The following is a 41,699-nucleotide window of genomic DNA, read 5'->3' on the forward strand; positions in this document are numbered from 1 at the left end:
GATTTCAATAGGCAGCAAGGAACTAAAAGTAATTATAACCGCTGCAATAGTGGTCCAGTTTTGGAACGAAAAGAGCACCTTTTTTTCACTGCTTTATTTTTAAAATGACGTGTTTTAGCCTATTATCTGAAATGCTCATCTCTGACATTATGCCAATGAGTTGCCAATTTTGAACCTTCAGTTTTTTAGTAAAAAACTTATAATATGTACGAATCGGAGAAAGAGGCCTTATCAGGCATGCAAAATGTTAATGCTAAAATGAAGCATGTACGCCGTGTAAAATATTTTTTATATTTTTTATTGACCTTAACAGTAGGGCTTTTGCTGCTCTTGTTTTCATACTAGTCAATTGTGGTCCTTTCGAAGCCTGTCTGGTTCTTTGTAATGGCTTTATTCAAAAATATTTTGACCCTCTTTTTTGTGTTTTAAATACAAACTATCAGTTAACACAAGTGTTTAATTATAAGTGGTTTTTAATATTTCCACACCAATGTATTTGTTTGTGCAGATATTGAAACAGCTTTGTATGTATTGGTGATTGAAAAGGTGGGACGAATCAAAGCATAGGTTTAAAGTGTTCAAGAGGGCTTTCATCAACCTCTTTTCTAATGGAATATCATTATAATAAACCTCGTCAGGTTTTAAAAACCTGACGGGGTTGCTCTTCTATTTTGCTTACCTCGACAAGCTCGGCAAGCGATAAAAATAAACATCTTCAAATCTATTATTAGTTAATCCTTATTCAATCTTTGCTAATCCTATGCCCAAGACCTAAGCTCAACAACTAACAGCTATACACTACTAACTATCGACTAATAATACCGATTTATACTTGTGCTTTGTAATATCAGTAAGGATGGTAATATTTATAACAAGAAATTAAAATGTCTTGTCCAAAAATATACTCCAATACCGATTACTAATCAAAATGTACCTTAAAACTAAGACGCTTTGATTGTATCGGCATTTACTCCCGATAAACATCGGGATAATGAGCAAAATGGCTTTCAGCGCATTTTGACATACAATTGGTATATGAAACACAAAAGAAGACTTTATAAACAAAAGAGGCCGTCACAGCAAATGTGACGGCCTCTATATGAATCTGTATTTATTTACTTAATTACTAATCGCGATGTATTGACAGATCCGTCTGTATGAATCATTTGTACAATATAAATACCTTTAGGTAAATTACCGGCATTAACATTGATGGTTGACATGCCTGTTGTTTGACCTGTTTTAACAGCTTTTCCTACTGTATTAAACAAAGTATAGCTACTTATGGTGCCGTTACTTTCCAGTTTAAAGTTCCCGTTGGATGGGTTTGGTGTTATCTTAACATCATGTGCTGATGCCTTATTTATAGTAGTGGCAGTTTTTTCTGTAACGCTAAAATTATCAATATCAACTGTTATGTCACTAGGCCAACAATACACCCACGCTCTAACGTGTATTTCACTTTCTGAAAGGGTTAGTTCAAGTGTGGTATTTTCCCAGGTGGTATTCTCTTTTAGTACCCAAAGGTTCTGCACTTTAGTAATCCCTATGTCTGAGTATGTAACAAAAGTAACTCTGTATTTTTTTGCGCTACATTTTGCATCAACTGAGAAAACGTATGTTTTGCCTGCTTCCAGATTATCAAAATACCTGGCAAACATAAAATCAGTTCCACTAGGCGTACAATGCACATACTTGTTGAAACCATCTGTTTCAACAGTCGCTGTACCATTAAAAACCCTCCACCCTTTTCCATCTCCGGTAGATATATCATCACCAGCGGTGTACTTTTCAAAATCTGTCCCGCCTTGGGCATTCATGCTGATACTTGTCAGTGCTGTTAATAGAATAATAAGTAAATTTTTTTTCATAGTAATAGATTTTAATTAATTAAGAAGCTGTTTAAGTTTTATCCTTCGGTTTATTTTGGTGACTTACGTCCTCATACTTTTGCAAAATATCTTTAAATAGCGGTGCTATTCGCATCAATTTTGCTTTGTCTGAGAACCTAATTCATCCAAACTAACTCACAAAAACAAAATTTAAACAGCTTCTAAATTGTTACTATCGCCTTTGGGGATTGACGATAAACAAAAATACCCCCTGTCCGATAAAATGTAAGCTTGAAAATTGAATAATTACACATGGTATTCCGCCAGAAATAACAACATAACTGACAATTTATAGCAACAAATTCAACACTTACTATTACTTGTGAACCCTTGTGTAGCTCATGTTTAATAGCGTTGAGCTCATTCTGTCGAATCCGAAACTAGATGGGGTTAATAAATTTTACTTCCGAAAAATCTGAATTCCTTTATTTTGCAAAAAAAAAGGAATACCGCTAATTTTTTTGATATTCATTTAGGCTTATAGGATTCATTTACTACCTTGAACTCTTAATATTTTAATATAGTTTAGCAGCTTATTATTTGTTATTGGCCTAAATTGAAATCGCGGACTTCCTATATGGTAAGTATAAGCGTTGGTTTTGGATGACATGACAATGTTGCCCTTATATATATGTATATATATTCTCTTTATGAAAGACTATACCTTGAAATACTTCCAATTGTTTCTTTTCTTATTGGTTACATGGACACCTTTTGCGCAAGATGTAACATTTGAAAACCACACCATGGCCAATGGTTTGTCTCATTCAAAGGTGAATTGTATAGGACAGGATAAAAATGGATTTATCTGGATTGGAACACGAAATGGGCTTAATATCTATGACGGAACACGTTTTGTACATTATTTTTCCAAGCCATCAGATGAGAATTGCCTTCCAGGGAATAGAATATTGAGTTTTCTATTTGAAGGTGATTCTGTTTGGATCGCTACTAATGCCGGCTTGTGTAAAATGGATATAAAAACCAAACGATGCAGAAGGTATGATTTAGAAGAGAATAAATATATTATCACACTTTGCCCCGATAAAAACAAGGAGTTGCTTTGGGTGGGTACTACTCAAGGATTGGTAAAGCTAAATGTCAGATCCGGACAATACAGAGTTTTTAATACCAGTAACAGTAATCTTAGCCACAACGAAATCAATGCTCTTTATCTGGATTCGGAGCATAGTTTATGGGTCGGTACATTTGATAAGTTAAATGTCTTAAGGCGTGATTCAGAAGTTTTTGAAACCATTAATTTAAAAACAAGGCAGCACTCCGTTATGGACTATAATCTTGTGTTGAGTATTTTTCCCTATTCTGAATTCAACGATGCGCTTTTATGGGTGGGTACAGAAACAGGATTGGCTTTGTACAACAGGGACTCAGGTGCAATGCAATTGTTTCATGAGGAGAACTCCAACCTGTCCAATTCCGTTATTAAAACCATATTTAAAACGAAAGCAGGAATAACTTGGCTAGGTACAGATTTCGGATTGAATAGGATGGATGAAAATCTGGAAATAACGAACTATTTTCACAATTTAAGTAAGGACAATTCATTAATAGATAATGTGGTAGGGTGTGTGTTTGAGGATAATTCGGGTGTGCTCTGGTTAGGCACAAATAATGGTGTAAGTACTTTATTTAATACGAGTCAGCGCTTTGAGTTTTTTCCGGTTAACTATAGTCATAAAAAGAACCAGGTTGGCTATGAAATAAGCGATATAGTGGAAACGTCTTATGGAAGTTATTGGTTGGCAAGTCAGAACGGCGTTATTAAATACGGGCATAACAAGAAGATACTGGAAATTCTGAATGCTTCTCAAGAAGGGAGCCGAAAGCTGGCTGATGATAACACGACGAGACTTTTTGAAGATCCCAAAGGAAATTTATGGATTGCATCGAACGGTGGTCTGGCCATATGGAATTCCAATAAAGAATTCCTAAGCCGCTATTCGTCGGATAATGAATCGGGTTTACGCTCCAATTTCATCACCTCTTTTCATCTTTTAAAGGACAGTACGCTTTTGTTGAATACGGAAAAGGGATTGCATAAGGTGATTGAAAAAGAGGATGGATATAAATTTGAGTTTCTTAAAGAAATTGGTTGGGCAACAAGTTTATATGAAAACGTTCTATGGTCATTTAATGGCCCCGTCCTACTCCGAACAGATGTTAACAGCTTTGAGCAGGTAGCCGAAGTAGTCGTTAAGGTTCCCGGCCAAAAAATTAATATTCAATCATTTTTACAGAGTGATGATAATACTATCTGGCTGGGTGTGGACGATGGCTTGATTCATTATAATCCTCAAAATAAACAATATAATTTTTACGAGGTAAAATCCCGCTCTAGGTATCCTTTGATAAGTCTTTTGGAGGATGGGAATGGAAATATATGGGCCTCGTCGTACACCGCCATCTTAAAATTTTCAAAGGACACCCAGTCGTTTGATATTTATCCCAGTGGAGAAGAATTGCCTATTGCTCACTTTAAGGGGCATTGTGCTTTTAAAAGTGGTAATGGTGACCTTATTTTTGGAGGGCAGGATGGTTTTGTCCGTTTTTCACCCGAAAAAATTACCAAATCAAAGTTTATAGCTCCGGTATTTATTACAAAACTATTGGTTTCAAATCAGGAAGTTCTGCCTGAGCAAACGATTAATGGCAAACAGTTGCTTCAGAAGGATATTGCTTTTACCTCTCAACTAACATTGGATCATAGCAGTAAATCTTTTTCTTTGGAATTTTCATCTTTACATTTCAGAAAACGATCAGGAATCAGGTATGCTTATAAATTGGATAATTTTGATTCAGAATGGATTTATACGGATGGCTCATATGGTGTGGCCAGGTATTCCAACCTTAAACCGGGAGAGTATAGTTTTATGGTAAAGGGAACTAATAACGAAGGTGTTTGGAATGAAAAGGAAACGGTACTAAATATAAAGATAAACCCACCGTTATGGGCAAGTCCATTAGCCATTGTCATTTATATTATATTGGTGACGGCCTTAGTTATTGCATACAAAATATATGCTCGTAACCTGGTAAGGATCAAAAGCCAAATGCAATTAGCAAAGCTTCAAGAGAAGCACGTTAAGGAGTTGTCGGGGATCAGACAGCAGTATTTTACCAATATGGCGCATGAATTCCGTACGCCGCTGAGCCTGATCATTGGGCCGACAGAGAAGCTGGAAAAACAAAAGGAATTAAGCGAAACGTCCAAAAATTATGTGAGAATCATTGAAAATAATGCTCGTAGGTTGTTATGGGTCAATAACCAGCTTCTGGATTTTAAAAAGCTGGAAAATAAAACGATGGAATTCGCCATAAGTGAATTCGATATCATCAAATTTACTAAAAATACATATGAACTCTTTGTGGATAAAGCTGAAAATGAAAATATTGATTATCAATTTCAGTCAGATTTTGAAAAGTTGATGGTGTGTATGGATATCCGAAAAGTTGAAACCATCTTATTTAATTTGCTGTCTAATGCATTTAAGTTTACGCCTGAAAACGGAGAAATTAATGTTTGTATAAAAAGTGAAGATATAAACAGAAATAATCAATTTGAAGCTGGAATAGCGATTATGGTAGCTGATTCTGGTATTGGAATTGCTGAAGATGAACAAGACAAAATATTCGACAGGTTTTACCAGGTGACAGATACAATAAAGCAGGAGCAAGGATCTGGTATTGGCTTAACTATGGTAAAAGAATATGTGACCATGCATCAGGGCGAAATAAGAATTGAAAGTGAAGTGGGGAAAGGTTCTGAATTTAAAATGCTACTGCCATTATTCACAGAAGAGGAATGTAAACAATTCTTTGTACGAGAAAGTGAGCTGTTGCGACCTTTATTAAAACCACAAGCCAAAGTCAGAGCGAATGAAATGGGCGGCATAGCCGATTCAAAGGCACCATTTATTCTTCTTGTGGAAGATGATGTTGAGATGTCAGAATTTATTTCGCTAAGTTTGGCAGATAAGTACCGTATCCAGTCTGTTCGAAATGGAAAAGAAGCATTACGAATGATAAATGACACCGTTCCTGATTTGGTAATTAGTGATATTAATATGCCTGAAATGGATGGTGTTGAATTTACTCGGCGTTTTAAAGGTAACCCTAAAACTGCACATATTCCGTTAATCTTATTAACCGGCGAATCGCAGAATAAATTACAGTTGGAAGGACTTAAAAATGGTGCTGATGCCTTTATGCTTAAACCATTTGAAATTGAAATCCTGGAGCTGCGAATTGACAATTTCCTGAAGCGACAAGAACAGTTCTCGCAGTTTATAAATGTGCAACATGTAGCAGCTCCTAAAGAAGTGCAGATCGCCAGCCCTGATGAAAAACTATTGGAAGAAGTCGTGGCATCTATCGAAAAATTTATCTCAGATCCCGATTTGCATGTTGATAAAGTATGTGATGATATTGGTTATAGCCACTCTATGCTTTATAGAAAAGTCAAAAAATTAACAGGGCAAACGCTTAATGAGTTTATTCGTACCACAAGGGTTAGGCGGGCAGAACAGCTTTTGCGTACAAAAAAGTTCAATATTGCTGAAGTAATGTTAGAAACAGGCTTTACGAATCATTATTATTTCTCAAAATCCTTTAAAAAAGTTTATAAATTCTCGCCTAAAGAGTATATGAATAAACTTTAAATTTTGTGACAATACCTTACGTTTTTTCTTGACACCGGATCCATTAATTGCCCTTGTTTTGCCTAAAAGGTGATTAGTTTTGAGGTGAATCTTACTTGTCATACAATCAGTTGTTTACGTGTTTGTGTGATGATTTTGTTGGTGTCTTTTGACAAATTTGTTTGTATTTCCCCCGCAAAATGTTGCTTTCTCGTTCAATTTTAAACCGTCTTTTTTTTGCCTTAAGTACGACATTGCATATGTTAAAATTGAATAAAATCTTTATCGTATGAAAAAAATGATTAAAACACTCATTTTAGCTTGTGTTTTGTTGTCTGCTAGTATTGCGGCAGTTGCTCAGCAAAAAATGACTGGTGTTGTTACGGATGATACGGGGGAACCAATTATTGGGGCAACCGTTGTTATCAAAGGAACAACGACAGGTACTATTACCGATTTTAACGGTGCATATAATGTGACTGTTGATAAGGGACAAACACTGATATTTAGCTTTATTGGAATGGTCAGTCAGGATGTACTGGTTGCCAACCAAAGTACTATTAACGTAACACTTCAGTCCGAAGATATTGGATTAGATGAGGTCGTTGTGATTGGTTATGGTGAGAAAAAGAAAGTAACGGTTACTGGTTCTGTTTCTACTATTGGTAGCGATGAGCTTATTAAATCGCCCAGTGCCAGTGTAACAAATGCTTTAGCCGGTAAAATTTCCGGTATCGCATCCGTGCAGAATTCAGGACAACCCGGTGCCGATGAAGCTGCATTATACATCAGAGGTGTTGCAACGCTGAATGTAGGTGACGCCAGTCCTTTAACCATTGTGGATGGTGTTGAAAGGCCGTTTTCACAAATTGATCCTGAAGAAATTGAAAGTATCTCCGTTTTGAAGGATGCATCTGCTACCGCAGTATATGGAGTGCGTGGTGCCAATGGTGTAATTATCGTTACCACAAAACGAGGACAGAAAGGTCGTACTAAAATATCGGTATCTACCTCATTAGGTTTTCAGCAACCCACCATGTTGCCAGGTAAGTCAAATAGTTACGACTATGCTTTAGGCCATAATGAACGTAATTTCAATGACGGGAACCCTGTAGAATCGAATTTCTTTAGCGACGAAGCGATAGAAGCCTTTAAAAATGGAGGAACCTTATTGTATCCGGATACAGATTGGTATGATTATATATTTAAAGATTATGCCCTGCAAAATAAAACGAATGTGACCATTAGAGGTGGTACTGATAAAGTTCGTTATTTTGCCGCTTTAGGTTACTTGTCGCAAGATGGTTTGTTAAAAGATTTGGGCTCAAAGCATGATGGTAATTACACCTATAACAGGTATAACTACCGTTCTAACCTGGATATTGACGTGACTCAATCGACACTTTTGAAAATCACTTTCGGTGGCAGAACCGAGGTCAGGAATCAACCGCGTACAACACAACAGGGAATATGGAAAGAAGCCGCCTGGGCGCAACCTATGGGAAGCCCGGGAATCATTGATGGTAATATAATTAATACTTCGCAAGAGCAGATACCCATACAATTTAGAGTTCCCTTAAAAGTATATTATAATAAGGGGTATAGTAATCAAACTAAATCATTTCTCGATCTTGATATTGATTTAATACAGAAGTTAGATTTTATTACAAAAGGCCTGAAGTTTAAAGTAAAAGGCTCATACAATACCAATTATACGTATTCTAAACATCGCAGTACTTCACCCGATAGTTACAATACTATTATCGATCCGGAAAATCCCTTAAAGGACCCCAATGAGCCTGGTTATAAGGAGTGGGATAAATACAATGTAGTATTCAGAAAAACAGGCGATGCCAGTAAGTTAAGCTATAGCCAGTCAACCGGAAAAGCCCGTAACTGGTATGTGGAAGCGGCATTGAATTATAACCGTAAGTTCGGTTATCACGATTTTGGTGGATTATTATTATACAATCAACGTGTGGTTTATTATCCGCAATCGATTACAGAAATTCCTAACAGATTATTAGGGCTTGTAGGCCGCCTGACTTATAATTATAAAACCAAATATTTGCTGGATTTAAATCTTGGTTATAATGGTTCAGAGAACTTCCCGGAGGCTAAAAGGTTTGGGTTGTTCCCGGCGGTATCCTTGGGATGGATTGTAACAGAAGAATCCTTTATGCAAGGATTGGATTTCTTAAACTATTTCAAAATCAGAGGGTCGTATGGATTGGTTGGTAATGATAGAGCTGTTAATAATCATAGATTCCTTTATCTGCCGGATTCATGGAATTATTCTGTAGGGGGTTATAATTTCGGATATGACAATAACAAAAATCAGCCCGGTGCCATGGAGAGGCTCATTGGTAACCCAAATGTGACCTGGGAAACTGCTACGAAAAAGAACATTGGATTTGATGCCAAGTTTTTAAATGCCCGATTAGGTGCCAGTTTTGACTATTTTCATGAATTGCGTAAAGATATTCTTATACAGCGTCAAATTGTGCCTGGATATGTTGCTGCAGAATTGCCAGTCGTTAATTTGGGAGAAGTTGAAAATCAGGGTTATGAAGTGGAATTGAAATGGAATGATAAAATTGGCAATGATTTCTCTTACCATGTAAGCGTTAACATGTCATATGCCCGTAACAAAATAAACTATAAAGATGAGATTCCTCAGCCCTTTGATTACTTATACGAGACCGGAAATCCGGTAGGCCAACCCTTTGGTTATACCTTCCTGGGATTTTTCGATAAGCAGGTTGATACAACCAATCCTGATGATCCCAACAACAGAGATCCAAACAATATTGATCCTAACACTGGCGATATGTTACCTTATGCTAATTATGGTGGGGTTATGAATGCAGGAGATGCCATGTACTTAGATATAAATAAGGATGGTAAAATTGATGATTTTGACATGAAGCCAATTGGCTATTCTACACGTGTTCCGGAGTATAACTATGGTATTAATGCCGGGTTTGTCTGGAAAGGATTAGATTTTTCTATGACTATCGCAGGCGTGAAAAACACATCCCGTTCATTGCCTTCCTACTATAGGAATCCATTTGGTGGTAAGGACAGAGGATTGTTTTCTCATTTATACGAGGGAAGGTGGACGCAGGAGAAAGCCGATGCCGGGGTAAATATTGAATATCCACGATTTTCTACACTAAATGAAGATAAGAATTATAGAGATTCAGAGCTGTGGGTCAGGGATGCCTCCTTTATGCGACTCAAGAATGTGGAATTGGGTTATACCTTAAAATCAAGAACCCTTAAAAAGGTTGGCATTAGTAATGTCCGATTTTTTGTTAATGGATTTAACCTATTGACCTTTAGTGAATTTGATTTCTTTGATCCGGAGTCCGGACCGGGCGATAGAGGACTGTATCCGATGACAAAAGTGTATAATACCGGGGTGAAATTTAATTTCTAAAATTTAAGACAATGAAATTGATAACAAAATTAACAATAATAGTGGCAATGCTATTTGCCATATTCTCAACCTCATGCGAAGACATAGGGGTCGGATCACTGGAAAAGCCCGAAGGTGAAGATGTCACTATTGATACCATTTTTTCTTCTGCCGAATATGCCGAGCGTGTGTTGTGGTATTCCTATAAATCATTACGTTCAGGCATTACCCGTGCAAATAAGAATCAGGGTATTGGATTTTCGCTTCAGTCAGACATTACAGACCTCTCTCATAGTTTTTCTAGTTGGACTGGAGCCTATAAATTTTACTATTCAGGTGCATTGAATTCAGCTAACGCTATAACAAATGTCTATTCACGGCCATCAGTAATACACCCTTATGTAGATATGCCGAATAAGGGCGTAATAACCTTTAAGGCGATACGTAATTGTTATACGATGATAGAACACGTCCATAAAGTGCCGGATATGGAAGAAGAGGAGAAGGCGCGATTGAGAGCAGAGGCGAGAACGCTTATTGCTTATAATATGATGGAATTATTTCGTAACTACGGTGGTATACCTTGGGTTGGTAAAGTATATTCCCCTGATGATGACTTTATAAATCCGCGTTTGACGGTTGAAGCAACGGTGGATTCTATTGTTGGATTACTTGATACCGCAATACCTGATTTACCATGGGCTATTCCGGAAAGTGAAATAAGCAATTGGGCAGGTCGTTTTACACAAGCCGGTGCCATGGCCTTAAAAACCCGTTTATTACTTTTTGCTGCCAGTCCGCTTTTTAATAGCGATCAACCCTACTTGAACGGTGAAGCTGCAGATAAAAATTACACCTGGTATGGTGATTATCAGCAAAACCGTTGGCAAAGGGCTGCCGATGCCGCAAAAGCACTGATAGATAAAATGGAAGCACAAGGTGGCTATGCATTAGAAATGCCGGCTACCGAGGACGTGTGGGGCTATAGAGAGGCTTATCAAAAGGCTTTTTTCAGCCGACGTAGTTCAGAGGTGTTGATTAGTGTTCGTGATGGATATACCGGTCCAGGGAGATGGGAGGATGCTATTTATGCCATTAACCTGAATTACGGAGGAGGTACCTGTACCAATGAGTATATGCGTATGTTTCCCATGGCTAATGGTACGCCTATAAGCGATCCGTCTTCCGGATGGGATGAATCCATTGATCCTTTAGGTTGTGAAGGAAGTGGGGCTGCCCGTCAATACAGTCGCGATCCCCGTTTGTATGAAACCATGCAATGTGTGGATGATACCTGGGCAGGAGAGCAAATTGAAAACTGGAAGAATAAACAGGGTGCCTGGGCTAAACACGTTAAAGGTCCTCGTAGAAATCTTTCTTCAGGAAGTACAGTGATTCGCAAATTTATTCCCGGATTTAACTCAGGTATCCCGGTAAAAGAACACCATTTCCCATACATGCGTATTCCTGAAATCTATTTGTCCTACGCCGAGGCCATGAATGAATTAGACAATCAGTCAGAAGCCTATACCTATATCAATAAAGTGAGAAACAGGGTAGGCTTGAAAAATATCGAAGAGGTGGGTAGCTGGAGTAGAGAAACCCTTCGTGATCAAATTTTGACAGAACGAGCTTGTGAGTTTGGTTTTGAGCAAGTACGATGGTTTGATATGACGCGTCATAAACTAACCGCTGCATTTGAAGAACAATTACATAATGTATTGATACAAAAGAATGCGGATGGTACTTATTCATACACTTATCCAGCGATTGAAACCTACAGTCGAGCTTGGTGGTCAAACTTTGATAGAAAATGGTTCTTGCAGCCATTCCCGGTTGATGAAGTTCAAAAAGGTTATGGTTTAATTCAGAATCCCGGATGGTAATGCCGTTTAAGGTATGTTAAATAGAAAAATATTGAGTATATGATTAAAAAATATATAAACCGAGTACTATTTGTATCTCTCGCTAGCTTACTGATGCTTGTGCAAACTTTTGCTCAGGAGTCAGACTCAACTGCAGTGAATTTAGGATACGATATAAGGGTAGCAGCAGATGAATCTGCCGTTGCCGTAGGAATAGCAAGTGCCAAGGATTTATCGAAATATTTTGCAATTAACCCAAGCAATGCACTATATGGGCAAATACCGGGATTAACGGTATTACAAAATGGTGGTGACTTCTGGAGTAGTGAATCGGCTTCTATGTTTGTAAGAGGTCAGGCAAACCTTGATAATACATCGGCTCCTTTAGTGTTAATAGATGGTTTTGAGAGGAAGCTTTCAACCATTACAGTGGAGGAAATTGAAAGTGTAACGGTATTGAAGGATGCCGGTGCAACCGCGATATATGGTCAACGTGGTGCTAATGGTGTAATCGTAATCACTACCAAAAGAGGTAAAAATGAAGGCATGAAGGTGGATATTTCGTATGAATATAGTACGAATGAACCTTTTCGCATGCCAACAATGATGGACGCCTATGGGTACGCCAGTGCCATGAATGAGGCACTGGAATTAGATGGACAAGCGCACCTCTATTCAAAAGAACAATTGGATGCCTATAAAAATGGAATGTATCCCGAATACTATCCCAATGTAAACTGGACCGATGAAGTAATGCGCAACACCGGTTTTGTGCATAATTTTAATACAACCTTTCGGGGAGGTACTAATAAAACAAAATACTATGTAGCCATTAACTACATGGATGGTGAAGGCTTATTAAAGCAAGACCGTAACCGGGAGAATTATTCAACCCAGTTAAACTACAGGAGAGCCAATTTAAGAAGCAACCTGGATATTCAACTGACAGGTACTACGCAAATGAAGTTTAATTTGGCGGGACGTATTTCCGGAATAAACCAACCCGGCAAAGCAAATTCCGAAAATATAATGTCGCTGATTACAGGAACTCCTGCCAATGCTTTTCCTGTTCAATATGCAGATGGTAGTTGGGGAGGTTCTGGCATTTATAAGGAAAATCCTGTGGCGGATATCAATCAAACAGGATACGGGACTGGGCACGAGCGAACCTTATATGCTGACCTTACTTTAATTCAGGATTTAAGTGCGATTACGGAGGGCCTGTCCCTTTCTGCTGCCGTTTCATTTGATAATAACGTAATTTATTGGGACCAAAAGACGAAAAATTATGCTTATGTCCATCGTACAGCTGATATTGATGAAATAACTGGACAGTTATATAACTTTACATCTAATTCTTATGGAGAGAATACGCCTTTGGCCTATGGAACAGCTTTTGGAGGTCAAAACAGAAGGAATGATGTTATTATTAAGGCAAATTATGATCAGGTATGGGGCAAACATAAACTGAATGCATTGGCCTTATTTCATGCAGATAATGAGGTAGGTTATGGTAAAGATCTAACTTTTAACCGTATAAACTATGCCGGTCAATTCAATTATTCTTTCGATAAAAAATACCTGGCCGGATTATCTCTGTCGTATAGTGGTAATAACATTCTGTCTGAGAATAACCGTTTTCATTTCTATCCGGCTTTATCTTTGGGATGGATGCTTTCAAACGAAAACTTCTTAAAGGATGTGAGTGCGATAAATAGCTTAAAGTTAAGAACCTCTGTTGGTTTATCTGGTCTTGAACCAGGTGTGCCTTATCTGCACTTACCAAGTTATGGAGACGGACAAAATTATTATTTTACAGATAATAATGATGGTAACTCTGGCCTTCAGGAAAACAGAAGAGCCAACCCGGATATTAAACCTGAAAAAAGTTTAATGACCAATATTGGATTGGATGCTAATTTATTTGGCAAACTTAGTTTAAACATAGATGCTTTTTATGAAGAAAGAAGCCAAATATTGGTTTCCGAAGCCAGTTCAACATCTAAAGTTATTGGTGTTCCTGCTACATTAGTGTCCGATGGTATTGTTGAAAATAAAGGATTTGAATTAGGTGCTTTATGGCAAGATAATATTGGCGATTTTTCATATTCTATTGGCGCTCAATATTCATTAGCGAAGAATAAAATCATCGAACAAAATGAAGTGTTTCGTGAGTGGGATCATTTAAAACGCACGGGTCATTCGGTAGATCAACAGTTTGGTTTGCTGGACGACGGTTTCTGGGGTGTTAACGATGGACTTAATGGCGTGGATAACATATCTCCCGATGGGATTGAATATACCTATACTTCCGTGTTAAAGCCGGGAGATGTGAAATATGTGGATAAAAACGGAGATAATAAAATTGATGAATTTGACATGGTGGCCATTGGCAAAAGCTGGTTGCCCGAAGTGTACTATTCTTTTACATTGGGTGCAGAGTATAAGGGGATTGGTTTTAATGCCATTCTGCAAGGTGCTTCAAATGTTACCACAATGTTGAACACGCCGGGTGTTTACTGGCCTTTGTATAATAACAATAATATTTCAACATTTTCTAATGACCGGTGGACGCCTGAGACAGCCACTACCGCTACCTTACCGAGGTTAAGCCCTGAAGAGAATATGAATAACTACCGGGCCAGCACTGTATGGCAGCGCGATGCGTCTTTTTTGAAACTACGTACGATTGAATTATACTACCATTTGCCTGAAAGTATAGTAAATAAGGTAAAGCTGAAGAGAGCCAAAGTATTTTTCAGAGGTATGAATTTGCTTTCTTTTGATGATTTTGAAATGATGGATCCGGAACAAACTAAGCTTGTGTATCCAACGCTGAAATCATATAACATAGGTTTAAGTGTAGGATTTTAATTAAAAAATGGTAGACATGATAAGAAATATAATAATATCAATTTTGCTGGTCACCGCTATCACGGGCTGCGATGATTTTCTGGATTATTCAGAACATACATTTTATGATAATTCGGAGGATATCTTTTCTCATTTTGGCAGAACGAGAGGTTTTTTAACGGATATCTATAATAGGCTGCCGGATGATTATAGTAGTGTGGGTGATGCCATGCGCTCAGCAGCAAGCGATGAAGCCGAGTATGTAAAACAGGGTTCTGCTATCCATAATTTTAACAATGGACAATGGAGTTCCAGTAATGCACCGGATAATAATTGGTCAAATTTCTATGCAGGAATTCGCTCGGTTAATTTATTCCTGGATCAGATTGAAGGTAGAACCTTTGACGATTACAAATACAATGAAGACTATGAGGATGAAATGGCGCGATTTAGCATGTTTCCTTATGAAGCACGTTTCCTGAGAGCATTCTTTTACTTTGAACTGGCTAAACGTTATGGGGATATTCCCATGCTACAAGGCGTGGTCAATGATGTAGGTGAGGTCAATTCGATCCCGCGTTCCGACTTTGAAGATGTAATCACTTTTATCGTGAGTGAATGCGACGCTATCAAAGATGAATTACCGCTTACCTGGGCAGCTGAGAATGTGGTGTACCAGGAAACGGGCCGTGTTACACGTGGAGCTGTGCAAGCTTTAAAGGTAAGAGCATTGTTATATGCTGCCAGTCCTTTGCATAACACCTTAAATGATCTGAGCAAGTGGGAAGCTGCAGCCAGTGCTGCTAATGAGTTCTTAAGTAATCCTGATTTTCCCTATAGTTTTGATAGCCAATACTACAACAGTAATAATATGGCTGCGGGTGTATTTAACAACCGTGCAAGTGCTGAATTGATTTTTGAAAGAAGACAAGGAACTTCCAACAGTTTTGAAAAGGGTAATGAACCAATGGGTTTAGAAGGGGCTAATGGAAAAGCCACTTGTCCAAGTCAAAATTTGGTGGATGCTTATCAAACAAGTGATGGTTACGATGTAGTTCTGACTAATGGCGTTTGGTCAGCGGGTGCAAGTACCGTTTTCAACCCTGCTAACCCATACGATAACCGCGATCCTCGTCTGTTACAGTCCATCATTGTGAACGGAAAAAAATGGAAAGGCACCACTATTGAAACTTTTACTGGAGGGGCGCATGGTCTGCCAAAGGCTGATGCAACACCAACCGGTTATTATTTGAAAAAATATGTGCGTCAGGATATAAACATATATGGAAGTAATGCGAACACTAAAGAACATATGTGGGTAATTTTCCGTAAGGCCGAGATATACTTAGCTATGGCCGAAGCCTTAAATGAAGCGTATGGACCTACTACTGTGCCTGGTGGATTTATGATGGATGCTACAGCTGCATTGAATGCTGTCAGAACCAGGCCTGCTGTTGGCATGCCTGAGTTATCCGGGCTTACACAAGAAGCGTTACGTTCTGCAATTATCCGTGAGCGTCAGGTAGAACTTGCTTTCGAAGACCATCGCTTCTGGGACCTTCGTCGCTGGAGGTTATTTGATAACGGTAATCCTAACAAAGTTACAGAGGATGTATATGGCATTAAAATCACTGGTGACGGTACTTTCACTTATGAGAAAGTGCTAGTGGACAATCGTATTTGGGATGATAAGATGTACTTGTACCCAATCCCTTATAATGAAACACAACTGAACCCAAACCTTGGTGGTGAAAACCAAAATCCGGGTTGGTAGTTTTGCAATTTAAAACATTTAGACGATGAAAATATATAAACATATAATTTTATACCTGCTTGCAGCCATTTTGCTTGGTGCAGGTTGTAACGATGGGTATGATGCAGGAGAATTTGAAGTAGATGAAAGTTTGCAACCAAAGGCCAGAACAGATGCACCAGATGCACCTTCAGCAGTACTTGCTTCTTACGATGAGTATTGCGATAAAGTGGTGGTATCATGGGAAGCAACCATACGCACCTCAGCCTACGACCTATATAAGAATGGTGTGGTGTTTGCACAAGGCCTTACAGATACCTTTTATGTAGATAATGATGCCTTGTTGGTTGATACTGAGTACAGCGTTTATGCAAAAAATCACAATGGCGATTCGGAAAGTGCCGGAATGACTGTGGGCCGAATGGCAGGAGTACCTCCAACACCTGTTAACTTTAATGCAACAAGTGGAGCATATGATAGTAAAGTGGAGCTGTCGTGGGATCCTGTAGATTACGCATTGTACTATGTAGTGAAACGTGAGGGTGTTGTACTTAACGACAGAGTGGTAGGAACTACCTTTTTGGATAACGTAAATGCACCTACTACCGAAACAGAGTACAGTATGTACGCTGTTGGTAATTGTGGAGAATCAGCACCTGTTGTTACAACCGGGTATGCAGACCCTTTAATTGCCTTCCGTTTTCCTGTTAACGAGACTTTTGATGGTTATAGTGTGGGCTATGATCTGTCTTCAACGGATATGTTTCAGCATTTTTTCCACTGGGATATGACCGGAGGTCCGGGTAGTTTTAAAGTGTCGGATGATACTTCGGTGAGTGGTGCCAAATGTGCAAAGGCTGTGTATAATGATGTTACGGGAAATGCAAGTGCTGAGGGTAATATAGAGATTATTTGCAAAAACTTTGATTTGTTAGAAGGACAACGTTACCGAATAAGTTATCGACTAAAATGTACAGTAAAAACGCAAATGTTTCTTGCGGTAGATAAAGATGGTAGTGGTAATATAAATAAGGCAGATGGGGAGGAAAGTTATCTGTTACCAACATGGATAAACCCCAAAGGCAATGGTTTAGGTATTCAGATGGCAGCAAAACCCGAGTGGACGGAAGTTTCTTATGAATTCCCGGCTACCGGAGTAAATACCAAAGCGAATTTTGATCCTGATCCTGTTGTCGAAGGATGGGTGCCGGCTACAATACAGGCAGGCCAAACGAACCCTTTGATTCAGATTAAATACTATTTACCAACAGGTGCGGGGCCTAATGGTGAGTATCCACCGATCTATATTGATGATTTAATGATCGAACTCATCTCGGAATAATTAGTAATGGCCGATAAAAATCAATTGGTATCCCTTTATGGGGTGCTAATTGATTTTTATTTCATTGGCCGATTAAAAAATATACACTGAAGGTGCAATGAAAAGAATTAAACAATTATTAATTTTTAGTGTGGGCTTAACGGCAAGTCTGATTATGAATTCCTGTAATCCTGCAACCCGAACAGAAAAAGCGGATGCAGTATTACCTGTTATACCCCTGCCCGATAAGACTATTGCTTATGAAGGATCTTTTGTTTTAGATGCTTCAACGCAAATAATTACATCATCCGAAGAGCAGAAAAAGGTTGCTCTTTGGTTTACCAAAGAACTGCAAAAGCAGTATGACTTGACTTGTCAAATCGTTAGTTCATCAGAAAAAGAAAATTCAATTCTATTAAAATATGATGAGTTATTGGATGATGAAGCGTATGCTCTGGATATTTACGAAAATAATATATCCATTAAAGCCTCTTCTGAAGCAGGATACTTTTATGCCTTTCAGAGCCTCTTGCAACTGGCACCGGTTACCAAAGAAAAAGTTGAGGTATCAGAAGTGAAAATAAGTCAGGTGAGCATTACCGACAAACCTACCTATCAGTGGAGAGGGCTTATGCTCGATATTTCCCGACATTTTTTTGGACCATCATCCATAAAACAGTTAATTGATCAGATGGCTGCCCAAAAAATGAACAGGCTGCATTTGCACCTGACGGATGATCCGGGATGGCGAATAGAGATTAAAGAATACCCTAAGCTACATGAAATTGGCTCACGTGGGGATCGCTCAAACACCAATGGCCCTTGCATGTATTTGAGCGAAAAAGAAGCAAGGGAAATTACAGCATATGCTAATGAAAGGCAGATAATGATCATTCCTGAAGTGGATATACCAGGCCATTCAGGAGCCATTGAAAGAGCTTATCCTGAATTTAGTGGCGGTAACAATACCCTCAATGTAGCCAATGAAGAGGCGGTTAAAATGATCGAAACTGTAATTATTCGCTTGTCTGAGTTGTTTAATACACCCTATGTTCATTATGGAGGCGATGAAGTACGAAAACATAATTGGAACGGAAGAGCGGATATGCGCGCTAAAATGAACGAACTGGGTCTGAAAAATCAACATGAACTGGAAGGTTGGTTTGACAGAAGAATGGCCAATTTTATTGTAGAATCAGGATTGAAGCCTATTGCTTGGGATGAAGCCTGTGGTTTTGATGTCAATAAGAACACCATTATACAATGGTGGCGCTGCCGACATCCTAAGGTATTAAGGTCCGCCACAAAAAAAGACTACCAGGTAATTATTTCACCTGCTGACTATTCTTACCTGGACTATCCACAGGATTTTAAAGAGGGAGGTGCCAATTGGGAAGGTTTGGATAACGGGCCAAATTCTTTGGAACTCATTTATAAGTGGAAGCACATCCCGGATGGCTTTACTCAAAATATGAAGGATAATGTAATTGGTATTGAAGCGGCTCTCTGGACGGAATTTATCTCGTCTCAGAAACGTTTGGAATATATGGCTTATCCCAGACTATCGGCCATCGCCGAAAAAGCCTGGACAAAAGAAGAAAATATGAACTGGGAATCATTTCAACAAAGGTTAAGCGAACAGTACAGGAGATATGAAATGGCCGGTATTAACTATCGAATTCCTGATATAGATACTGAAGAACGTAAAAACATTCAACCGGAAGCTTTTGAGGGGCCTGTGAAGTGATTTCATAGGCTTTTAATGAAAATGTATTGAGCCTTGTATTCGTATAAGATTGCAGGGAAATTGCTTTTAAAAGCGATTTCCCTGTATATGATTGAGGTGTAATCAGCTGTCGTTTTAAGAACAAATTAGTAATTATTGGAGGTTTATGAGTGCAATACAACATTTCAAGATTATGAGCATACAGAAGTTGTTGCTATACGCCTTTTGTATTATTGGTGTATTTTCATGTAAAAATTATTCATCATCCGATAAGGTGAATGACTTGAAGTGTCTTACATATAAGAACTTGAGTTTTGATACCCTGTCAACAGCGGTAAAAGATAATTTCTTTAAGCATTTAACAAGTGCACATGTGCTTGCAGAACCTGGATATTATGTTTGGGGGGTGTCGGTTATTAAATGGCAAGGAGAATACCATGCCTATTATTCAAGATGGAATAAAAAACATGGGCATAAAGGATGGATGACCAACTGTGAAATTGCGCATGCTGTAGCTTCAAAACCAGAAGGTCCCTTTGAATTTGTCAATGTTGTATTGCATGATAGAAAAAACAGTGGATGGGATATTAATAATGCGCATAACCCTTATGCTATCGTAGCAGATGGGAAAATATGTCTCTATTATATTTCCAACGATATAGGACCTCTAATTAAAGACGATAATGTTGAAATTAATTACCCTGATAGTACTTGGTTTGAAGACAACAGGATACAGGTAAGAAATAGTCAATGCATTGGTGTGGCCATTGCTGATAAGCCAGCAGGACCATTTGTTCGATCTGAGAAACCGGTCGTAAAACCGGATAATGTTAAATTTAAGAACATTGCCGTTAACCCGGCAGTTGTCTACCGCAACAATTCATACACCATGATCATGAAGGGTGACGATGTGAGTAAAGAAAAGTGGTTTAGAATTCAGTTAGTAGGTAAAGCTTCTGCTCCCGACGGGGCGTTTGAATTTTCATCAAAACCAGTTTACGACAAGGCACAAACCGAGGATGCCTGCTTGTGGTTTGACGAAAAACTCAATAAGTATTACATGGTGTGTCATGTCATGCGAAAAAGGGCACTGGCACTTTTTAATTCGGAAAATGGTAACGATTGGCAACTGGATGAAAGGGATGTTTTTATGAAAAAGGAGTTTACGCTGTCGGATGGCACAGTATGGAAACCTGAACGTGTGGAACGTCCATTTGTGTTAACGGATGAAAAAGGCCAACCCATTATGCTCTATGTGGCTGTTGCCGATAAAAATGTGAATGGTAATATTGCGATTCACATAAATCTGGAGTAGGCAATAACAACATTTAATGTTATTAAGATTGTTCAATAGATTCTAAATGATCGTATAGGTTTCTATATTGATTTGGATGTTTTTGGGAAGAAGGATTTTTGGTTTGCCTGATAGGGTTGCAATAGAAGCAGAATGAGGTGTGTAACTTGATTGTTAAAAATATAAGATCCTGTTATTGATTGTAATGGTTCAATGATGTGTAGGTTGAGACCCTCATTTTGAGCGAAAAATCAGTCATATATTGACTAAAATGCAGTCTATATATGAACAGAATATCTTTCATAATTATGCAGAATATATAAACCTTGCAGATAGAAAATACCAATTGACTCAACCATAATGATACATAGTTAGAAGTTAATATTTATTAAATAGAGCACATGAATAAATTCATTTACACCATCTGTACTATCTTTATTCTAGGACTTTGCAGTTGCAATCAAGATAAAAATACTGTAACTGAAGAATCTCGTCCAAATATCATTGTCATTTTGGTCGATGACTTGGGAAAAGAGTGGATTAGTCATTATGGAGCAGAAGATATTTCAACGCCAAATATTGATGCACTGGCGGAAAGCGGAGTGTCGTTTAACAATGTATATTCAATGCCACAATGCACTCCCACAAGGGTCACCATATTAACTGGTCAATACCCATTTAGACATGGCTGGGTAAACCATTGGGATGTTCCACGCTGGGGAGGAAAAGCACATTTTGACGAAACAATGAATCCATCTTTAGGAATAGAAATGAAAAAAGCAGGTTATTCCACCTGTATTGCTGGAAAATGGCAAATCGACGATTTTCGAGTTGAACCAGATGCATTGACAAAAAATGGATTTGATGAATTTTGCATGTGGACGGGATATGAAACGGGAATAGAAGAAAGCGCTGAACGTTATCAAGATCCATACATTTATACAAAAGAGGGCAGTAGAACATATAATGGAGAATTTGGACCCGATATATTTAAAGATTTCGTTATTGGTTTTATAAATAATAACAAGGAAAACCCGATGTTTATATACTATCCAATGGTCTTAACACATACTCCATTCGTGAATACACCACTTGACTCAGCCTCTACCAATTTGGGTAAACATAAAGCAATGGTGAAATATACCGATTTAGTTACTGGAGAAATAATACAGACACTTGAAGATGCGGGTATAAGAGAGAACACAGTAATTATTTGGACGACAGATAATGGAACATCTAGGGCAATTACAGGGAGAAGAAATGGTGTTAAAGTAAGAGGAGGTAAGGCAAAAACAACTGAACCAGGTATCAGTGCACCTTTTATTGTTAGTTGGCCCGGAAAAATCGACTCCAATAGAATTTCAGATGCATTAATTGATTTTAGTGATTTTTTTCCAACCTGTCTTGATTTAGCAGGTGTTGAACCAAAAGAAGAGTGGTTAGTTGGAGGTAAATTGCTTAAGATTGATGGCTACTCTTTCAAAGATGTTTTATTGAAAGGTAAAGATGATTCACACCGAAAATGGATACTAGGTATGGGAGGAGGGAATAATGCCCACCTTACAAAAAATGGGGTTGAAAATCAATATTTATTCAGAGATAGAGTGCTACGAAATGAGAGATATAAATTATACATTAATTCAAAAAGAGAACCTGTAAATTTCTTTGATTTACTTAGTGATTATGAAGAAAGTAATAATCTACTAGATAGTCTAAATACTGAGGAGCGAAAAAGTAATTTCAACCAACTCTATGAGGTCGTACAAACATTTCCCAAAAAAGATAATGACCCAAAATATAATCCAAACCCTTCTCAAACATGGGATGTTAAGGTAACCAGAGAAAGTCAGCTCTGGAAAAAGTAAATAACAAATGTTAACAATGTGTATAATTCATAAGGATTTCGAACGCTATATCCCGCATCAATTTTGGGTGGTAATTTGATTGGCTTGAATTTCGCAATCCCATACGAAAACACACACTAACCGTTGGATTAAATTGTAAAAGTGATGAAAATAATGAATTTAACATATAGTCTGCTTACAGCATTAACGCTATTTGCATTTACATACAATGCAAAAGGGCAAATAACAGTTGATTGTGACTTGAATCAATCATCGCACACCATAAGTGAGTACTTGGTTGGTACCAATTCCATTTATAACTTTATGGGTGAATCATTCTGGGATACCACTGAAATCAAATCTGCTTTAATGGATATGAATTGTGGTTTATTGCGTTATCCCGGGGGTGGTCCCACGAGTTATTATCATTGGAATGACATGAATGGCCAGGGATGGTGGGATAACTGGGATCCGAATTACGACCATAGTAAAGATATGCCTGCGGAAACATTTCTGGATGTAGATGAATACATCGCGCTTTGTAATGAAATTGGCACTATCCCATTGATTGGAATAAATATGAGTTCCGGCCTACATTACAATAGGGTGCAGGATGGGATTGATGAAGCCAAGGCATTGGTGCAATACTGCGTTGATAATAATTACAATGTACAACGCTATTATCTGGATAATGAACCCTATAATGACCATAGTGGTTTTACGATGACCTGGCAACAATATGCAGAACAGGTAAAATTGTATGCACCGGCCATCAGAGCTATTAATCCCGATATTGAGATTATTATCAACTGGAGAGATAACATTAGAAGAACTGATGTTTGGACGCTATTAGAAGAGGTAGGAGATCTTATTGATGTATATGATGCGCACTGGTACTGGAACTGGGCTGAAGCTAGTTTTGATAACTGGGCTACACAGTTGCCAATGGATCCTGATCCGAATTCAGGATCAAGACAATCATATAAACAAGAAATCGAGTTTTTTAACACAAAAGCCGCATCGCTAGGGCTAAACCACCTGAAATTAGCTTCCTTAGAATGGAATATTGGACCCAGTGTAGATATAGCGTCAGTCCCTACTATTTACCAAACAGCTGTAATGCAGTCTGAAATGTTACTTCAGTTTATGGATGGAGGCCTTGATATGGCAGCCCTATGGGCTATTTATTGGCCGGATAATTACAATCCTGCAAAAGCAAGAAAAGCCAATTCCCGTTACCTGGTGCACCCCATCGATGATTTTAAGGTTAGCGATAACGTTGAAATGTTCAAATTGATGTCTGCTGCCAGTGGGAAGACAAAATACAAAACGACTTCAAACAATAATCTCCTCTATCCGCTTGCAGTTTCAAACCCAGAAAAATCAGAGACCTTTGTGTATTTTCTGTACAAGGGGCAAACAGAGATGCCAATAGCCGTTTCAGCACCTACAAGTGATTCGTATGAACTGCATATATTCTCGGCTGACGATGTGGATATGAATAACGGAAGTGTCAAAACAGCACCGCTTACCTATAATGAGACACTTAATAAATATGAATTTAACATGCCGGCTTATTCATTGGCCAGACTTCAGATTGGAGGGATTGCAAGCGATGTTCCGGCAAATGAATCGAATAATGCCTTTATGGAAATTTATCCAAATCCGGTATCCGATGTCCTTAACTTAAATTGTAATAGTAAGCAGCATCCCTTTAGTGTTCAAATAAATTCATTACAAGGGGAGCAGGTGTATTTTCAGGAGCATTCGATTAACGACAATCAAGTGGATGTTTCAGAATTGAACGAAGGTATATACTTTATTACCACAATTCAACACGGAAAATATTCGACAAAAAAGTTTGTAAAAATTTAGGATAGAGGATAGTTGAGATAAGCGCATAAAGCTTACAAGCTATCAGCTTATCTTTTCAGACAATAAATAATTTACTTGAAATTATATAATAGATCAATAACGATGACTGATAAAGTGAAAGTTTTAGCTCTCGCCGCTTTAGCCCTTCTGCTTAGTTTTAATGTGGCAACATCACAAGAAAAATTAGAGTGGGAAAACCCGAAAGTATTTAATCAGAACAAAGAATTACCACATGCCTATTTAATGCCTTTTTCAAGCATAGAGAATGCTTTAACTAAAAAGCATCGGGCATCGGTATTTTACAAGAGTCTTAATGGTACCTGGAAATTTAACTGGGTGCGTAAACCTTCTGACAGACCGGTGAATTTTTATAAGCCAGATTATGATGTAAGTGACTGGGATAATATAAAAGTCCCATCTAATTGGGAGCTTGAGGGATATGGGATTCCTATTTACTGCAATCAACAATATGAGTTTGCAAGTTACAAAGCACCTGTATCTGACGAAATTAAGTTTGTAAATAAAAAGTATGTTGCAAACCCCGGGCAGGTGCCACATGATTATAACCCGGTAGGTTCGTATCGTCGCACATTTGCTGTGCCGGAGAGTTGGGATGGTCGTCAGGTTTTTATACAGTTTGGTGCCGTTAAGTCGGCTTTTTACTTATGGGTAAATGGTCAAAAAGTGGGTTACAGTCAGGGCAGCAAAACAGAAGCTGAATGGGACATCACCCAATACCTGCAAAAAGGAGATAATACCGTAGCGGTGGAAGTTTATCGCTGGAGTGATGGCTCTTATCTGGAGTGTCAGGATTTTTGGCGTATCAGTGGTATTGAGCGAGATGTGTTTATCTACTCAACGCCAAAGGTGCGAATCCGTGATTTCTTTGTGAACGGCGATTTAGATGAGTCCTATACCAACGGAATTCTTAAGGTTGATGTTGACCTAAAGAATCATGTTAAGGGTTATCGTTCGGGTAACTACAAAGTGAATTGTCAGTTGTATGATGCCAACAAAAACATCGTGGCTGAGCAAATACTTCAGGCATCTATTCACAAGAAGGGCGACTTGCACCTATCTTTTGAAAAAGAAATTAAGAACCCATTGAAGTGGACTGCTGAAACACCTGACTTATACACTTTGGTTATCGTGTTAGAAGATTCAAAAGGTAACAAACAGGAGATAGTATCTACACAAATGGGTTTCCGAAAAGTGGAGATTATAGATGATGTATTCCACATAAATGGTGTGGCCGTGCTGATCAAAGGCGTTAATCGTCATGAGCATAACCAGGTAAGCGGGCATGTAGTCAACGAAGAGGATATGCTTAAGGAGGTGAAGCTGATGAAACAGTTTAACATCAATGCCGTTCGTAATTCACATTACCCGACGCATCCGTATTTTTACGAGTTGTGTAACGAATATGGATTGTACATCACAGACGAAGCCAACCTGGAATCTCATTCCATGGGCTATGATAAATATTCACTTGCAAAACATCCCGAGTGGAAGGAAGCACATCTGGACCGTAACATACGCATGGTAGAGCGCAGTAAAAATCACCCTTGTATCATCGTTTGGTCGATGGGGAACGAAGCCGGTGATGGTGATAACTTTACGGCTGTATTTGACTGGATCAAACACCGCGATCCTTCACGCCCTATTCATTACGAGCGTGCTGTGATGGGAGCCAACACGGAGTTGTTTTGTCCGCAGTATCCCGGTGTGAAACGCTTGAAAAAGTATGCTTCAAAGCATCAGACTAAGCCAATGATAATTAGTGAATATGCCCATGCTATGGGTAATAGTACCGGTAATCTGGTTGATCTTTGGGATGTGATTTATGATCCTGCCAATAAACAATTACAGGGTGGTTATATCTGGGACTGGATTGATCAGGGTTTATTGGAGCATGACAAAGAAGGAAGACCTTACTGGACCTATGGTGGTGACTATGGTGAAAACATGCCAACGGATGGTAATTTTGTGTGTAATGGAATTGTTTTTCCGGATATGACACCACATCCCGGTATTTGGGAAGTAAAGTACGCCTATCAGTATGTACGTTTTACGAATGAAGGCCTTGCTCGAGGACAATATAAAATCACGAATTACCATGATTTTATTTCTTTAGACGATTACGATATCCGATGGGGCATTACCGAAAATGGAGAAGAAATTCAATTTGGATATGTGGATCTGAACCTTGAAGCTCATAAAAGTGAGGTTGTGACAGTTGATTTATCTAAAATCAATGCGATGCCGGGAGAAGAGTATTTTATTGACTTTTCGGTACGTTTGAAACGACCAACTCCAATTCTGGAAGAAGGTCATGAAGTGGCACATGAACAGTTCGCACTTGAGTTGACTGACAAGGAACAGCCTATGCTAGCAGATAACTATGCATCGATAAGTGCCAAAGATTTGAATGGACAAATTGAGGTTTCAGGGCAAAACTTCTCTATCACCTTTGATAAGTCAGCTGGTACCGTAAGCGAATGGATAGTTAATGGAACAGCATTGCTACAAAAAGGACCCGGTGTTAACTTCTGGCGAGCTCCTAACGATAACGATAAAGGCAGTAAGATGATTGATCGTTTGGGTATTTGGCGCGAAGTAAGCCATACAGCTCAGGTAGAATCGGTTAAATTGGAGCAAAGTGCTGACGATAGGGCGATCATCAAAGTAAACCTGAATCATCGCTCAATAGAATCGTCACAAACAATAAGCTATGAGGTTTTAGGTAACGGGCGTGTAAATATTGCAAGTCAACTGACTCTTGGTAAGGATGATCTGCCGGATATGCCTCGTTTTGGATTGCGTATGCAAATGCCGGTTGAGTTCGACAATTTGAAATTTTTTGGTCATGGGCCGCATGAAAACTATATCGATCGTAGACATAGTGCTTTTGTGGGACAATACGAGAGTAAAGTAGCGGATCAGTATGTGCCGTATGTGCGACCACAGGAAAATGGCTATAAATCAGGAGCCCGTTGGTTCGAACTGAGAAATAACGATGGTTGGGGATTGCGAATCAGTGGATCACCACAACTGGGTTTCTCAGCACTTCATAATCCAATTGAAGATTTTGATCAGGAAACACATGAGGAATTTAAACATTTGAATGATATTATTAAAAAAGATGGTGTGTTCATAACATTTGATTTAAAACAAATGGGTGTGGGAGCTGATAATTCATGGGGTGCTAAGCCTTATGAACAATATTTGATTTCGGCTGACAACTATGAGTTTAAGCTGAGCATTGAACCCGTTTTTTAAATAATTATAAACCGGGGAGATGAAATATTGAGTAGTTCCGGATTATATGACAGATAAGTAGTTTTAGTTTTTGAATAAACGTATTTAAGTAATTGGTATGGTACTATATAAATTTTTGAAGCTAAGCATAGCTGCTGTATGCTTATTAACAGTTTGCTCAGCATGTTCGATTGAGGGTGGGGATTCAGATAATCAAATTCCCAATATCGTTATTATTTATGGTGATGATGTAGGTTTTGGGGATGTAGGGGCTTATGGTTCTCAACTTATTCCTACGCCTAATATCGATGCATTGGCTGAGGGTGGCTTACGCTTTACCGACGGGCATTGTACGGCCTCTACCTGTACGCCGTCAAGGTTCTCATTATTAACCGGTGCTTATGGCTTCAGGTACAATGCAAATGTATTACCTCCTAATGCTCCGCTACTTATTCCGGTGGATATGATGACCTTGCCCAAGATGTTAAAAAAGGCCGGGTATGAAACCGGGATTGTTGGTAAGTGGCACCTGGGTATTGGCGAGAAAGGCGTTTTAACGGATTGGAACGGAGATGTGAAACCCGGACCAATTGAAGTCGGATTCAATTCCTCTTTTTTACTGCCTTCTACCAATGATCGTGTGCCAACCGTTTATCTGGATGGACATAGGGTGCTTAATCTGGATAAAAACGATTCGCTTTTTGTTGGGAAAAGGTCATATATAAAAAGCAAAAACCATGTAACGCAATACCCTGATGGGAAAACCAATCGGGAGGCAATGACCTACTACCAGAGTTCACATGGTCATAATAACTCTGTAACCAATGGCATTGGTAGGATTGGTTATATGGCAGGTGGAAAATCAGCTCTTTGGGATGATGAAACCATGACAGATGTGTTTGTGGATAAAGCAAAAGCCTACATTCGAAAGAACAAGGAAAAACCATTTTTTCTGTACTATGCCGCACAGGATATTCATGTGCCACGGACCCCTCATCCACGTTTCCAGGGAAAAACAACACTAGGTTATAGAGGAGATGCTATGGTACAGTTTGACTGGGCAACAGGAGAAATTATGAAAGCCTTGGAAGAGAATGGTTTGACAGACAATACAATAGTGATTTTCTCAAGTGACAATGGCCCGGTATATGACGATGGTTATGAGGATGGAACCACTGTAGTGACTTCAACTGAAGAAATTGATAATGAGCATGATGGCTCCGGAATATACCGGGGAGGAAAGTATCAGATTTATGAAGGAGGAACCAGAGTGCCATTTATTGTTAGTTGGCCGGCTAAGATTAAACCTGGAGTTTCAAATGCATTGGTAAATCAGGTTGACCTATTAGGGTCTCTTGCTAGTTTCCTTAATGTCCCCCTAAATGATGATGAAGGCATTGACAGCCGAAACACCATGGATGCCTTTTTAGGAAAAAGTGAGCAAGGATTGCCCGATATGATTGAAGAAGCGATCAAACATAAAGCCTTAAGACGTGGAGATTGGAAATTTATTCCTGCTCATCATCGGACTTATGCCAGCCCTGAGATGGGCAAGCAGTTATATAATCTTGCCAATGATCCTGGCGAACAGAATAACCTGATTGAAGAGCAACCTGAAATTGCGAAATCGATGGCTGAAGAGCTTGGAAAACTTATAAATTGTGAATCCATACGATTGAACAGGTAATAATAGTAAATCTATGAAGCGATCAATTCTTAAGCAGATGCAGCAAGTTGTGTCACCTTTTTTATTATGCATATCTGTTTCATTATTTGCAGGAGCATGTAACAAGGCGGCCAAAGAAAATAATAAAAAGGCAGAGGTTCCCAATGTTATCTTAATAATGGCTGATGATATGGGGTGGGGTGATACCGGATACAATGGTAATACCCTCATAAAAACACCTGCGCTGGATCAAATGGCCCGGGAAGGTATCCAGTTTAATCGGTTTTACTCCGCTTCCGCAGTGTGTTCACCTACCAGGGCCAGTGTACTGACAGGCAGAAATCCATTCCGCATGGGTGTATTTACTGCCAATGCAGGTATTCTGCGCCCGGAAGAGGTAACTCTCCCAGAGCTGCTAAAGGAGCAGGGGTATAATACGGGGCATTTTGGCAAATGGCACCTGGGGACATTAACTGACACGGAAAAAGATGCCAACAGGGGTCGGGTTGGTAATATTAAAGAATATAACCCACCTGCTTTGCATGGTTACGATGCAGCGTTTGTGACCGAATCGAAAGTGCCCACCTATGATCCAATGAAAAAACCAAAGGGAAGACATATTCAGGCAGGCTGGGACTGTCTGAAGGAAGGAGAGGATTTTGTTCCTTACGGTACGTATTATTGGGATATAGAGGGGAGTAAAGTTACTGAAAACCTGGATGGTGATGATAGCCGGGTGATCATGGATCGAGTACTGCCTTTTATTGATCAATCCCTCAATGAAGGGAATCCGTTTTTTAGTGTCATATGGTTCCATACCCCACACATGCCTTGTGTAGCAGGGCCGCGTCATCAGGAGATGTATAAGGAGCAGGATGTGCTGACACGAAACTATGCCGGTTGTATTACGGCTATGGATGAGCAGATTGGCCGCTTACGCAACTTTCTAAAAGAGAAGGGGGTTGATTCCAACACCATGATCTGGTTTTGTAGTGACAACGGACCTGAGCATACCAATCCCGGATCGGCGGGACCCTATTTGGAACGCAAGCGATCGTTGCATGAAGGAGGAGTTCGAGTGCCCGGATTGCTGGTTTGGCCCGGTAAAATACAGCATGCCTTTGAAACAGATATTCCCTGTGTTACTTCTGATTATTTGCCAACCATCACGGATGTATTGCAAATTGAAAAAGATAAAACGCCATACCAGCTGGACGGAATAAGTTTATTACCTTTAATTGAAGGGAAGATGAAGCAGCGGAATGAGGCTATTGGTTTTTGTTTTGACAATCAGGTGAGTTATTCCGATGATACCTTTAAATTGTATGCACGTCAGGGAGAGTTTGTGATGTATAATATCGCGGTTGATCCTTCTGAAGCCAATCCCATTGAAAATGGTGGTAAGGAAATGAACCGTCTGAAAGAAGAATTTATGGTATTTCTGGAATCCTGCCAAAACAGTTTTAAGGGGAAGGAATATGGTACTCAATCCTATGACAAGCTGGAACAAAAGTGGAAGAACCCTTTAAAGAAAAAAAAGAAATAGAATAATTATTGTTCACAATTCAATAGCGTCCTAAACGTTTTTAGAATATGTTAGTAAAATGAATTAAAAGAGAATGTTATGGAGTTATTTTATTTTAGGGGGTGTTTTCTCCGCATCATGCTTTTGGGCCTCTTTAAAAATAGCTTGGTTGCACTTAAGCTCTAGATAAATAAGAAAGTTATTTTTAGAGTAGCCTTGACCTTTTTTGCTTCGTTTTTTGGGTCAAGCCAAAAATATGAAGTCGGGTTTGGGTGGAAAACCCAATAGAATTAATAATTAGGACAATATATTCACAATTCTTTATTGTGATGAAACTATACAGATTATTAATGCTCTCATGACGATGGGGGTAGGCGATGATAATTCGTGGGTTGATATGCCTAATGAGCAGTATCTTATAACAGTTAAGGACTGCTTGTTCATCGTTGCCATTGAACCGATTAATAAATAATATTGAAGATCAAAAAACTATATTCATGAAGAAAACCATTATCTTTTTTATTGTTGCGCTCTTGTTCATAGGGTGTTCTAGAAGAGTTCAGAAGGCTGAGAAACCTAATATTCTGTTTATCATGTCTGATGATCATACTTCACAAGCATGGGGGATTTACGGAGGTGTATTGAAGGACTATGTTCACGCACCTAATATCAATCGTTTGGCCGATGAGGGTGTAGTCCTGGATAATTGTTTTTGTACAAATTCCATATGTGTGCCCAGCAGGGCAACGATCTTAACCGGTCAGTATTCGCACCGTAATGGCGTTTATATGTTGCGCGACAAGGCCAGACAGGATAGTTTAAATATTGCCAAGGTACTAAATGAAGCCGGTTATCAGACTGCTATTGTTGGTAAATGGCATCTGAAAACACAACCTCAGGGCTTTGATTATTTCAATGTACTACCTGATCAGGGAGTATATCATAATCCTGTTTTAAAATCAAAAGAAAATTGGCAGGATGGCTACAAAGGCGGTAAGGTATATGAAGGCTTTTCAACCGATGTGATAACGGACCTGACCATCGACTGGCTGGATAAAAGAGATGAGTCTAAACCATTTATGATGATGTGTCACTTTAAGGCCACACATGAGCCTTTTGATTTCCCTGATCGCTTTAAAAATCTTTACGATGATGTTGAGATACCAGAACCGGCTTCCTTGTATGATTTTGACCCGAGGGTGAGCGGACGAACTTTTATAGGGCAATCTCTGGAAAAACTGGCCTGGCGATGGGAAACGGCTTCAAAAGATCCGGATAAGTGGTGGTGTAAATACCCTGAATTGCCTTTCTCAACAGAAAATTTGGATTCCGTCGCTGCCCGAAAAAAGACCTACCAAAAACTGGTAAAAGACTTTATGCGCTGCGGTGCAACAATCGACGATAATATTGGACGCCTACTTGATTACCTAAAAGCACAAGGGCTGGATGAAAACACCGTTGTGATATATACTTCGGATCAGGGTTATTTCCTGGGTGAACATGGCTTTTTTGATAAGCGTATGATTTTGGAAGAGTCACTGCGTATGCCTTTTGTGATAAAGTACCCTCAGGAGATTGAAGGAGGTAAACGAATTCAGGATATCATTCTGAATATTGACTTCGCAGCTCTTTTTGCCGATTATGCGGGAGTAAAAAGTGTTGAATCGTTTCAAGGGAAAAGTTTCAGAGATAATCTGAAAGGAAATACCAAGGATGGCTGGCGAAAGTCGATGTATTACCGTTACTGGGAGCATTCGCCCGATCGTCCGGCACATATCGGTATTAGAAATGAACAGCATAAGTTGATTTTCTTTTATGGTCGGGCAATGGATGAAGATTCTGATGTTCAATCGACTCTGCCAGCATGGGAGTTCTATGACTTGGTGAATGATCCGAATGAATTGCATAATGCCTATGCCGATGAGTCATATGCTGATGTTATTAGGGAGATGAAGGAAGAGTTGAAGAAACAAAGAAGAGAATTGGGAGATGATGACAGGGAACGCACTTGGATAAAAGATATTATTGATCAACACTTAAACTAAATAAAGATGTTTGTGATAAGAATTGTTTGTGCATTGTTGATTTGCAGCATTTTCATGGCATGCAACCAAAGCACCGAACAGGAGCCGACGCCAAATGTTGTGATCTTCTTTTTGGATGATTCCGGGTGGAGTGATTTCTCGCCCTTTGGCGAAGAGCACCATGTAACACCTAATGTGCAAAAGTTAGCTGATGAAGGCTGTACTTTTACCAATTTTTATGTGCCTCAGGCGATTTGTTCTGCATCAAGGGCTGCTTTAATGACAGGTTGTTATCCCGGGCGTACAAAAGTATTCGGAGCTCATGGTCCAGGAGAAGTCGGGTTGGATCCAAGCTACACAACCATGGGAGAGATATTTCAGAAAGGGGGTTATAAAACAGGTGTTTTTGGAAAATGGCATATTGGCGATACACCTGCTACACGGCCTGCAAACCGGGGGTTTGACGAATCGGCTGGTTTGATGTATTCCAATGACATGTGGGAGCATCATGCAACGGCTCCTAAATATTGGGGGCAATGGCCATTGCAATATTGGAAAAACAATGAGGTGGTGATTGATAAGATTACCCCTGAGCATCAGGAGCAATTAACGCAGATGGCGACTAAAGAGTCCTTGTCCTTTATTAAGAAACATAAGGATCAGCCTTTCTTCTTGTATGTACCATACTCAATGCCACATGTACCTTTGTATTGCAGTAACGAATTTAAAGGAAAATCAGGTACAGGCTTATATGGAGATGTATTAATGGAAATAGATTGGTCTGTTGGGAAAATATTAACACAGATCAAAGAAAGCGGACTGGAGGATAATACCATTGTTGTTTTTTCATCCGATAATGGCCCCTGGGCTGTATATGGCGAACATGCTGGTTTTACTCCTTTCAGAGAAGCTAAAGCAACCTCTTTCGATGGAGGTGTCAAGTCAGCTTGCATTATTAAATATCCTGGACAGATTAAGCAAGGCAGTACTAATGCTGGTTTATTCTGTTCCATTGATTTGTTACCTAGTCTGTCGGCAATAACAGGTGTAGGTTTACCACCTGATTTAATTGATGGTAAAGATGTATCGCCATTAATTTTAGGTGATTCATCCTTTAAAAATCCGCATAAATATTACGCTATCAGCAGGGGTAATAACCTTGAAAGTATTATTAGTAGTGACGGAAAGTGGAAATTGCACTTGCCACATAAATATCATACTGTCATTGAAGGTGGTAAAGACGGAATGGCTGGTAAACAGGAAAATAAAGAGATAGCTTTGTCTCTTTTTAAATTAGTAGATGATCCAACAGAATCTGAAAATGTGATAAATGAATATCCTGAGATCGCTGAGGAATTAAAGGGATTTGGAGAAATCCATTATTCGAATTTTTTTAGTAATAAAGAGGAAAAAGCACTTGACTTAGTAGAAAATTTGAGCTTAAAGGGGTATGACGATGAACACGAAGAATATCCTTCTTTAGTGACAGATGGAAATGGTCAAATGTGGACCTTTGCGCTACGAAGAATAAGCTATCCTGAAAATACAGAATTAATATCTGCATATCATTTTGATGGAAAAAAGTGGCAGGATGTAGATCCTATTACGACATCGACTGACAAATATGAAGTGCCTGTAGCTGCATGTGCCAAGAATGGAAAACCTATTGTTGCTTGGGCTGAAATAAAAGGGCAGGATTGGATCATAAACGCCTCACGGATGACTACTGATGGTTTTAGTACGCCACATGCTTTCCCTGTATCAAGTGGCAGATCAATCAATCCGGAATTATTGGCTTTAGAAGGAAGCAGAAACTGGATTGCCTGGGAAAATCTGCACAATGGTATATTTAAAATTTATATCAGCAAATTTGAAAACGGACAATGGTCCGAGCCTGTAATCATAGATAAAGGGAATAACAGTTGTTTTGACCCAAGTATGGCACAGGCTAAAAACGGTGATCTTTATGTGGCTTATGGTCTGACAAATGGCTTTCATCAAGACATAGAAATGACTATTCTGGACGGTGAATCACTTCAAGTAAAAAAAGTTGTTCCTGTTGCTATTGGAGGTGGCCATAAGAATCGGGTAAATATAAATTCAAGACCAGCACTGGCTTTTGATGCATGGGACAATTTATGGATTAGCTACGAAAATAACAGAAATGCCAGTCGTTTTGAAGATGGTGATAATTACACAGGCGATCGCTGTTGTGCCATTTTATCCTATCAAAACGGCAAGATTGTAGAAGTGCAGAATAAGGATAAATGGTTGTTTTCGGGAGTGAATGATCATATTCCGACCTTTTTTAAAGATAATAATGGTAACCTGTTTTTAGCCACGCACTGTGGTGGTGATTTTTCAAATAATGGTTGGAAATATCGCTTGTCATGGTTGGATCCGGGAAAAGGCTGGCAGGAGCCTGTTACTTTGTTTGATACAAAAATAAAGGGTCTGATGAATGCGCCCGCCTTGGCTTTTGATGGCAAGGGTGATTTGTGGCTGGCCACAATAAACGAAAAAACCATTAAAAACAATCCAAATGAGCATTCATGTGATATTCAGCATGCGCGATTAACGGAGTTGAATGTGATGCGGTTTGTTGCACCAAATTTATCAGGCAAGTATAATACTGTTTCATTTACCAAAACAACGGTTGAGGAGTTTACTCCGGATGAGAAGAGCATCGGAACTTATAGCGGGCACCCTAGAGTTGAAAGACGAAAAATGACCATTAATGGTGAAGCCTATACTTTATTATACGGAAATCTCCATGAGCATTCAAACAGCTCCAATTGCTGGCCTGCAGGAACTGATGGCACCTTGCATGATGATTATCGCTTTGGTATGTATTCTGAGGCTTACGACTTCTTTGGCATGACGGATCATGATGCAAGCACAAGCGAAATATATTGGCGCAGAAACCTGAGGATGGCAGACTTTTATAATGAGTCGGATAATTTCGTTGCCATTCCGGCTATTGAATGGGCGCTTCAGTCAGATCGTGCACTTGATGATATTCAGCATGGTGCCGGACATTACAATATAATTTTTGCCAGCACAACCGATGCCCAAAAATATACGCGCAATAAGCATGAATTATATAGTGCATTTACGCCTGAATCAAGCCCAAGTCCCAGGTTGTGGGCAATGTTAGATAAAAATGATATTGAGTGCGTAACAATTCCTCATCATGTGGCCGATGAAGTGCATCCGCTTGACTGGAATGTTTACAATCCGAAATATGTTCCCATTGTAGATATCTTTCAGTGCAGGGGTAACCATGAGTACAGAGGCTGTCCAAGAGAAAACAATGTAAGCCGACATACCACAACCAAATATGACAGAGCTTTTGTAGATTATGCATTGAGAGATAAAAAATACAAAATGGGATTTATTGCCAGTGGCGATCACAATAACATGGGTGTTGGTTTGGCGGGACTTTGGGTTAAAGAAGTGAGTCGTAAAGGCATTATTGAAGCACTGCGAAGCAGGCGTACTTTTGCCACTACGGGCGATAAGATTTTTATTGATTTGAAAATGAATGAAACTATAATGGGGGAGACCTGCAATATTGATCAGGAGCCAAAACTGACAATAGAAGTTGTTGGTCAATATCCATTAGAAAAAGTTGAAATACTTCGAAACAGTAAGGTGATCCATGTTTTTGATATTGAGGATGGTGGGGCAGCCTTTAAGGGCGTTTACACAGATAAGGATTACAAAGACGAGAAGGAGGTATTGTATTACTATATCCGTGCTACTCAAAAAAATAACGAACTGGCATGGTCAAGCCCTATCTGGGTAGAAAAGAAATAAAAGTGTTTTTTTTAAATAGAGAAAGAATGATATTACATACATACATGAGGTGCATTGTTTTAATGGTTGTGCTACAGTTCTATCAAAATGGTTTAGCACAAGCTCCCATTAATGTTATACCAATGCCCAACCAGGTACACTATCAGGAAGGTAGTTTTGATATTAATGCGAGAACAATAGTTGTAGGTGATGATAAGGTGTTAATCAAGCAATGCCAGCAATTAATTAAAGCTGCAACAGGCTTTAACCTGAATACTGCTGAGACCTCAGATCTGGATAACAATGTAATTAAGCTGGAGCTAAATGATGCTTCAGTTGGTGCATCAAATGAGGCGTATTCTCTGTCCATTAATAGTAATGGTGTTTTTATTCGTGGTGGTGTACATGGTATATTCAATGGTTTGCAAACACTAAGGCAGTTATTTATTCCTGCCAGTGGTGTTCATCGTAGCTCATCCACCTTGGCTTACCTTAGTATTGAAGATGAGCCTCGTTTTTCATGGAGAGGATTAATGTTGGATGTATCTCGTCATTTTTATCCGGTTGAAGATATCAAGCGCTTTATCGATTACCTGGCCTTTCACAAAATGAATGTGTTTCACTGGCACCTGGTGGATAATCAGGGTTGGCGCATCGAAATAAAGAAATACCCCCGCTTAACAGAAGTGGGAGCATGGCGTCCAGATCGGGAGCATGAACATTGGCGCACAAGAACATGGCCTTCTGATGATGAAGCTAAAAGCTATGGGGGTTATTATACACAGGATGAGATAAGGGATATAGTGGCCTATGCAAAAGAACGATTTGTTACCGTTGTGCCTGAAATTGAAATGCCGGCTCATGTGTATAGCGCCCTGGCGGCCTATCCCGAATACTCCTGCTTTAACAATGACATTAAAGTACCAGCAGGTGCCAATTGGCCTAACTATGAAATTTATTGTGCCGGTAAGGAATCAACCTTTGGGTTTTTAGAAGATGTACTTCATGAAGTCATGGATCTGTTTCCATCTGAATACATTCATATTGGTGGTGACGAAGCAGATTATGCCCAATGGGAAAAGTGCCCCGACTGTCAGGCGCGAATAAAGTCTGAAAACTTGAGTGATGAAAAAGAACTGCAAAGCTATTTTATTAAGCGCATCGATCAGTTCTTAGGTGAAAATAACCGCAAGTTGCTTGGTTGGGATGAAATACTCTATGGTGGTTTGGCAAAGAACGCAACGGTCATGTATTGGCGAGGATGGCACAAGGATGCACCGAAGGAAGCTACTTCAACTGGCAATAACATGATCATGACCACCAATAACTATTGTTATTTTAATTATTATCAGGGTGATCGTATGCACGAACCCTTGGCACGAAAATTTAACATTCCTATTTCAAAGGTTTATAACTGGCAGGTTATTCCTGAAGGGCTAAACGAAGAAGAGCAACAAAGAATTTTGGGTGCTCAGGCTAACTTGTGGGGTGAATATATTCAGCATTCTAAAATAGCAGAAGAAATGGTTTTTCCCCGCTTAGCGGCTCTTTCAGAAAGTCTTTGGACAATGCCGGATAATAAAAACTGGGATTCATTTTGCCAAAGGGTGCCTCATCTATTCCGCTGGTATGATGTTATGGATCTGAATTACTCTAAAGCGATATTCTTGCCTAAGGTAAATGCAAATACCGACTCTCTTGATAATAACCAGATTGTTGTAGAATTGCATAAAGAAAGCAGTATTGGCAAGATACATTACGAATTAAATGGAGAAACGCCAACAAGCTCTTCTCCGGTATATACGATTCCGCTTAAGCTAACATCTACTACAGCCCTGAAAGCCGCCACTTTTATAGATGATGACATGGCAGGAGACATTACTGAGCGCTTGTTTGATTTTCATAAAGCCTACCGGGCACAAATTGTTCTAAAAGAAAGCTATCATAAAGATTACACAGCAGGAGGTGATATGGGTTTGCTGGATGGTTTGCAAGGGACAAAAAATATGAAGGATGGGCATTGGCAAGGTTTTTATATGAACGATTTTTCTGCAGTAATTGATCTGAATAAAAAACAAGAACTCACACAGGCAAGTATCACTTGTTTGCAATCAGCTACGAGTGGTATTTATCTTCCCAAAGAGATGAGTCTTGAAATTTCAATGAATGGGAAGCAGTGGAAGAGTATTGAAACAATAAGTCATGATATATCTTCAAAATATAACGGTGATGTAATCTATAAATTCAGCTTTGACAATTTGAACGCAAAAGCCCGATACATTCGTATCTCTGCAGTTAATTTAAAACAAGCACCTGTGAGTGCCCTGGAAAAACGTTTAAATGCATGGATATTTATTGATGAAATAAAAGTGTGGTAGATAATTCGAACATTGATAATGTAATGGAACAACCATGCAAATTTGATTATCCAAATTGACACACAGGTGAATGATGGAATATATTTGGGACTTTCATTGTCATGAAAAAGTACCGACATAACGCCCTATATAGGACAAATACAACTTAAATGATATCTTTAATTTGAAATGAAAGGGTTTTTACACAAACTCACGTTGTGCTGCATGCAGGAATTTGCATAGTAACTATTAAAATTTAAAAATATGAAGAGAAATTACATATTATTAATATCACTAATTTTGGTATTGCCAATCTATGTTCTCGGACAAAAAGAAGAAAATAATTCAAATGATAATGTTTTGAATTTTCTGAATTTAAAATTTGGAATGTTTATTCATTATAACATGGGCACCTATCAAGCAGAGCAATGGGCATATCCTTTTCATGACCCAAAAGATTTTAGACCATCACAATTAGATTGTAATCAATGGGCGCAGGCAGCAAAATCATCGGGTATGCAATATGCCGTTTTTACCACCAAGCACCACGATGGTTTTTGCCTTTGGGATACAAAAGTTACCAATTACGACATTGCTTCCGCAGATAAAAAGTATAAGAACCTTGATATAGTAAAAGAATACACTGGTGCATTTCGTAATGCAGGAATTAAAGTTGGATTATATTTTTCGGTATGGGACAGACATCATGGAATTCAGCATGGTAACATGAACCAGATAAATATTAATTTTACCAAAGAACAATTAACTGAGTTGCTTACCAATTATGGCGATATAGCATGTATTGTTATCGATGGATGGGGGTCTAAATGGGGAGATGGTCCTGATTTTGAGGAACTACCATATAAAACTTTGGCAGAACATATACATTCAATTCAGCCCAACTGTTTGGTAATAAATCATAGTTGTCGTCCCGATTTAAATTACACACAAATAGTTCACTACGAGGCAACGCATGGCCAGCATTGTCCGTTCGATAATACTATTCCATCACAGCAGGGACCGACACTTCAGTCAACTTGGTTTTGGGAAAAAGGTTATGAAAATCAAGAATTAAAATCAGTTGATGAGGTTATTAAGGAACTGAATTTTGCAAATTCTCATTACTCAAATTACCTATTAAATGCTGCACCAAATGATAAAGGATTGATGGATGAAAACGTTTTAGTGCGGTTAAAAGAAATTGGTGATGCTATAACGCTTTCAGCACCATTAAAAAAATTGCCTGAAATTAAGCCAGTACACCTAGGAGTAGAGGTAATGGCATCTAGTTCATCGGGTAAAGAGTTCGGAGCTAATAATATTATTGATGCCGATTTGTTTACACGATGGCAGTATGCCGAGGGCGACGAGGAGAGATGGATAGAATTGGATTTTAAGTCACCAAAAACGTTTAACCGCGTTATATGTGGCGAATGGAAAAGAGCAGTTCAAGCCTTTAAAATTGAAGCTTTTATTAACGGAGAATGGAAATTACTGGTAACAGGAGAAAAGATTGGACACAATTTCAATGCTAGTTTTGAGACTATTTCTGCTCAAAAATATAGACTAACAATTCTTAAAGCATCCAAACTTCCATATATTGCTGAATTAACTTTTGTAAAGTATTAAAATATTAAAGCACGACAGTCATACGCTAGAATAGAGCATATAGCGTCTGTGGCTTTCAGTAAGTGCAGTTAGCTAATCGAACACCGCCAAATCTTTGATTTATGAACAATGTTTATTTTTTAAGGAGTTCATGATTTTCAATTGGCTTTAAAAAGAAAAGATAAAAACAAATAAAAGATTTGGCTCAGTGAAGTTTTGGAAGGTTTGGTTCGTTAAATCGCCAAACGCTTCATATCTAGCCAATCGGAATGACCTGAGGAAATGTACTTCCAACATCCAGGGTGGTGAAAGAACAAAATACGAAGTTGGTGGAAATCGATTCAATTCCTTTAGCCAAAATGTAAGTAAAATGCTCAAAGCCGGTCAATCATTGGAAAAAGCCAAAATGGAATTGTATGACGAAGTACGACAAAATTTCGCTTCATTCCTTAGTGCCAATGCTGGCAACCAACCCTATTGCTATTGGTGGGGCCCAACAAATACTCATCGGAGTTGGGTGTAAGGTTCGGGAAAGAATTTCTGGGGTATTGATCCCGATAGCTTAAAAGGAAAACTTCCCCCTTTCTTGCCCGACGAGCATATTGTGAGACAGGACTTTTCAGATTACCTGGGAGAAGTGATGGCTTTTGATGCCGGTTTGGGTGTCATCATTGAAATGCTTAAAGACAGAGGTGAGCTAAACAATACCTTAATTGTAGTAAGCGGCGACCATGGCATGCCTGGTTTTACGCATGGCAAATGCAATTTATACGACTTTGGCACCAATGTTACACTTGCGGCACGCTGGCCTTCGGTAATAAAACCCGGTAGAGTTGTTGATGACATGGTTAGCCTGATGGATTTAGCACCTACCTTTCTTGATGGTATAGGCCTCCGCAATGACGTATAGTTTGTTATGATAAAACTTTGAAGTTTTGTATCCATATTTTCAATAAAAAGG

The 41,699-nt window shown here is 39.0% G+C and carries 20 protein-coding genes; 19 read left to right on the forward strand and 1 reads right to left on the reverse strand.

What is annotated here, in order from left to right; all coding sequences use genetic code 11:
- Window positions 1–1,115: 1,115 nt before the first annotated feature.
- Window positions 1,116–1,871 carry a T9SS type A sorting domain-containing protein gene (locus JIV24_RS16180; protein ID WP_200466108.1) on the reverse strand — a complete coding sequence of 252 codons (756 nt, stop codon included), beginning with the start codon at window positions 1,869–1,871 and terminating at the stop codon, window positions 1,116–1,118.
- 671 nt (window positions 1,872–2,542) lie between these two features.
- Here JIV24_RS16180 and JIV24_RS16185 point away from each other — a divergent pair.
- The 19 genes from JIV24_RS16185 to JIV24_RS16275 all read left to right on the forward strand — a co-directional run bounded on the left by JIV24_RS16185 (window position 2,543) and on the right by JIV24_RS16275 (window position 41,648).
- The gene (locus tag JIV24_RS16185; RefSeq protein WP_200466109.1) at window positions 2,543–6,571 is read left to right on the forward strand and encodes a hybrid sensor histidine kinase/response regulator transcription factor; all 4,029 of its coding nucleotides are present in this window, start codon (window positions 2,543–2,545) and stop codon (window positions 6,569–6,571) included.
- A 268-nt stretch (window positions 6,572–6,839) separates the two neighbouring features.
- Window positions 6,840–9,992: a SusC/RagA family TonB-linked outer membrane protein gene (locus JIV24_RS16190; protein ID WP_200466110.1), complete on the forward strand. Its 3,153-nt coding sequence runs from the start codon at window positions 6,840–6,842 to the stop codon at window positions 9,990–9,992.
- Between the two features lie 11 nt (window positions 9,993–10,003).
- The gene (locus tag JIV24_RS16195) at window positions 10,004–11,857 is read left to right on the forward strand and encodes a RagB/SusD family nutrient uptake outer membrane protein (RefSeq protein WP_200466111.1); all 1,854 of its coding nucleotides are present in this window, start codon (window positions 10,004–10,006) and stop codon (window positions 11,855–11,857) included.
- Between the two features lie 39 nt (window positions 11,858–11,896).
- A complete protein-coding gene (locus tag JIV24_RS16200; RefSeq protein WP_200466112.1) occupies window positions 11,897–14,710 on the forward strand; it encodes a SusC/RagA family TonB-linked outer membrane protein in 2,814 nt (937 codons plus the stop codon).
- Between the two features lie 16 nt (window positions 14,711–14,726).
- Complete coding sequence (locus tag JIV24_RS16205) at window positions 14,727–16,463, forward strand: RagB/SusD family nutrient uptake outer membrane protein (protein ID WP_200466113.1); 1,737 nt, start codon at window positions 14,727–14,729, stop codon at window positions 16,461–16,463.
- Window positions 16,464–16,488: 25 nt separating this feature from the next.
- Window positions 16,489–17,784 carry a fibronectin type III domain-containing protein gene (locus JIV24_RS16210; RefSeq protein WP_200466114.1) on the forward strand — a complete coding sequence of 432 codons (1,296 nt, stop codon included), beginning with the start codon at window positions 16,489–16,491 and terminating at the stop codon, window positions 17,782–17,784.
- Between the two features lie 97 nt (window positions 17,785–17,881).
- Window positions 17,882–19,510 (forward strand): beta-N-acetylhexosaminidase, encoded by a 1,629-nt coding sequence (locus JIV24_RS16215; protein ID WP_200466115.1) that lies wholly within the window; start codon window positions 17,882–17,884, stop codon window positions 19,508–19,510.
- A 172-nt stretch (window positions 19,511–19,682) separates the two neighbouring features.
- The gene (locus JIV24_RS16220; protein WP_200466116.1) at window positions 19,683–20,804 is read left to right on the forward strand and encodes a glycoside hydrolase family protein; all 1,122 of its coding nucleotides are present in this window, start codon (window positions 19,683–19,685) and stop codon (window positions 20,802–20,804) included.
- Window positions 20,805–21,184: 380 nt separating this feature from the next.
- On the forward strand, window positions 21,185–22,648 hold the full coding sequence (locus tag JIV24_RS16225; protein ID WP_200466117.1) for a sulfatase-like hydrolase/transferase: 1,464 nt from the start codon (window positions 21,185–21,187) through the stop codon (window positions 22,646–22,648).
- A 153-nt stretch (window positions 22,649–22,801) separates the two neighbouring features.
- Complete coding sequence (locus JIV24_RS16230) at window positions 22,802–24,502, forward strand: T9SS type A sorting domain-containing protein (RefSeq protein ID WP_200466118.1); 1,701 nt, start codon at window positions 22,802–22,804, stop codon at window positions 24,500–24,502.
- 102 nt (window positions 24,503–24,604) lie between these two features.
- Entirely contained in the window at window positions 24,605–27,781 is a 3,177-nt protein-coding gene (locus JIV24_RS16235; RefSeq protein ID WP_200466119.1) for a glycoside hydrolase family 2 TIM barrel-domain containing protein, read from the forward strand.
- Window positions 27,782–27,878: 97 nt separating this feature from the next.
- On the forward strand, window positions 27,879–29,447 hold the full coding sequence (locus JIV24_RS16240) for a sulfatase family protein (RefSeq protein WP_200466120.1): 1,569 nt from the start codon (window positions 27,879–27,881) through the stop codon (window positions 29,445–29,447).
- Window positions 29,448–29,460: 13 nt separating this feature from the next.
- Window positions 29,461–30,972 (forward strand): sulfatase family protein, encoded by a 1,512-nt coding sequence (locus JIV24_RS16245; RefSeq protein ID WP_200466121.1) that lies wholly within the window; start codon window positions 29,461–29,463, stop codon window positions 30,970–30,972.
- Between the two features lie 476 nt (window positions 30,973–31,448).
- Entirely contained in the window at window positions 31,449–32,996 is a 1,548-nt protein-coding gene (locus tag JIV24_RS16250) for a sulfatase family protein (protein ID WP_200466122.1), read from the forward strand.
- 6 nt (window positions 32,997–33,002) lie between these two features.
- Window positions 33,003–36,794, forward strand: coding sequence for a sulfatase-like hydrolase/transferase (locus tag JIV24_RS16255; protein ID WP_200466123.1), 3,792 nt, complete (start codon window positions 33,003–33,005; stop codon window positions 36,792–36,794).
- A 26-nt stretch (window positions 36,795–36,820) separates the two neighbouring features.
- On the forward strand, window positions 36,821–39,151 hold the full coding sequence (locus tag JIV24_RS16260; protein WP_200466124.1) for a glycoside hydrolase family 20 protein: 2,331 nt from the start codon (window positions 36,821–36,823) through the stop codon (window positions 39,149–39,151).
- A gap of 243 nt (window positions 39,152–39,394) precedes the next feature.
- Window positions 39,395–40,759 carry an alpha-L-fucosidase gene (locus JIV24_RS16265; protein WP_200466125.1) on the forward strand — a complete coding sequence of 455 codons (1,365 nt, stop codon included), beginning with the start codon at window positions 39,395–39,397 and terminating at the stop codon, window positions 40,757–40,759.
- A 187-nt stretch (window positions 40,760–40,946) separates the two neighbouring features.
- Window positions 40,947–41,261 carry a hypothetical protein gene (locus JIV24_RS16270; RefSeq protein ID WP_200466126.1) on the forward strand — a complete coding sequence of 105 codons (315 nt, stop codon included), beginning with the start codon at window positions 40,947–40,949 and terminating at the stop codon, window positions 41,259–41,261.
- An 81-nt stretch (window positions 41,262–41,342) separates the two neighbouring features.
- Window positions 41,343–41,648, forward strand: a complete 306-nt coding sequence (locus JIV24_RS16275; protein WP_200466127.1) for a sulfatase-like hydrolase/transferase — start codon at window positions 41,343–41,345, stop codon at window positions 41,646–41,648.
- The last annotated feature ends 51 nt before the right edge of the window (window positions 41,649–41,699 follow it).

Source organism: Carboxylicivirga marina, from assembly GCF_016612505.1.
Taxonomy (GTDB): domain Bacteria; phylum Bacteroidota; class Bacteroidia; order Bacteroidales; family Marinilabiliaceae; genus Carboxylicivirga; species Carboxylicivirga marina.

Coding starts and splice junctions, on each gene's coding strand:
- JIV24_RS16210 (WP_200466114.1), top strand. CDS start 16,489: ATGAAAATATATAAACATATAATTTTATACCTGCTTGCAGCCATTTTG.
- JIV24_RS16180 (WP_200466108.1), bottom strand. CDS start 1,871: ATGAAAAAAAATTTACTTATTATTCTATTAACAGCACTGACAAGTATC.
- JIV24_RS16215 (WP_200466115.1), top strand. CDS start 17,882: ATGAAAAGAATTAAACAATTATTAATTTTTAGTGTGGGCTTAACGGCA.
- JIV24_RS16190 (WP_200466110.1), top strand. CDS start 6,840: ATGAAAAAAATGATTAAAACACTCATTTTAGCTTGTGTTTTGTTGTCT.
- JIV24_RS16205 (WP_200466113.1), top strand. CDS start 14,727: ATGATAAGAAATATAATAATATCAATTTTGCTGGTCACCGCTATCACG.
- JIV24_RS16250 (WP_200466122.1), top strand. CDS start 31,449: ATGAAGAAAACCATTATCTTTTTTATTGTTGCGCTCTTGTTCATAGGG.
- JIV24_RS16260 (WP_200466124.1), top strand. CDS start 36,821: ATGATATTACATACATACATGAGGTGCATTGTTTTAATGGTTGTGCTA.
- JIV24_RS16220 (WP_200466116.1), top strand. CDS start 19,683: ATGAGCATACAGAAGTTGTTGCTATACGCCTTTTGTATTATTGGTGTA.
- JIV24_RS16255 (WP_200466123.1), top strand. CDS start 33,003: ATGTTTGTGATAAGAATTGTTTGTGCATTGTTGATTTGCAGCATTTTC.
- JIV24_RS16265 (WP_200466125.1), top strand. CDS start 39,395: ATGAAGAGAAATTACATATTATTAATATCACTAATTTTGGTATTGCCA.
- JIV24_RS16230 (WP_200466118.1), top strand. CDS start 22,802: ATGAATTTAACATATAGTCTGCTTACAGCATTAACGCTATTTGCATTT.
- JIV24_RS16185 (WP_200466109.1), top strand. CDS start 2,543: ATGAAAGACTATACCTTGAAATACTTCCAATTGTTTCTTTTCTTATTG.
- JIV24_RS16195 (WP_200466111.1), top strand. CDS start 10,004: ATGAAATTGATAACAAAATTAACAATAATAGTGGCAATGCTATTTGCC.
- JIV24_RS16240 (WP_200466120.1), top strand. CDS start 27,879: ATGGTACTATATAAATTTTTGAAGCTAAGCATAGCTGCTGTATGCTTA.
- JIV24_RS16245 (WP_200466121.1), top strand. CDS start 29,461: ATGAAGCGATCAATTCTTAAGCAGATGCAGCAAGTTGTGTCACCTTTT.
- JIV24_RS16235 (WP_200466119.1), top strand. CDS start 24,605: ATGACTGATAAAGTGAAAGTTTTAGCTCTCGCCGCTTTAGCCCTTCTG.
- JIV24_RS16200 (WP_200466112.1), top strand. CDS start 11,897: ATGATTAAAAAATATATAAACCGAGTACTATTTGTATCTCTCGCTAGC.
- JIV24_RS16225 (WP_200466117.1), top strand. CDS start 21,185: ATGAATAAATTCATTTACACCATCTGTACTATCTTTATTCTAGGACTT.